We start from the raw sequence: 56,524 nt of genomic DNA on the forward strand, positions 1-56,524 counted from the left end.
CTTCGGGGCAGGCCCACGGTTGGCATTCAGTCGCCGTCGAAGGGCTCCGGGAGGCGCATCGCCAGGATGGCCATGTCGTCGGAGGCGGGCTCCTGGGCGAAGCGCTCGACCGCGCGCAGAATGCGGGCGGCGACCGCGCCGGCCGTGAGGCCCGTACACGTCTTCAGGACCTCGATCAGGCCGTCGTCTCCGAGCATCCGTGTGCCCTCGCGGCGTTCCGTGACGCCGTCGGTGACGCAGAGCAGAACGTCACCCGGGTCGAGCGTGATCGTCTGCTCGTACAGCTCCAGGTCCTCCAGAACGCCCAGGAGCGGCTGCGGATCGGCTGCAGGAACGACTGTGCCGTCCTGGCGCAGGCGGAGCGGCAGCGGGTGCCCGGCGCAGACGACCTTGAGGATGGCCGAGCCGTCCTCCTGCGGCCACATCTCGCCGTACAGCAGTGTCAGGAAGCGGCTACGGGCGCCCTCGTCGAGGATGGCGGCGTTGAGGCGCTCCAGGACCGCCGGGCCGCCGAAGCCCTCGCGGGCCAGGAGGCGCAGGGCGTGCCGGGCCAGGCCCGTCACGGCCGCGGCCTCCGGGCCCGTACCGCAGACGTCGCCGATCGCGAAGCCGTAGGCGTTGTCGCGGATCGGGAAGAGGTCGTAGAAGTCTCCGCCGACCTCGTTGCCCTCGCCGGCCGCCCGGTAGATGACCTCGACCTCGACGCCGGGGATCTGGGGGAGACCAGGCGGCAGCAGGCTGCGCTGGAGGGACTGACTGATCGCCATGCGCTCCGAGTAGAGGCGGGCGTTGTCGAGGGCTAGGGCCGCTCGGCGGGAGAGGTCCTCGGCCAGTTCCAGGATCTCCTGGCGGAAGTGGTCGTCGGAGGGCTTCCCGAGGGTGAGCATCCCGATGACCCGGTTCCGGGCGACGAGCGGCAGGACCACGGTCTCGCCGCCGACCGCGGCCGCCGTGGCCAGCGTCGTATCGATGCCGGAGGACAAGGGGCCACTGCCCTGGCCCAGTTCGCGGAGCGAAGTGGAGAGTGCGGCCCGGTGCGCGGCCTCGGCCGGGGCTGCCCAGACACGGGCGCCCGGGGTGGGCACCGGGTCGGGCGGGGCGATGGACGACAGCAGGGCCTTCAGCCCGTCGATGCGGTCCTCGTCCTCGTGCAGGACGTAGGAGAGGTACGGCTCCGACACCTGGTCGGCGATCGTGTAGACAGCGCACCAGGTGGCCAAGGTGGGGACCGTCATCTGGGCCATCAGGGCCAGGGTCTGGTCGCGGTCGAGGGTGCCGGCCAGGAGGTCGGAGGCCTCGACGAGGAAGCTGAGGGAGCCGCGGCGGAGCCGTTCGAGCTCGCCGAGGCGGGCCGATTCGACGGCGAGGGCGATGCGGTCGGCGGCGAACTGGAGGCGCAGGGCCTCCTCGTTGGAGTAGCGGTTCGAGCCTTCGGCGGCGACGCCGAGCGAACCGGTGAGACGCCCCTCGACCTTGAGCGGGACGGTGACGACCGAGCGCATCCCGGTGCCTTCGAGGAGCGGGACCGCGCCGGGGACGGCGGCCAGGTCCTCGTGGACGGCCGGCATCCGGGCGGAGCCGTAGCGGCTGGCGCCGGTCTCGACGGGGACGCGGGCGAACCGCTGGCGGGCGGAGGGGAGTCCGGTGGTGGCCCGTACCTCCAGCTCGGTCTCGTCGTCCGTGGCGAGCAGCAGGAAGGCGGAGTCGCCGTCGAGCATGTCGCGGGCGCGCTCCACCGTGCGCTGCAGGAGGCCGTCGAGGTCGTCCGGGGCGGGGGAGCCGATGAAGACCTCGAAGGGGTCAGCCGTGCGGCTCTCGGCGCCCGAGTCGGAGCCCGCGGGGCGCTGTGGGGTCTGGAGGACGGCGCGCTCGTACTCCCGTACGAGGAGGCAGACCGTGGACGGCTCGCCTTCGGCGTCGCGGACGCGCAGATGGGAGGCGTACACGGGGATGACGCGGCCGTCGGCGCAGCGGATGCCGTAGCTGCCTTCCCAGCGGGAGAGTCGGAGGGCCTCGGCGAGGCCGGTGCCGATGCCGGGGGTGTGCGGCCAGGCGGCGAAGTCGCCGAGCGGCTTGCCGGTGACCTGTTCGGAGCCGTAGCCGAAGAGTTCCTCGGCGTCCTCGTTCCAGGAGGTGATGGCGCCGCCGCGGTCGATCTGGGCGACGGCGACGCGGACGCGGGTGTCCGCGACCGGGAGGAGGGCGTCCGGGAGGACCGGGCCGGCGGAGCGGGTGCCGATCGAGCGCTCGGGTAGGTCGAGTTGGAACCAGACATGTTTGTGCGTGGGGGTGTACTCGACGCCCCAGCGGGTGGCGAGGGCGGCGCACAGGAGCAGGCCCCGGCCGTTCTCCCGGTCCGGGTGGGCGAGCGTGCGGCCGCCCTGCAGGGGGATCTCGCGCTCCGGGTAGTGGTCGGCGACCTCGACGCGGACGCCGTCGTCGCTGCGCAGGCACAGCACGTCGGCGGCGGTGCCTGCGTGGATGACGGCGTTGGTGACGAGTTCGCTGGTGAGGACGACGGCGTCGTCGACGACCTCGGCGTACCCCCACCCCTGGAGGGTGTCCCGTACGAAGGCGCGGGCGGTCGCGACGGACCGCCCGACGGGGTCGAAGGTTGCAGCCGCCCGCGCGGTGATCACTGAACTCCTCGTACGCCTCTCGACGCCCGGCTCCGCCATGGTCGGTCTGCCCCTCCCGCTGCCCGGTGGTCGTCTTCGCGCCACCCCACCCCCGCCGGGCGGACCGGGGCGGTTGGACAGCCGGATGCCAGGTTACTTACCTTCGCTGTCCGACCGGATGCCGGTCACCACTGTTTCCGTCCCCCGAGGGTGGGGACGCTATGCGAAGTCGCCGAACTGTTATCGCCTGGTTCGGCTGCGGTGAAACACTGGGCAGGCTTGTGGTGACGGCCCGGGCAGTTCGGTCAACCCCTTCGGGAGGGACACGGTGGAGTCTGGCACGGCGGCGCGGCGCGGCGGCAGCAGCGGCAGCGGCACGCGGGCGAAGGGCGGACGGTCCCGGAGTGGTGGGACGGTGCAGGTGGACGCGGCAGCCATGGACAGGCTGCTGGCCGCCTTGGTCTCGATGCGGGACGGGAATCTGCGCAAGCGGCTGACCGTGTCCGGCGACGGGGTCATGGCGGAGATCTGCGCCGTGTTCAACGAGGTCGCCGACCGGCAGATGCATCTGACCGGCGAGTTGTCGCGGGTGCGGCGCATGGTCGGGCGCGAGGGCAAGCTGTCCGAGCGTCTGGAGGCGGGGGCCAGCGAGGGGGCGTGGGCGGCGGCGATCGAGGCCGCCAACGCGCTGGTCGACGACATGACGCGGCCGGTCTCCGAGGTGGGGCGGGTGCTCTCGGCGGTGGCGGAGGGCGATCTGGACCAGCGGATGGACCTGCGTTCGGACGGGCCCGACGGGGCCGCGCGGCCGCTGCGCGGGGAGTTCCTGAAGGTCGCGCGGACCGTGAACAACCTGGTCGACCAGCTGTCGGCGTTCACTGACGAAGTGACAAGGGTCGCACTCGAGGTCGGTACCGAGGGCAAGCTGGGCGGTCAGGCCCAGGTGCGCGGTATGTCCGGTTCGTGGAAGGATCTCACGGATTCGGTCAACACGATGGCGTACCGGTTGACGGCGCAGGTGCGTGACATCGCTCTCGTGACGACGGCTGTCGCCAAGGGCGATCTGTCCCGAAAGGTCACGGCGCACGTGGCCGGCGAGATGCTCGAGCTGAAGAACACCGTCAACACGATGGTGGACCAGCTGTCGTCGTTCTCCTCCGAGGTGACCCGTGTCGCGCGTGAGGTGGGTACCGAGGGCGAGCTGGGCGGTCAGGCGGAGGTCGCGGGTGTCGCCGGTGTCTGGAAGGACCTGACCGACTCCGTCAACACGATGGCGGGAAATCTCACCAATCAGGTGAGGGGTATCGCCGAGGTGACCACGGCGGTCGCCAACGGTGACCTCTCGCAGAAGGTCACGGTGAGCGCGCGCGGCGAGGTCGCGCAACTCGCGGACACGATCAACCAGATGACCGAGACGCTGCGGACGTTCGCCGACGAGGTGACCCGTGTGTCCGGTGAGGTCGGTGCCCAGGGTCTGCTCGGTGGGCAGGCGCAGGTGCCGGGTGCCGCGGGTACGTGGAAGGACCTCACCGACTCGGTCAACACCGTCTTCCGGAACATCACGACGCAGGTGCGGGACATCGCGCAGGTGACCACGGCGGTCGCCAACGGTGATCTGTCGCAGAAGGTCACCGTCGACGTGGCCGGCGAGATGCTGGAGCTGAAGAACACCGTCAACACGATGGTGGACCAGCTTTCGGCGTTCGGTTCCGAGGTGACCCGCGTCGCGCGGGAGGTCGGTGTCGAGGGTCTGCTCGGCGGTCAGGCGCAGGTGCCGGGTGCCGCGGGTACGTGGAAGGACCTCACCGACTCGGTGAACACGGCGTTCCGCAACCTGACGGGTCAGGTGCGGGACATCGCGCAGGTGACGACGGCGGTCGCCAACGGTGATCTGTCGCAGAAGGTCACCGTCGATGTCGCGGGCGAGATGCTGGAGTTGAAGAACACCGTCAACACGATGGTGTCGCAGCTGTCCTCCTTCGCCGATCAGGTGACGCGCATGGCGAGGGACGTGGGCACGGAGGGCCGCCTCGGCGGTCAGGCCCGTGTCGACGGTGTCTCCGGCACGTGGAAGGAGCTCACCGACTCCGTCAACTTCATGGCCGGCAATCTGACGTCCCAGGTGCGGCAGATCGCCCAGGTGACGACGGCGGTGGCCCGTGGTGATCTGTCGCAGAAGATCGACGTGGACGCGCGCGGCGAGATCCTGGAGCTGAAGAACACCATCAACACGATGGTCGACCAGCTGTCCGCCTTCGCGGAGCAGGTGACCAGGGTGGCCCGTGAGGTGGGTACGGACGGCCGGCTCGGCGGGCAGGCGCAGGTGCCGGGCGTCGCCGGTGTGTGGCGCGATCTGACCGACTCGGTGAACGGCATGGCCGGGAACCTCACCGCCCAGGTCCGTAACATCGCGCAGGTCGCCACGGCGGTGGCGCGCGGTGATCTGTCGCAGAAGATCGACGTGGACGCGCGCGGCGAGATCCTGGAGCTGAAGAACACCCTCAACACCATGGTCGACCAGCTCTCCAGCTTCGCCGAGCAGGTGACGCGGGTGGCCCGTGAGGTGGGTACGGAGGGCATCCTGGGCGGTCAGGCCGAGGTGCAGGGGGTCTCCGGCACCTGGAAGGACCTCACCCAGTCCGTGAACTTCATGGCGAACAACCTGACCTCGCAGGTGCGCAACATCGCCGAGGTCACGACGGCGGTCGCCAAGGGCGATCTGTCGAAGAAGATCACCGTCGACGCCAAGGGCGAGATCCTGGAGCTGGTGACGACCGTCAACACGATGGTCGACCAGCTGTCCAACTTCGCGGACGAGGTGACGCGAGTCGCCCGTGAGGTGGGTACGGAAGGCATCCTGGGCGGCCAGGCGCGGGTCCGCGGGGTCACCGGCACCTGGAAGGACCTGAGCGACAACGTCAACCTGATGGCCAACAACCTGACCAGTCAGGTGCGGAACATCTCCCGGGTCTCCGCGGCCGTCGCCAACGGCGATCTGACCAAGAAGGTGACGGTCGAGGCGCGCGGCGAGGTCGCCGAGCTCGCGGACACCGTCAACACGATGGTGACGACCCTGTCGTCGTTCGCGGACGAGGTGACGCGAGTCGCCCGCGAGGTGGGTACGGAAGGCGAACTGGGCGGTCAGGCAAGGGTTCCTGGCGTCTCGGGCACCTGGAAGGACCTGACCGAGTCGGTGAACTCGATGGCGTCGAACCTGACCGGTCAGGTGCGCCAGATCGCGACGGTCACCACCGCCATCGCCAAGGGCGATCTCACCAAGAAGATCGACATCGACGCGCGCGGCGAGATCCAGGAGCTGAAGAACACCATCAACACGATGGTCGACCAGCTGTCCAACTTCGCCGAGGAGGTCACGCGAGTGGCCCGTGAGGTGGGTACGGACGGCCAGCTGGGCGGCCAGGCGCGGGTGCGGGACGTCGACGGCACCTGGCGGGACCTGACCGAGTCCGTGAACGAGATGGCCGGGAACCTGACCCGGCAGGTGCGCGCGATCGCGGCCGTCGCCACCGCGGTGACCCGCGGCGATCTCAACCTCAAGATCGACGGCGTGGACGCGGCGGGTGAGATCCAGGCTCTCCAGGACAATATCAACACCATGATCGCCAACCTGCGCGACACGACCCTCGCCAACGAGGAGCAGGACTGGCTGAAGGGCAACCTTGCGCGGATCTCCGGTCTGATGCAGGGCCGACGGGATCTGGACGACGTCGCCTCACTCATCATGAGCGAGCTGACCCCGGTCGTCTCCGCCCAGCACGGCGCCTTCTTCGTGGCGCTGCAGACCGGCTCCTCGACGGCCAGCGCGGAACTCGGCGGGCAGGGTGAGGGCTCGTACGAGCTGCGGATGCGCGGCAGTTACGGATACTCCGCCGGCTCCATGCCCACCTCCTTCCGGCCCGGCGAGACGCTCATCGGGACAGCCGCCGAGGAGAAGCGGACGATCCAGGTCAATGTGCCGCCGGGCTATCTGAAGATCTCCTCCGGTCTCGGCGAGGCGGCGCCGGCGCATGTGATCGTGCTCCCGGTCCTCTTCGAGGGGAAGGTCCTCGGCGTGATCGAGCTGGCCTCGTTCCAGCCGTTCACCCAGATCCAGCGGGACTTCCTCAACCAGCTTGCCGAGCTGATCGCGACGACCGTCAACACCATCAGCGTCAACACCAAGACCGAGGTGCTGCTGAAGCAGTCGCAGGAGCTGACCGAGCAGCTGCGGGAGCGCTCGGCCGAGCTGGAGCACCGGCAGAAGGAGCTCCAGGGCTCCAACGCGGAGCTGGAGGAGAAGGCGGAGCTCCTCGCCCGGCAGAACCGGGACATCGAGGTGAAGAACACCGAGATCGAGGAGGCCCGGCAGGTCCTGGAGGAGCGTGCCGAACAGCTCGCCGTCTCCATGCGGTACAAGTCGGAGTTCCTGGCCAACATGTCGCACGAGCTGCGCACGCCGCTCAACTCGCTGCTTATTCTGGCCAAGCTGCTCGCCGACAACGCGGACCACAACCTCTCGCCCAAGCAGGTCGAGTTCGCCGAGACCATCCACGGCGCGGGCTCCGACCTGCTCCAGCTGATCAACGACATCCTCGACCTGTCCAAGGTCGAGGCGGGCAAGATGGACGTCTCCCCGACCCGTATCGCGCTGGTCCAGCTCGTCGACTACGTCGAGGCGACGTTCCGGCCGCTGACCGCGGAGAAGGGGCTCGACTTCTCGGTCCGGGTCTCGCCCGAACTGCCCGCCACGCTCCACACCGACGAGCAGCGGCTCCTCCAGGTGCTGCGCAACCTGCTGTCCAACGCGGTGAAGTTCACCGACACGGGCGCGGTGGAGCTGGTCATCCGGCCGGCCGGGACGGATGTGCCGCAGTCGATCCGCGAGCAGCTGCTGGAGGCCGGTTCGCTGCGCGACCCGGAGGCCGAGCTGATCGCGTTCTCCGTGACGGACACCGGCATCGGGATCGCGGCGGGCAAGATGCGGGTGATCTTCGAGGCGTTCAAGCAGGCCGACGGGACGACCAGCCGCAAGTACGGCGGTACGGGTCTGGGGCTCTCCATCAGCCGTGAGATCGCGCGGCTGCTCGGCGGTGAGATCTACGCGGCGAGCGAGCCGGGCCGCGGCTCGACGTTCACCCTCTATCTGCCATTGAGCCCGAGCGAGCTGCCTCCGCACGGGTACGGGCAGGATCCGGGGTCGATCGACCCGCAGTCGGGTCTGGAGGACGGTACGGGCGAGGGGGCGTACGCGCCCGGGCCGATGGCGGCCGACCTGCGCTCCGGCGCGGGCGCGCTGTTCCGGCACCGGCGCAAGGCGGCGCCGAGCGGCGCGGACGCGTGGCCGGCGCTGCCGGGCCAGCCCGGCCGGGCCGGTCAGAACGAGCAGACGGCGGCCGACGAGCGGGCGGACTCCGAGCCGCGCCGCACGTTCTCCTTCGGCGGCGAGAAGGTGCTGATCGTCGACGACGACATCCGCAACGTCTTCGCCCTCACCAGCGTCCTGGAACAGCACGGCCTGGCGGTGCTGTACGCGGAGAACGGCCGCGAGGGCATCGAGGTCCTGGAGCAGCACGACGATGTGACGGTCGTTCTGATGGACATCATGATGCCCGAGATGGACGGCTATGCGACGACGACGGCGATCCGGCGGATGCCGCAGTTCGCGGGGCTGCCGATCATCGCGCTCACGGCGAAGGCGATGAAGGGCGACCGGGAGAAGGCGATCGAGTCGGGTGCCTCCGACTACGTCACCAAGCCGGTCGATCCCGATCACCTGCTCTCCGTGATGGAAGAGTGGATGCGCGGAAACGGAACCGGGGGTTGTTGACGGACTGTCGCCGAGGGCGTGTGAGAGCGCGATATTCGGGGAACCTTCTGGTCTCTCACCGCGTTTCTGCTACGTGCACAGTGACATCGCGGTGACAGGGTGTGGCGACAGGCGGGGTGCGGCTACCATGACCGGCACAAGGACGGACGGCGCATGGGAGTCGTCTTCTGGGGCGGCGCCCGGTGCTTCCCCCGGCTCGGCGAGTCGGGGAGAGCCGATGCCGGGGCGAGGAGGACGGGGCATGGTGCAGAAGGCCAAGATCCTCCTGGTCGATGACCGGCCGGAGAATCTGCTGGCGCTGGAGGCCATTCTCTCCGCGCTCGATCAGACGCTGGTGCGGGCATCGTCCGGGGAGGAAGCGCTCAAGGCGCTGCTGACCGACGATTTCGCGGTCATTCTGCTGGATGTCCAGATGCCCGGAATGGACGGATTCGAGACCGCCGCGCACATCAAGCGGCGCGAGCGGACCCGGGACATTCCGATCATCTTCCTCACCGCGATCAACCACGGCCCGCACCACACCTTCCGTGGCTACGCCGCGGGCGCGGTCGACTACATCTCCAAGCCGTTCGACCCGTGGGTGCTGCGCGCCAAGGTCTCGGTCTTCGTCGAGCTGTACATGAAGAACTGTCAGTTGCGCGAGCAGGCCGCGCTGCTCCGCCTCCAGCTGGAGGGCGGCAGCGGCCACGGTGGCCACGCGAAGGAGTCGGCCGGGCTGCTCGCCGAGCTCTCCGCCCGCCTCGCCGCGGTCGAGGAGCAGGCCGAAGCCCTGTCCAAACAGCTGGACGACGACTCCGCCGACGCGGCGGCCGTCGCCACCGCCGCCCATCTGGAGCGCAAGCTCACCGGGCTGCGGCGGGCGCTCGACGCGCTGGAGCCCGGCACCGGCGGGCCGCCCGTCCTTCCCTCGCAGAGCTGACGCACCATCACCAATTCGGCGCCCGTGGTGAGCGGGCGTCAGTTTCGTGCCCAGGCAAGCACGACACGAACGGGTGAGCCCGGACGCGCACGTGTCCCTCGCCGCTCACACCGGTAACCTCAGCATCATGGCCTCACGTACGTCCGGCAAAGGTTCCCAGGGCACGGCGGGCACCGCGAAGCCGCGCGCCGGCCGTACGACTGGCGCTGCGAAGAAAGCGGCGCCCGCGAAGTCCCCTGCCAAGCCCCCCGCGAAGAAGACCGCGGCCAAGAAGGCCGCGCCGGCGAAGCGCGCGCCCGCCAAGAAGACCGCGGCGAAGAAGGCGGTCCCCAAGCCCGCACCGTCCCCGACCGGGGGCGTCTACCGGCTCGCCCGCGGACTGTGGCTCGGCCTCGCGCACGCGGTGGGAGCGATGTTCCGGGGCATAGGACGCGGAGCGAAGGGTCTCGACCCGGCGCACCGCAAGGACGGCATGGCGTTGCTGCTGCTCGGCGTCGCGCTGATCGTCGCCGCCGGGACCTGGTCCAATCTGCGCGGCCCGGTCGGCGACCTCGTCGAGATGCTCGTCACCGGCGCCTTCGGCCGCCTCGACCTGCTCGTGCCGCTGCTGGTCGGCGCCATCGGCATCCGGCTGATCCTCTACCCGGAGAAGCCCGAGGCCAACGGCCGGATCGTGATCGGCCTGTCCGCCCTCGTCCTCGGTGTGCTCGGACAGGTCCACATCGCCTGCGGCTCCCCGGGGCGCGGCGAGGGCACCGAGGCCATGCAGGACGCCGGCGGCCTGATCGGGTGGGCCGCGTCCAAGCCGCTCGTCTTCATGATGGGCGAGGTCCTCGCCGTACCCCTGCTGGTCCTGCTCACGATCTTCGGGCTCCTGGTCGTCACCGCCACCCCCGTCAACGCAATCCCGCAGCGGCTGCGTGCGCTCGGAGCCAGGCTCGGCATCGTCGAGCCCGCGGACGACCCCGAGGCGGCCGAGGAGACGTACGAGGAGGACTGGCGCGAGGCCGGCCCGCAGCCCGCCGCCCGTTCCCGGCGCGGCACCCCCGGACCCGCCCAGGTCTACGACGTCGACCGGGCCGAGGAGGAGGCGCTCACCCGGCGCAGCCGCCCGCGCCGCCCCTCGGTGCAGCCCGCCTTCGACCGTCCGATGGACGCGGTGGACGTGGCAGCCGCGGCGGCCGCCGCCCTCGACGGCGCCGTGCTCAACGGGATGCCGCCCTCCCCGCTGGTCGCCGATCTGACCCGGGACGTCACCGCCGAGCGGGCCGCCGCCCTGGCCGCGGCCGCCGCCGAAGCGGCCGAGGCTCCGCCCGCCGCCCCGGTGCCGACCGCCCGCGGCGAGAAGGCCGGGCGCATCCCCGGAGCCGTACCGGATCTGACCAAGCCGGCGCCCGAGCACACCGAGCTGCCTCCCCGGGCGGAGCAGCTGCAGCTCTCCGGGGACATCACGTACGCCCTGCCCTCGCTCGACCTGCTGGAGCGTGGCGGCCCGGGCAAGACGCGCAGCGCGGCGAACGATGCCGTGGTGGACTCGCTCTCCAACGTCTTCACCGAGTTCAAGGTGGACGCGGCCGTCACCGGATTCACCCGGGGGCCGACGGTCACGCGGTACGAGGTCGAGCTCGGTCCGGCCGTGAAGGTCGAGAAGATCACGGCCCTGACGAAGAACATCGCGTACGCCGTGGCTTCACCGGACGTCCGGATCATCTCGCCGATCCCCGGCAAGTCCGCGGTCGGCATCGAGATCCCGAACTCCGACCGGGAGATGGTCAACCTCGGCGACGTGCTGCGCCTGGCCGCGGCCGCGGAGGACGACCATCCGATGCTGGTCGCGCTCGGCAAGAACGTCGAGGGCGGCTACGAGATGGCCAACCTGGCGAAGATGCCGCACGTCCTGGTCGCCGGTGCCACCGGCTCCGGAAAGTCCTCGTGCATCAACTGCCTGATCACGTCGATCATGATAAGAGCGACCCCCGAGGACGTCCGGATGGTGCTCGTCGACCCCAAGCGGGTCGAGCTCACCGCGTACGAGGGCATCCCTCACCTGATCACGCCGATCATCACCAACCCCAAGCGGGCCGCCGAGGCCCTGCAGTGGGTCGTACGCGAGATGGACCTGCGCTACGACGACCTGGCCGCCTTCGGCTTCCGGCACATCGACGACTTCAACGAGGCCATCCGCAACGGCAAGGTCAAGCTGCCCGAAGGCAGCGAGCGTGAGCTCAAGACCTATCCGTACCTGCTGGTGATCGTGGACGAGCTGGCCGACCTGATGATGGTCGCGCCCCGGGACGTCGAGGACGCCATCGTCCGCATCACCCAGTTGGCCCGCGCCGCCGGCATCCATCTCGTGCTCGCCACCCAGCGGCCCTCGGTGGACGTCGTCACCGGTCTGATCAAGGCGAACGTGCCCTCGCGGCTCGCCTTCGCGACCTCCTCGCTCGCCGACAGCCGGGTCATCCTCGACCAGCCGGGCGCCGAGAAGCTCATCGGAAAGGGTGACGGTCTGTTCCTGCCGATGGGCGCGAACAAGCCCGTCCGGATGCAGGGCGCCTTTGTCACCGAGGCCGAGGTCGCGGCCGTCGTGCAGCACTGCAAGGACCAGATGGCGCCGGTCTTCCGGGACGACGTCACCGTCGGGACCAAGCAGAAGAAGGAGATCGACGAGGAGATCGGCGACGACCTGGACCTGCTGTGCCAGGCGGCCGAACTGGTCGTCTCCACGCAGTTCGGCTCGACCTCGATGCTCCAGCGCAAGCTGCGCGTCGGCTTCGCCAAGGCCGGGCGGCTGATGGACCTGATGGAGTCGCGGAACATCGTCGGGCCGAGCGAGGGATCCAAGGCGCGCGACGTGCTCGTCAAGCCGGATGAGCTGGACGGGGTACTGGCCGTCATTCGCGGGGAGTCCGGGGAGTGAGACCGAGGGAGTCCGGGACCCGATCGGCGGATGTCCGGGGCATGGCCCGCGGGGAGTTGCGGGCCTGATCCGCGGGTGGGCCTCGCCATAACGAGACCTGGCCGAGACTCACTCGTAAGGGAATTTGGGCAACCGTTTCCCTTGGGCGTTCGTCAAGTTGGAGGGAGGGACAGAACGATGTCCCAGCCTCATGGCGTACAAACTGCGTCCGCCCGGTTGCCCCACCCTTTCGTACCACCCATAGACTGAACATCCAGCAGGTGGTTACACGCTCGAAAGGCGCTCTCGTGTCCATCGGCAACTCCCCCGAATCCCCCGAAGACGACCGGAACTTCCCGGCAGACGACCGGGATTCGATCGGTCGTGCTCTCCAGCAGGCCCGGATCGCCGCCGGTCTCACCGTCGACGAGGTCAGTGCCTCCACGCGCGTCCGTATCCCGATCGTTCACGCGATCGAGGAGGACGACTTCACGCGCTGCGGCGGCGATGTCTACGCCCGCGGTCACATTCGTACGCTCGCGCGTGCCGTGGGACTCGATCCCTCGGCTCTCATCGAGCAGTACGACGCCGACCACGGCGGCCGGCCCTCGCCCACCCCCGCCGCACCCCTCTTCGAGGCGGAACGCATCCGCCCCGAGCCGCGCCGTCCCAACTGGACCGCCGCCATGGTGGCCGCGATCGTCGCCGTCGTCGGTTTCGTCGGCTTCACGATGTTCAACGGGAACGACACGGCGAACACCGGTGGCGCGGTGGCCGAGGGCCCGGCCCCCGACAAGAAGACCACCGCTCCCACCACGAAACCGACCAAGACCCCGAAGCCGGTCCCCACCGGCAGCGCCATCGCGGCGGTCCCGAAGGACAAGGTCACGGTCAAGCTCACCGCGGTCGGCGACAAGAGCTGGATCTCGGCCAAGGCGAGCGACGGCAAGCTGCTCTTCGACGGGCTCCTCCTCAAGGGCGAGTCCAAGACCTTCCAGGACGACGAGCGCGTCGACCTGATCCTCGGCAACGCCGGCCCGATCGAGCTCTTCGTGAACGGCAAGAAGATCGAAGAGAAGTTCGAGTCGGGTGCCGTCGAGCGGCTCTCGTACACCAAGGGTGCCCCCGAGTCCGGATGAGGTTCCGGGCAGCCGTCGCGCAGGTGAACCCTGCGCGGCGGGGGTACGGCCAGGACGAAGTAGTCTTGAGCCCATGCCCGAACGCCGTACCGTCGCCCTTGTCACTCTTGGCTGCGCCCGTAACGAGGTGGACTCGGAGGAGCTCGCAGGCCGCTTGGCAGCGGACGGCTGGGAGCTCGTCGAGAACGCCGAGGACGCAGATGTCGCCGTCGTCAACACCTGTGGATTCGTCGAGGCCGCCAAGAAGGACTCCGTCGACGCCCTCCTCGAAGCCAATGATCTGAAGGATCACGGCAAGACCCAGGCCGTCGTGGCCGTCGGCTGCATGGCCGAGCGGTACGGCAAGGAGCTCGCCGAGGCGCTGCCCGAGGCCGACGGCGTGCTCGGCTTCGACGACTACGCCGACATCTCCGGCCGCCTCCAGACCATCCTCAGCGGTGGCAGCGTGGAGGCCCACACCCCGCGCGACCGGCGCAAACTGCTTCCGCTGTCCCCGGTGGAGCGGCAGCAGGCCGCCGCCGAGGTCGCGCTCCCGGGCCACGGCGCCGTGGAGGCGCCCGAGAACGTGCCGAGCGACCTCCCCGAGGGACTCGCCCCGGCCTCCGGCCCGCGCGCCCCGCTGCGCCGCCGGCTGGACCGCAGCCCCGTCGCCTCGGTGAAGCTCGCCTCCGGCTGCGACCGCCGCTGCTCCTTCTGCGCCATCCCGTCCTTCCGCGGCTCCTTCGTCTCGCGACGTCCCTCCGACGTCCTGAACGAGACGCGCTGGCTCGCCGAGCAGGGCGTGAAGGAGATCATGCTGGTCTCCGAGAACAACACCTCCTACGGCAAGGACCTGGGCGACATCCGCCTCCTGGAGAGCCTGCTGCCCGACCTCGCGGCCGTCGACGGCATCGAGCGGGTACGGGTCAGCTACCTCCAGCCCGCCGAGATGCGCCCCGGCCTCATCGACGTTCTGACGTCGACCGAGAAGGTCGCCCCGTACTTCGACCTGTCCTTCCAGCACAGCGCCCCCGACGTGCTCCGGGCCATGCGCCGCTTCGGTGACACCGACCGCTTCCTGGAGCTCCTGGGCACGATCCGTGACAAGGCCCCGACGGCCGGCGCCCGGTCCAACTTCATCGTCGGATTCCCCGGCGAGACCGAGGCGGACTTCGCCGAGCTGGAACGCTTCATCACCCACGCCCGTCTCGACGCCATCGGCGTCTTCGGCTACTCCGACGAGGACGGCACGGAAGCCGCCACGTACGAGCACAAGCTCGACCAGGAGGTCGTCGACGAGCGGCTCGCCCATCTCTCACGGCTCGCCGAGGAGCTCACCGCCCAGCGTGCGGAGGAGCGGATCGGAGAGACCCTGGAAGTACTCGTCGAATCGATCGACGAGGAGGACGGCGTGATCGGCCGTGCGGCCCACCAGGCGCCCGAGACGGACGGGCAGGTCGTCATCACCACGGACTCGGTCGACGGCCGGGATCTCGCTCCCGGCCGTATGGTCGTGGCGAAGGTCGTGGGAACGGAAGGCGTCGACCTGGTGGCCGAGTGTCTTTTTGAGGAGGCGGGCAGATGACCGGAGTCCCGGCATCCGCTTCGGGCGGGACCGGTAGGCCCGCGCCCGGCGGCAAGCTGGGGGTCCCCCCTCGCCCGCAGGGCGCAGGGGGAGCCAAGGCCGTCGACCAGGCGGGCCTCTGGAACATCGCGAACATCCTCACCATGATCCGCCTGGTGCTCGTGCCGGCCTTCGTGGTGCTGCTGCTCCAGGACGGTGGGCACGACCCGGTCTGGCGTGCCTGGGCATGGGCCGCGTTCGCCGTCGCCATGATCACGGACGTCTTCGACGGCCATCTGGCGCGGACGTACAACCTGGTCACGGACTTCGGGAAGATCGCCGACCCGATCGCCGACAAGGCGATCATGGCCGCGGGGCTTATCTGTCTGTCGTCGCTCGGGGACCTGCCCTGGTGGGTGACGGCCGTGATCCTCGCGCGTGAGCTGGGCATCACGCTGATGCGGTTCTGGGTGATCCGGCACGGGGTCATCCCGGCCAGCCGCGGCGGCAAGATGAAGACGCTGGCGCAGGGCACGGCGGTCGGTATGTACGTGCTGGTGCTCACCGGTCCACTCGCCACCTTGCGCTTCTGGGTGATGGCGGTGGCCGTCGTGCTGACGGTCGTCACCGCTCTGGACTATGTGCGAGAGGCGATCGTCCTGCGACGCAAGGGGCTGGCGGAACGCGCCGCGCAGTCCGGCGGAGGGGCGGTCGGCGGGTCGGGCGGCGGTTCGGTCGGCGCGGGTGATGAGCCGGTCGCGGGATCGGTCGACTCGGGAGATTCGGGCGGCGAGTCCGTCGGCGGGTCGGTCGGAGAGCCGGTCGGTGAGTCCGTTCCGGGGCAGCCCGCCACGGGGCCGGAGGCCGAGGCGCCCGAGGTGCCCGGGGGTTCCGGGGCGTCCGCGAAGGGACCGGCGGCGGGGTCGGCGCGATGAACGAAGCCGCCCGGGTGCTGGAACTGCTCGCGGAGCGTGGTCATACAGTGGCCGCCGCGGAGTCCCTCACGGGCGGCCTGGTGGCCGCGGAGCTCACAGGGGTGCCTGGAGCATCGAACGGCTTCCGCGGGTCCGTCACCGCGTACGCCACGGCCCTCAAGCACGAACTCCTGGGGGTCGACAAGACCCTTCTGGCCGAGCGCGGAGCGGTCGATCCCGAGGTCGCGCTGCAGATGGCGGCCGGTGCGCGCCGGCGACTGGGCGCCGACTGGGGGATCGCCACGACCGGCGTGGCCGGGCCCGATCCGCAGGACGGACAGCCCGTCGGAACGGTGTACGTGGCCGTCGCGGGACCCGTCGGAGCCGGGAAAGTGGCCGCATTGCGGTTGAACGGCGGCCGTGCGGAAATCCGTAGAGAGAGTGTACGGAGCGTGCTGGAACTGCTCGGCGACGAACTCTCGGGAAATGGGCGGGCACAGGATACGGAACAGAACGGGGGGAATTGATGTTTGCAGCCCTGAGTGAACACGACATCGCTCCCCGCACGGCCGCAGCGCGAGGCGGTACGGTGGGGCGTGAAGGATGCGGCTACGCGGTCCGAGGAGGGAGCCACCGATGATTCTGCTCCGTCGCCTGTTGGGTGACGTGCTGCGTCGGCAGCGCCAGCGCCAGGGCCGTACTCTGCGCGAAGTCTCCTCGTCCGCCCGAGTTTCGCTCGGCTATCTCTCCGAGGTGGAGCGGGGGCAGAAGGAGGCTTCCTCCGAGCTGCTCTCCGCGATCTGCGACGCGCTTGACGTACGGATGTCCGAGCTCATGCGTGAAGTGAGCGACGAGCTGTCGCTGGCCGAACTGGCCGAGTCTGCAGCGGCGAGCGAACCGGTGCCCGCGCCGGTACGTCGCCCGATGCTCAATTCGGTGTCGGTGACGTCGGTGGCAGGTGTGCCCACCGAGCGGGTGACCATCAAGGCGCCCGCAGAAGCGGTGGACGTCGTCGCTGCCTGAACCGAAGTGGGCGAGAGCCCCGGGTGGTGTCCTCTACGGACGCCGGCCGGGGCTTTCGTCGTCTCCCGGGCGTCATATTGCTGTTTTGGTCGCATTTAGTCCGAGATGCCCGGCTTCATGGGTTCATGCCATGGTGGGGAGGAACGTACGACTGGTTGGAGATCCCGCATGTCTGTCGTCAAGAGCTCGCTGTCCGACGCCGACCTCAAGACGGTCGGCGGCGCCCTGCAGGGCGCGCTGGTCGACCTGGTCGATCTCGCCCTGGTTGCCAAGCAGGTGCACTGGAACGTGGTCGGACCGCGCTTCCGCTCCGTTCATCTGCAGCTCGACGAGGTCGTGGTCACCGCGCGTCAGCACTCCGACATCGTGGCGGAACGCGCCTCCGCGATCGGCGTGAACCCTGACGGGCGTTCCGCGACGGTCGCGTCGACGAGCGCGATCGGCGCCGTGTCCGTCCCCGATGGGTGGATCAAGGACGGGGACGCCGTCGGGATCCTGGTCGAGGCGCTCGGCTCCGTGGTCGTACGGATGCGGGAGCGCATCAAGGTGACCGAGGACCCCGATCCGGTCACGCAGGACATCCTCATCGGTCTGACGGCCGACCTCGAGAAGCATGCGTGGATGTTCCAGGCGGAGAGCGCCTAGGCGTGGCGCGGGTGCCGAGCGGGCCGCGGGCGCCGCGCATGTCGTGCTGGGCGTGCGCCGGGTCTGCCTCCGGTGCGCCCTCCCGTCGTGCGATACGCCCGGTCTAGCGTCGACCGGAGGAGGCGGCCATGGAGCGGCGACGGGTTCCGCTGGTGACGCCCGCGTGGATCGCGGGCGGGCTGGTGGCCGGCGGGCTGTGGTGGTGGGCGGTGCTGCGACTGGTGCTGGTCCCGGAGCACTCGGGACTGGTGGAGGGGGCGGTCGCGGCCGGTGGCTGGGGGTTGAGCCTGCTGCCGGTGCATGTGGCGCCGTCAGCCGCCGCGGGCGGCACAGCACGCGACGGCCGGACGGCGGAGCGCACGGGGGGCGCACCGGTCACCACGGCATCGCGACCCCGCCGTTGGGGCGGAGGATCTGACCCGTCGTGAACGACGCCGCGTCGGAGGCGAGGTGGAGGACCGCGTGCGCGATGTCCTCCGGCTCACCCACCCGACCCAGGGGGGAGTGGCGGGCCATGGCCGTCTCCGCCTGCTGCTGCGCGGCCGGTTCGTGGCGGTCGGTCATGGGGGTGCGGATCCAGCCGGGGGCGATCGCGTTGACCCGGATGCCGTGCCGTCCGACCTCCGTGGCCAGGGTCTTGGTCAGCTGCACGACGGCGGCCTTGGTGACGCTGTAGCAGAGCAGGCCCGGGCTTGCGGTGTCCATCGCGCCCGAGGCCATCGTGACGATGGAGCCACGGGTCCCGCTCGCGATCATCGAGCGGGCCGCCTCCTGGCAGGCGTAGAGGACCCCCTTGAAATTGACCCCGAGAACACGGTCCAGATCCTCGTCACGGGTCTCCAGAACCGTGCTGGTGTGCATGATTCCGGCGACGGCCGCCATCGTGTGCAGCGGGCCGGCGCTCGCGACGGCGGCGGCGAGGGCGGCGCGGTCGGTGACGTCGAGGGTGTACGTGTGTGCCGTGCCGCCTCGTTTCTCGACGAGATCCGCGGTTCCGCGGAGGCCGACTTCGTCGAGATCCGCGCAGTGGACGGTCGCGCCCGCCTCCGCGAGGAGTGCGGCGGTCGCGCGGCCGATCCCGCTCGCGGCGCCGGTGACGAACGCGGTGCGGCCGGTGAGGTCGTACGCCGTGAGGGCCATGACCGGACCGTACGACCGAATCTGACGGACCGTCAATTGGTGTGCGGGGATTCTCCGGAGGGACCCTTCTGGCAACCGGGGCACCAGTAGGTGACGCGCTCGCCGAGCTCGGCCCTGTGGATGGCGGCGCCACAGCGCAGGCAGGGGCGGTGCTCGCGGCCGTAGACGTGGAGATGGTGCGCGGGCTGCCGGGTCGTGGTCGTGCGGCGGTCCGGGCGGTCCTTGTTCGCTTCGAGGAGGCGATGGGCGGTTGCGACGAGCCGCTCGGGGACGCCGGACGGCAGCTCGCCGACCGGGAGCCAGGGGGTGACCGCGGCGAGGAAGGCCAGCTCCGACTTGTAGACATTGCCGATGCCCGCGAGATTCCGCTGGTCCAGGAGGGCCTCGCCCAGGGCGCGGGTGGGGTCGGCGGTGAGCCTGCGGACGGCCTCCGCCGGGTCCCAGTCCGGGCCGAGGAGGTCAGGTCCGAGGTGGCCCACGACATCCTGCTCGTCGGCGGTGCGGATCAGTTCGAGCACGGGGAGGCGGTAGCCGACCGCGGTGTGCTCCTCGTTGCCGAGGACCGCCCGGATCTGGTGGGCGGGGCCGCCGCGCCAGCGCTCACCGGTGGCGAACACTCGCCATGAGCCCTCCATCCGTAGATGCGAGTGGAGGGTCAGGCCGCCGTCGAAGCGGGTGAGCAGGTGCTTGCCGCGTGGCGTCACATCCAGGACCGCACGGCCGGTCAGATCGGCGGTGGCGAAGCGGGGCACGCGCAGATCCGACCGGGTCAGGACGCGTCCGGCGAGCGCGGAGTGCAGTCGGCGGGCTGTCTGCCAGACGGTATCTCCTTCGGGCATGACTCCATCATCGGTCGGTTACGGGCGGAGGCGCAGCCCCCTCGGCGTGGCGTGGAAACCGGCGGCCTCCAGCGGACGGGCGAGGGGAGAGGTGAGAGCGGCGGCTCCGTTGACGCGCTCCACCGTGACCGTGCCGAGGGATCCCACGAGGGCGGCCGAGGCCAGGGACTCGGCCGCGGCTCTCAGTGCGGGGTCGTCCGGGTCGGTGGGCCAGGACAGCAGGGTCTTGCCGCCGCGCTCCATGTACAGGGTCAGCTCCCCGTCGACCAGGACGACCATCGAGCCGGCCTTGCGGCCCGGCTTGTGCCCGGCGCCGGTCGGCGGCTCGGGCCAGGGCAGCGCCGCCCCGTACGCGTTGGCCGGGTCGGCCGCCGCCAGGACCACCGCGCGCGGGCCGGCGCCCGCCTCCGCGCCGCGATCCCGGGCGGTCGCCGCCGCGCGCAGCCGGTCGACGGCCCCGTCCATCGCGAACTGGGCGGCGCCGAGCCCCTCCACCACATAGCCGCGGCGGGCCTGCCCGCTGTCCTCGAAGGCCGACAGGATGCGGTACGTGGCGGAGAAGCCGCCCTCGACGCCCTCGGCGGCCACCGCGCCACGGGTGACCACGCCGTGCCGGTCCAGGAGCGTGCGGGCGAGCGCGTGGGCGCGATGGGTCGGCTCCGGCTCCGAGGGCGGCAGCAGCGACCAGCGACCGCTGACCGTGGGCGGACCGGTCCGTGAGGCCGGTCGGGCGGCCGCGGTGAGCGTGCCGTAACGGCCACGCGGGACCGTGCGCTTGGCGCGGTGGGCCGTGGACCCCGCCGTACGGCCGGAGCCGAGGAGGGAGCGCAGCGGCGCGAGGGTGTCGTTGGTGAGCCGTCCCGACCAGGCCAGATCCCAGACCGCGTCCGCGAGTTGGGGATCGGTGACGTCCGGGTGGGTGGTGGCCCGTACCTGGTCGGCGATCTGGCGGAAGAACAGGCCGTACCCGCCGGACAGGGTGGTCAGGACCGACTCGTGGAGCGCGGTGGTTTCGAGCGGGTGCGCGGGCGGCAGCAGCAGGGGCGCCGCGTCGGCGAGGTAGAGGGAGACCCAGCCGTCCTTCCCGGGCAGGGCGCCCGCGCCGGCCCAGACGACCTCGCCGGTCGTGGTCAGTTCGTCGAGCAGCGCAGGGGAGTAGTCCCTGACCCGGGACGGCAGGATCAGCTTCTCCAGGGCGGAGGCCGGCACGGGCGCGCCCTGCAACTGCTCGACGGCACGGGCCAGTCCGTCGATCCCGCGCAGGCCGTTGCTCCCCAGGTGCTGCCACTGCGGCAGGAAGGTGGCGAGCGCCGCGGGGGACACGGGCTCCAGTTCATGACGGAGCGCGGCGAGCGAGCGGCGGCGCAGGCGTCGCAGTACGGCTGCGTCGCACCACTCCTGGCCGATGCCGGAGGGATGGAACTCGCCCTGGACGACCCGCCCGGCGGCGGCCAGGCGCTGGAGGGCGCCGTCGGTGACGGCCGCGCCGAGGCCGAAGCGGGCGGCAGCCGCGGAGGAGGTGAACGGGCCGTGGGTGCGCGCGTGGCGGGCCAGAAGGTCGCCGAGCGGGTCCTTGACCGGCTCCGTGAACGCCTCGGGGACGCCGACGGGGAGGGCGGTGCCCAGGGCGTCCCGCAGTCGGCCGGCGTCCTCGATCGCCGCCCAGTGGTCGGCTCCGCCGATGCGGACCCGGATGGCCCGCCGGGCCGCTCCCAGCTCCTGTGCCCAGGCGGGCTCGCCCCCGCGCTCGGTCAACTCGGCCTCGGTGAGCGGGCCGAGGACCCGCAGCGCGTCGGCGACACCCTCCACGTCCTTGATGCGGCGGTCCTCGGCGAGCCACTGGAGCTCCCGCTCCAGCTCGGTGAGCACGTCCGCGTCGAGCAGCTCCCGCAGCTCCGCCTGGCCGAGCAGCTCGGCGAGAAGGCGGGAGTCCAGCGACAGGGCGGCGGCCCGCCGCTCGGCGAGCGGGGAGTCGCCCTCGTACAGGAACTGGGCGACATAGCCGAAGAGCAGGGAGCGGGCGAAGGGCGACGGCTCGGGGGTGGTCACCTCGACCAGGCGGACGCGCCGGGACTCGATGTCGCCCATCAGCTCCTGGAGCCCGGGGACGTCGAAGACGTCCTGGAGGCATTCGCGGACGGCCTCCAGAACGATCGGGAAGGAGCCGAACTCGCTCGCCACCTGGAGCAGTTGGGCGGCGCGCTGGCGCTGCTGCCAGAGCGGTGTGCGCTTGCCGGGATTACGCTTGGGCAGCAGCAGGGCCCGCGCGGCGCACTCGCGGAAGCGGGAGGCGAACAGGGCGGAGCCGCCGACCTGGTCGGTGACGATCTGCCCGATCTCCCCCTTGTCGAAGAGCGCGTCCGCCGCACCGATCGGGGCCTGATCGGAGTCGTACGTGGTGTCGAGGTGCCGGTCCGGGCTCACCGGGTCGTCGAGAAGATCGAGGCCCATCAGATCGGCGTCCGGCAGGCGCAGCACGATCCCGTCGTCCGCGTGCATGACCTGGGCGTCCATGCCGTACCGCTCGGCGAGACGGGCCCCGAGGGCCAGCGCCCACGGGGCGTGCACCTGGGCCCCGAAGGGGGAGTGGATGACGACCCGCCAGTCGCCGAGCTCGTCCCGGAACCGCTCGACAAGGATCGTGCGGTCGTCCGGCACATGTCCGCAGGCCTGGCGCTGCTCGTCCAGATACGCCAGCACATTGTCGGCGGCCCAGGCGTCCAGGCCCGCGGCGACCAGCCGAAGCCGGGCGTCCTCGGTCTCCAGCGAACCGACCTCGCGCAGGAAGGCGCCCACCGCGCGGCCCAGTTCGAGCGGGCGGCCCAGCTGGTCGCCCTTCCAGAACGGCAGCCGGCCCGGCACCCCTGGGGCGGGGGAGACCAGGACCCGGTCCCGCGTGATGTCCTCGATCCGCCAGGAGGTCGTGCCCAGCGTGAATACGTCGCCGACCCTGGACTCGTACACCATCTCCTCGTCCAGCTCGCCGACCCGTCCACCGCCCTTCTTGGGGTCGGCGCCCGCGAGGAAGACCCCGAATAGGCCCCGGTCGGGGATCGTGCCGCCCGAGGTGACGGCGAGCCGCTGCGCACCCGGGCGGCCGGTGACCGTGCCGGCGACCCGGTCCCAGACCACGCGCGGGCGCAGCTCGGCGAACGCGTCCGAGGGATAGCGTCCGGCCAGCATGTCCAGGACGGCCGTGAACGCGGACTCGGGCAGCGAGGCGAACGGCGCGGCCCGCCGGACCGTCGCCATCAGGTCGTCCACCTGCCAGGTGTCCAGGGCGACCATCGCGACCAACTGCTGCGCGAGCACGTCCAGCGGGTTCGCCGGGATGCGCAGCGACTCGATCGAGCCGCTGCGCATCCGCTCGGTGACCACGGCCGCCTGGACCAGGTCGCCGCGGTACTTGGGGAACACCACGCCCGTGGAGACGGCCCCGACCTGGTGTCCCGCGCGGCCGACGCGCTGGAGTCCGGAGGCGACCGAGGGCGGCGACTCGACCTGTACGACCAGGTCCACCGCGCCCATGTCGATGCCCAGCTCCAGGCTGGAGGTGGCCACCACGGCGGGCAGCCTGCCCGCCTTGAGGTCCTCCTCCACCTGGGCGCGCTGCTCCTTGGAGACCGAGCCGTGGTGGGCGCGGGCGAGCAGGGCGGGAGCGCCCTGGGCGGCACCGGACTGGGCCATGATCTCGGCGGGCGGCGGACCGTCCGGAAGGGCCTCGCCGGTGGCGCGCTCGTAGGCGATCTCGTTCAGACGGTTGCAGAGCCGCTCCGCGAGCCGGCGCGAGTTGGCGAAGACGATGGTGGAGCGATGGGCCTGGACCAGGTCGGCGATCCGCTCCTCGACATGCGGCCAGATCGACGGCTTGTCGCCGCCGTCCGTGCCCTCGGAGGCCGGGGAGCCTCCCAGCTCGCCCATGTCCTCGACCGGGACGACCACGGAGAGGTCGAACTCCTTGCCGGACGGCGGCTGGACGATCTCCACCTTGCGCTGCGGAGAGAGATAGCGGGCCACCTCGTCGACGGGGCGGACCGTCGCCGACAGACCGATCCGGCGGGCCGGGCGGGGCAGCAGCTCGTCGAGACGCTCCAGGGACAGCGCGAGATGGGCGCCGCGCTTGGTCCCGGCGACCGCGTGGACCTCGTCCAGGATCACCGTCTCGATCCCGGCCAGTGCCTCTCGGGTGGCGGAGGTCAGCATCAGGAACAGCGACTCGGGGGTCGTGATCAGGATGTCCGGAGGCTTCGTGGCCAGCGCCCGGCGCTCGGCGGGCGGGGTGTCGCCGGAGCGGATACCGACCCGTACGTCCGGCTCGGGCAGTCCGAGCCGGACCGACTCCTGGCGGATACCGGTCAGCGGGGAGCGCAGATTGCGCTCGACGTCGACGGCGAGCGCCTTCAGCGGGGAGACGTACAGCACCCGGCAGCGCTTCTTGGGGTCCGCGGGCGGTGGGGTGGAGGCGAGCTGGTCCAGGGAGGCGAGGAAGGCGGCCAGGGTCTTGCCGGAACCGGTCGGGGCGACCACCAGGACGTCCGAACCCGCGCCGATGGCCTGCCAGGCACCCTCCTGCGCCGACGTGGGCGCGCGGAAGGCCCCGGTGAACCAGCCGCGGGTCGCGGGGGAGAACGAGTCGAGCGCAGACCTGACCATGCCACCCATCGTGCACCCCGTCACTGACAACCGCCCGGACCTGGGGAAACCCGCTCGATGCCGAAGCGTCGGTGGCGCAGAATGGAGGCATGGCGAGTGGGGAGCGGGCACGGTACTGGCAGTACTCCGAGCTGCCCGGCGTCGACCTGCTGCATGCCCACTACGTCCGCAAGGCCTTCGCCCGGCACACCCACGAGACCTTCGTCTTCGCCGCCATCACGGAGGGTGTCGAGGCGTTCCACTACCGCGACGACCTCGTGCATGCCGGACCGGGGCAGATCGCCCTGGTCAACCCGGACACCCCGCACACCGGGCACGCGGGCGTCCCGGAGGGCTGGACCTACCGGACGATCTACCCGGACGCGGAGGTGATCCGGTCGATCGCGGCCGACACCATCTCCCTGCGGGGGGCCGTCGGCTTCACCGAACCCGTTGTAGACGATCCGTACGCCGCGCAGCTCGTCATCGGGGTCCACCGGGCCGCCGAGGAGGGTAACGCGCTGGCCGCCGACAGCCTGCTGAGGCTGGTCACGGCGAGGATGCTGCGCAGCCACGGGGGCCGCCTCGCCTCGCCGCTGCTCCCGCGCTCGGCCGGCGCGAGCAACGCGGTACGCGCGCGTGCCGTTCTGGAGGAGCGGATGGCCGACCCGCCGACCCTGGAGCGTCTCGCCGCCGAGCTCGGCACCAGTCCCTTCGCCCTGCTGCGGGCCTTCCGGGAGACGTACGGGATGCCGCCGCACACCTGGCTGACGGACGCGCGCGTGCGGCGGGCCCGGCGGCTGCTGGACGCGGGTACGGCGCCGGCGGAGGCAGCCGTCGCCGTCGGCTTCACCGACCAGCCGCACCTCAACCGGCACTTCACGCGAAGCGTCGGTGTCCCGCCGGGGGCGTACCAGCGCGCGCGGGGCACCAGAACGTAGAACCCGCGGAGGGCGCGAGAACCGTGGCGGCGTGCAGGAACGCAGCGGCATGCGGGGCCGAGGCCTGCAAGAACGCGGCGGGCGCAAGAACGTACAAGACCGCCGGCGGCCGGGGCTCGTAACGTCCCTCACGTGGCAGAACAGACAGCAACCCCAGTCGTACGGGAGAGCACGAAGGCGGACTCGGCGGTCGTACGCGACGCGCTCGGGGTCGGGATCGCCGTCGGTCTCTCCGGCTTCGCCTTCGGAGTGACGTCCGCGGGATCCGGACTCAGCCTGCTCCAGACCTGTGTCCTCAGCCTGCTCGTCTTCACGGGCGCCTCGCAGTTCGCCCTGGTGGGGGCGCTCGCGGCGGGCGGGAACCCGTTCACGGCCGCGGCGGGCGCGTTCTTCCTGGGCACGCGCAACGCGTTCTACGGGCTGCGGCTGTCGCAGCTCCTCGCCCTGCCGCGTGCCGCAAAGCCCTTCGCCGCCCAGTGGGTGATCGACGAGACGACAGCGGTGGCGCTCGCGCAGCCGACGCGGCGGGCCGCGCGGATGGGGTTCACCGTCACCGGGATCACGCTCTACGTGCTGTGGAACCTGACGACCCTGTTGGGCGCCCTCGGGGCGGAGGCCATCGGCGACACCGACGCCTGGGGTCTGGACGCGGCCGGACCGGCCGTCTTCCTGGCGTTGCTCGCTCCCATGCTGAAGACGGCGACGGAGCGGTACACCGCGGGGATCGCCGTCGTCCTGGGCCTTGGTCTGCTGCCCGTCCTCCCGGCCGGGGTCCCGGTCCTGGCGGCGGCGCTCGCAGCGCCGGCCGTGCTGTGGCTGCGGGGCCGGCACATGGGCCGGACCGATGGCATCGACGAGACCGGTGACATCGACGAGACCTGTGGCATCGACAAGACCTGTGGCACCGGTGAGACGACCGACGAGACCTGTGAGGAGAACACCCGATGAGTGTCTGGATCGCGATCGGCCTCACGGCCGTCGGCTGCTACCTCGTCAAGCTGGTCGGGCTCCTCGTGCCCGCCGGCGCGCTGGAACGCCCGCTCGTCCAACGCCTCGCCGCCCTGCTGCCGGTCGCTCTGCTGGCGGCGCTCACCGCCCAGCAGACCTTCAGCAGCGACGGCGCTCTCACCCTGGACGCCCGCGCCGCGGGTGTCGCCGCGGCCGCCGTCGCCCTGGTCCTGCGGGCACCCTTCCTGGTCGTCGTGGCCGCGGCGGTGCTGGTCACGGCGGGAGCGAGGGCACTGGGCGGCTGACGTCGACGGCGGGCCGTTCACCCGGTCCGCGTGCCGGGCGCGAGCCCGTGCCCGATGCCGTCAGTCGATCGGTCGGCCGTGGGCGCGCAGGGTGCGCAACGCCTCGATGGTGACCATCGGACGCGCCTCCAGCGCCGTTCCCGGGGCCCACCGGCGCCAGGTGACCGGCCAGCCGCCGTCCTCCTGCTGGTCGGCGGCGAGGTGGTCCAGCGACCGTGCCATCTCCTCGTCCGTGAACCAGCGGCGGGCCAAGGAGTCCGGCACGCGCGCGTAGTCGTACGGAAAGTGGTGCTCGCCCGGCGCGTACCCCGGTGCCACCGGGAAGTCGTCGAGACGCTCGGGGTCCAGGACCGCCAGCCGCTGCTCCCGCACCAGCCGCCCGAGCCGGTCGGCCACCGCCTGTGCCCGCGAACGGTCCGGGACCCCGTCGAGGAAGGCGACCGCCGCCTGGATCTCGTACGGATGGGACTTCTCCAGGGACTCGACCGCCGACCAGCAGAACTCGGTGGCGCGGAACAGCCAGGCGTGCCACACCTGGTTCCGGTGGAGCAGCCCGACCACGGGGCCCGTGGACAGCAGGGCGCCGGGCGGATCGTCGACGATCGGGACGAACGGCGCGGCGGGGTAGCCGCGCAGTGACGGATGGATCGCCGGCAGTGCGCCCTCGTGCGTGGAGACATCGGTGAGGTAGCGGCAGATCCGTTCGACCCGCAGCCCGCCGCAGCGGCCGATCGAGTCGAGGATCCGCAGCGCGTGCCCGGTGTGCAGCGGCTGGCTCACGGGGCCGCGCAGGTCCGGTTCGAGCGCGTGCCCGTAGCCCCCGTCCTCGTTGAGGTACGCGTTGAGGGCGACCTCGACGGGTTCCGGGCCGCCGCGCAGGAAGTGATAGGCGAACCGGCGCTGTTCGAGCACGCGGGCCGTCAGCCAGATGAAGTGCTCGGCGCGCGCGAGGAGCGTCGGGTGCGGAGCCGCGAGAGGAGTTCCAGGCATGGTTCGACCGTAGGCCGCGCAGGACGTGTGACAAGGCTTACGGACCGGGCTGCACTCTTGGGAGCGGGATACTGGGTTCATGCGGTTGACGATTTTCTGGGAGCGGATGGCGGACCACTTCGGTGCGTCCTACGCCGAGTCCTTCGCCAGGGACCATGTGATGTCGGAGCTGGGCGGCCGTACGGTGCGCGATGCGCTGGACGCCGGCTGGGAGGCGAAGGACGTGTGGCGGGCGGTCTGCTCGGCAGTCGACGTACCGGCCGACAAGCGCTGAGACCCCCGGCCGGGGCGGAATGTCCGCGCGGTACGCGAGACTGGCGGGGTGGCTGCGACTGACGACACCGACGAGACCGACAAGACGACTCCCGACGGGACCTTCGACGCGACCCTCGGTGGAACCTCCGACCAGACCGTGACCGCGAGCGCCCCGGAGACGGGGCCGACGATGCGTACGGCCGTGCGCGGCGCCCCGGTGACAGCCCCTGGGGGTGGGCCCGCGGCCGCGCCGGGGCCGTCCGTGCCCGCCCCGTCCACCGGCTCTCCCTCCGCACCGGCGTCTCCCGCGCCGGCTTCCTCGGCGCCCGACTCGGCCGCCGCCGGAGCCGGCGGGGCCGGACCCATCGGCTCCGGCCCCGCCTCGGCCGGATCCGCGGCGCGGATGCCCCGCTGGCTGCCGCGCGCCCTGCTGCTCGCCCTCGCGCTCTACGCCTGCTTCCAGCTCGGCAGCTGGGCCTTCCACCAGCTCATCGGGCTCCTCGTCAACATCCTCGTCGCGTTCTTCCTCGCCCTTGCCATCGAACCGGCCGTCGGGCGCATGGCCGCCCGGGGGATGCGCCGCGGCCTCGCCACGTTCCTCGTCTTCTTCACCGTCATGGTCGTCGGCGTCGGTTTCGTGGTGCTGCTCGGGTCGATGCTGGCCGGCCAGATCGTCGACATGGTCGAGAACTTCCCGAAGTACCTCGACTCGCTGATCAACTGGATGAACCAGACCTTCCATACCGAGCTGTCCCGTGTCGAGGTCCAGGACAGCGTGCTCCGCTCCGACTGGCTGCGGAAGTACGTGCAGAACAGCGCGACCGGTGTCCTCGACGTCTCCGCGACCGTCCTCGGCGGTCTCTTCAAGCTGCTGACGATCTTCCTTTTCTCGTTCTACTTCGCGGCCGACGGTCCCCGGCTGCGCCGCGCCCTGTGCTCGGTCCTGCCGCCGGCCCGCCAGACCGAGGTGCTGCGGGCCTGGGAGATCGCCGTCGACAAGACCGGCGGCTATCTCTACTCCCGCGGACTGATGGCGCTGATCTCCGGAGTCGCGCACTACGTCCTGCTGGAGAGCCTCGGGGTGCCGTACGCGCCCGCGCTGGCGGTCTGGGTCGGCCTGGTCTCGCAGTTCATCCCCACCATCGGCACGTATCTGGCGGGCGCGCTGCCCATGCTGATCGCGTTCACCGAGGACCCCTGGTACGCGCTGTGGGTGCTGGTCTTCGTCGTGGTCTACCAGCAGTGCGAGAACTATGTCCTCCAGCCGAAGCTGACGTCCAAGACCGTGGACATCCACCCGGCGGTGGCCTTCGGCTCGGTGATCGCCGGTACGGCGCTGCTCGGTGCCGTCGGCGCGTTGATCGCCATCCCGGCCGTCGCCACGTTGCAGGCGTTCCTCGGTGCCTATGTGAAGCGGTACGACGTCACGGACGATCCGCGTGTCCACGGCCACCGACGCTATGGGGAGGCGGTCGTCGCCCGGCTGCAGAAGGCGCTGCACCAGCGGAAGGACCACGGGGCGGCGCCGTCCCCGGAGGAAGCGTCATCCCGGGACGGCGCCTGACCCGCGCCCGGCGCGCGCCCGGCCCGTCGGCCGGGCCGCGCCTGACCCGCGCCTGCCACGCATGACCCGCGCCCAGCCCGTTGGCCAGCCCGCCGGCCGGGGCTTGGATGACCGCCGGCCGGGCGACCGTCGGCCCGGGCGTCAGTCGCGCTCCAGCCGCACCGTCGGCAGGACCCGCCGCAGCGGGGCCGGGAGCCACCACGCGCGACGGCCGAGCAGCTGCATCACCGCCGGCACGATGAGGCACCGGATGACCACCGCGTCCAGCAGGATCGCCACGGCCAGGCCGAGACCGAACTGCTGGAGCATCCGGTCGGGGCTCAGGACGAAGGCCGAGAACACCACAATCATGATCGCCGCGGCGGCCGTGATGACCTTGCCGGTCGCGGCGAGACCCTCGCGGACCGCGCCCTGCGGGTCCTTGGTGCGCTCCCACTCCTCGTGGATCCGGGAGAGCAGGAAGACCTCGTAGTCCATCGACAGACCGAAGACGATGGCGAAGATCATGACGGGGATGAACGCCTCGATCGGCCCGGGCTGCACACCGAACCAGCCGTGCTGGAAGACCAGCGTGATGACCCCGAGCGCAGCTCCGATGCTGATCAGGTTGAGCAGCGCGGCCTTCACCGGGATGAGCACGGACCGGAAGACGAGGAGCAGCAGGAGCGCGGAGAGACCCACGACGATCGCGACGAACAGCGGCATCCGGTCGGCGACGGTGGACGCGAAGTCCTCGGTCGCCGCCGTCGGCCCACCGACCAGCAGGTCGGCGCCGGTCTCGCGCTCCAGCGGCGGCAGGACGTCCGACCGCAGCCGCTCGACGAGCTCCGAGGTCGCCTCGGCCTGCGGGGCCGAGTCGGGGAAGGCGATGACGGTCGAGACGGAGGCGTCCTTCGTCGGGATGGGCGCCGTGGCGGCCGCGATGCCGTCGGTGTTCTCCAGGGCCTGGCGCAGGGCGACCGCCGTGCGCTCGCCGCCGCCGTCCGCGACCACGATCAGCGGCCCGTTGAATCCGGGCCCGAACCCCTCGGCCAGCAGGTCGTACGCCTGCCTGCTCGACTTCGCCGGGGCGTCGTTGCCCGCGTCGGCGAAGCCCAGCCGCATGTCGAGCGCGGGCGCGGCGAGCGCCCCGAGCGCCGCGACGGAGACGAGCAGCGCCGCCCACGGCCGCTTCTGCACCGCCGTCGCCCAACCGCGCCACCGGGCGCCCTCCGGGCGGGTCGACTTCTCGGCCCGCTTGGCCACCTGACGCCGGATCCGCCGGCCGAAGATCCCGAGGAGCGCCGGGAGCAGGGTGAGCGAGGCGGCCATCGTGACCAGGACGGTCAGGGCGACGGCGAGGGCGACGCCCTGCAGCGAGCCGAGTCCGAGCGCGACGAGACCCATCAGCGCGATGATCACTGTGCAGCCCGCGAAGAACACCGTGCGTCCCGCCGCGTCGAGCGCGGTCCGGGCGGCTCGCTCGGGCTCGGCGCCGTGCAGCAGCTCGCCGCGGTAGCGGGAGAAGATCAGCAGCGCGTAGTCGATGCCGACACCGAGACCGACCAGCATCATGATCGGCGGGGTGAAGTCCGCGACGTCGGCGAGGTGCGAGGCGAGCGCGATCAGCCCGATGGAGCTGCCGACGGCGAAGATCGCGGTGACCACCGGCAGGCTGGCCGCGACCAGGGAGCCGAACAGGAAGACCAGGATGACCAGCGCGCCGAGCATGCCCGCGCCCTCGGCCGCGCCGCCTCCGCCCTCCTCGGCGCCGCGTGCCGCGTCGCCGCCGACAGCGGCGGTCAGCCCGTCGCCCTGCGCCGCGCGCACGGTCTCGATGATCTTCAGTACCTCGGTGCGGTCCGTGTTCTCGGCCTCGCCGTGGAGTGTGACGGTGGCGTAGGCGACCGTTCCGTCGCGGGAGACGGCCGCGCCGTCCTCGTACGGACTGCGGACGTCGGTCACCCCGGGAAGCCCCTCGACCTTGTCGAGCAGCCCCTCCACGCGCGCGTGGACCGTCTTCTCGCGGATGCCGTCCTCGTCCTTGACGACGATCTGCAGTGTCGCGTCCGTGGCCTGCGCGGAGCCGTGCCGCTCCAGGACGGTCCGTGCCGCCTGGGAATCGGTGCCGGGCAGCGAGAAGTCGTTGTGGTACGCGCTGCCGGCGATCGTCGAGGCACCGGTCGCGGCGGCCACGACCACGACCCACAGCAGCACGGCGGACCAGCGGTGGCGGTACGAGAAGGCGGCCAGGCGCTCGAAGACGCTGCCCCGCCAGGGCGTCGGGGTCGGTGGGTTCGCCGGGTCGGCCGTGGGATCGGTGTCCCGCGTGACGGTCATGGTCGTTTCTCCTTCTGGGAGTTGGAGGAGCTAGAGGTACGAGGGCCGGGTCACCCGGTGCCGGAAGGTCCGCCAGGTCCACACCTGGGCGGCGACGAGGAACGGGGTGACGACGAGCAGCGCGGGGACGAGGAGGGTGAGGGTCGTGCCGTCCGCGGCCCGATCGGTGAGCGGGAGCGCGCTTCCGGCGAGCAGCGGCAGCACGCCCAGGAGGGCGGCCGTGAGGGCGAAGGACTGCCAGGGACGGCCGGTCCGACCCACGAGCAGTCGGGCGCGTTCGTACGGGAGGCCGGTCAGCCGGAGCGTGGCGAAGCCCAGTCCGTGCGCGGCGAACAGGGCGGCCGTGGCGAGGGCGACGAGGATCGCGGCGGGGCCGCCGGCGGTCTCGTCCGGCGTACCGGTGAGGAGCGCCGCCAGCAGCCAGCCCCAGGCCAGCGCGACCGTCCAACTGCCGCACACCACCGCTCCGTCGCACACCGCGCGCCAGACGCGACCGCGGCCACGGCCGCGCGACCAGAGCCCGATGTCACGGACGATCCAGCCGGTCAGCAGGGGGACGAGCACCGCGAACTGGCCGGTCAGCAGCTCCCCCTCGAGATCGGGGAAGCAGCCGACGAACACACCGGCCGTGGCGATCAGCCACACCTCGTTGCCCAGGAAGAACGGCGCGAAGGAGGCGATGACGAGCCGTCGTTCGTGGTCGGTGCGGCCGAGGTACGGGGTCAGCATCCCGGTCCCGATGTCCGCGCCGGCGAGCACGAAGTAGCCGGTGGCGAAGAAGGCGAGCAGGGCGATGGCGAGGGATTCCACGTCGGCTCCTCAGTAGCTCGTGGCGGGCAGGGAGTCGGTGGCGTCCTCGTTTTCGGGCTCGCCCCGGTCGTCGTGGCCGAGACCCTCGTCGACGGGGCCCCGGCGCGCCCATCGGGCGAGGAGCCAGGCATTGAGGACGACGAGCAGCGCGAAGAGGGTGGTGAAGACGATCAGGGAGGCGCGCATCGTGCCGGGGGAGAGGTCGGAGACCGCGTCCTCGGTCTTCAGCAGCCCGTACACGACCCAGGGCTGGCGGCCTGCCTCACGGAAGACCCAGCCGCTGATCATCGCGACATAGGGCAGCGGCACCGCGATCATCAGGGTCAGATGCCAGAGCCGGAAGCGGAAGACGACCTTCTTGAAGCAGGCCAGGATCACGCCGGCGAGGGTGAAGTACATCATCAGGCCGAAGCAGATGAGCATGACCAGACCGCCGCCGCGCGTCCATGCCTCGGAGGGGATGTAGTCGCCGGGCCCGAAGCGGGCGACCATGTCCGCCTGGATCCGCGCGATGTCGGCCGCATTCTGGCTGAACACGGCCGATTTCATGGGCTGGAGCGTGCGCAGCGAGCCCAACTGGATGCCACCGAAAGCGGCGGTGACCATGAGGGCGGGGAAGGAGAGGAACACCCCGATCCGCAGGCTCCGGCCGAAGAACTCCCACTCGGGCGTGCGCCGGAAGAGGTGGTACGCGCTCACGCCCGCGACGAAGAAGCCGGCCGTCAGCAGCGCCCCGGCGAAGATGTGCCCGAAGGCCAGCAGGGCCGAGGGGTTGGTCAGCACCGCCACCGGATCGTCCAGGACCAGCTTGCCGCCCTCGGTCCGGTGCCCGACCGGGTTGTTGAGGAAGCCGTTGGAGACGAGGATCCAGTACGCGGAGAGGTACGCGGTCAGCGTGACGACCCAGATCATCGCCAGATGCACCCACCGGTTGAAGCGATGCCAGCCGAAGATCCACAGACCCAGGAAGGTCGACTCGACGAAGAACGCGACGATCGTCTCGACCGCGAGCGAGGCGCCGAACACATTGCCCGCGTAGTGGGTGAGCCCGCTCCAGCTCATGCCGAACTGGAACTCCATCACGATGCCGGTGACGATCCCGACCGCGTAATTGATGACGTAGAGCTGGCCCCAGAACCGGACCATGCGCGCGTGCAGAGGCTTCCGTCCGATCGTCGCCACGGTCTGGACGACGGCGACGACGGTCGCGAGCCCCAGGGTGAGGGCGACGAAGAGGAAGTGGCCGCCCGCCGTGAGGGCGAACTGCAACCGGGCGAGATCGAGGACGTCTGGATTCACGCAGCCAGCGTCGGCGTACGGCTACGGGGTCGGCGTCGCCCGGCGGTGGACACCGGGCGTACCCCCGCGGTTGCGCCGCCCCACGCGCGCGTACCCCAGGAGTTGCGTCCACGCGTGCGTGCCCCTTAGGGGGCGGTGGATCAAGCCCGGGGGCGGCAGGACTTCTGTGTCACCCCAGCCAGCCGGGAGTGATCATTCCCGACTCGTACGCCAGGATCACCAGCTGCGCCCGGTCCCGGACGTCGAGCTTGGTCATGATCCGGCTGACATGCGTCTTCGCCGTCGCCGGGGACAGGACGAGGCGCTGCGCGATCTCGTCGTTGGAGAGCCCCGCGCCCACCAGGCCCATCACCTCGCGCTCCCGCTCGGTGAGCGCGTTCAGGCGAGGGCTGGGATCGGGCTGCTTCGAGCGGCCTGCGAACTCGGCGATCAGCCGACGGGTCACGGCCGGGGCGATCAGCGCGTCGCCGCGGGCCACCACCCGTACCCCGTGCAGCAGTTCCATGGGCTCGGTGTCCTTCACGAGGAAGCCGCTCGCGCCGGCACGCAGCGCGCCGTAGACGTAGTCGTCGACGTCGAAGGTGGTCAGGATCACCACCTTGACCGCTTCGAGCCGGGCGTCGGCGGTGATCCGGCGGGTGGCCTCCAGACCGTCCAGGCCCGGCATCCGGATGTCCATCAGGACCACGTCCGGGCGCAGTTCGCGAGCGAGCGTGATCGCCTGCTCACCGTCGGCGGCCTCCCCGACCACCTCGATGTCGTCCTCGTCGGTCAGGATCGAGCGGAAGCCCGCCCGTACCAGGGTCTGGTCGTCGGCGAGTACGACGCGGATCATCGAGGGTCCCCCTTGGACGTGGTGGTCGTGGATGCCGGTGCTTCGAGCGGCAGCCGGGCGTCGACCCGGAAGCCCCCGGCGGTGCTGTGCGCGGTCAGATCGCCGCCGAAGGCCCGAGCGCGCTCGGCCATCCCGCGGATGCCGCTCCCCAGCGGCTGCTCCTCCGGAGCCCCCTCGCCGTCGTCCTCGATCCGCAGGCGCAGCTCGTCCGCACGCCAGTCGAGCGCGATCGTGGCGGTACGGGCCCCGGAATGCCGGGTGACATTGGTCAGCGACTCCTGCACGATCCGGTACGCGGCGAGATCGACCGGAGGTGCCAGCGGTACGGGTGTCCCGGTCAGCTCGGTACGGACGTCGAGGCCGGTGCTCCTGGCCCGCTCGACCAGTTCGCCGAGCAGGGCGAGCCCGGAGGTCGGCGAGGTCGGCGCGGCCTCGTCGGCCTGGCGCAGCACTCCGAGCGTCGCGCGCAGCTCGCGCAGCGCGTCCTTGCTGGTGGCCTTCACGGCCTCGAGCGCCTCCTCCGCCGCGGCCAGCGCGACATCGGGATCCGGCTTCTTGCCGAGCCGGTGCAGCACCGCGCCGGACTGGACGTTGATGAGCGAGATGCTGTGCCCGAGGACGTCGTGCAGCTCCCGGGCGATCCGCAGCCGCTCTTCGGTGGCGCTCTGCCGGGCCCGCGCCTCCTGCTCGCGCTCGGCCGCCAGCGCCCGCTGCTCCACCTCGCGCAGATAGGCGAGCCGGGTCCGCTGCGCACGGCCGACGGCGACCAGGCTGATCAGCCAGCCGGCCAGCATCGCGAGCGAGGTGTCGTCGATCTGGCGGTGCCCGGGCGACTGACGGATCTCGCCGAGCCCGACGGCGAACAGGGTGACGGCGGCGAGCGCGACAGCCGCGGCGAAGCGGCCCTCCGCGGCCGTGGTGTAGAGCGCGAGCGCGAAGGTGATCATCAGGGGCCCGTCCTGCGCGGACACGGGGTAGTAGGCCACGCAGGCGACGAGCGTGACGACCGCGACCGTGACGGGAGCCCGCCGCCGGAAGCACAGTGACCCGCACCCGACCGCGATCAGCGCCCAGCCGATGGCGGTGCGGCCCGCGGGCTCGCTCGTGTACTGCGCGGACACCAGCGTCCAGACGGCGACGACGAGGGTGACGACCAGCGCCACGACGACATCGGCGGCCCGCGGCGACATGCGGCCGCGTCGGACGCGGAAGGGGAGGGCCATGCCAGGAAGGATAGGCGGGTGCGACAGGCCCCGCGTGGTGCGCTTGACACTAAAATCGAACATGCATTCTTATGGGATTCCGGCCCTTGGAATCGCGGGGTTGTGGGCGAGTTATCCACAGGTCGGAGGGACGGCGGGGCCCGTTGTCAGTGGCAGGGGTTAGCGTCTTTCACATGAAGCGATCGACTCAAGCAAACCGGGTGGAACCCATGGCAGGTACCGACCGCGAGAAGGCCCTCGAAGCCGCCCTCGCTCAGATTGAACGGCAGTTCGGCAAGGGCGCCGTGATGCGCATGGGCGACCGCACCCAGGAGCCGATCGAGGTGATCTCCACCGGCTCGACCGCCCTCGACGTCGCCCTCGGCGTCGGCGGTCTGCCGCGCGGCCGTGTCGTGGAGATCTACGGACCGGAGTCCTCCGGTAAGACGACCCTGACCCTGCACGCCGTCGCCAACGCTCAGAAGGCCGGCGGTCAGGTGGCGTTCGTGGACGCCGAGCACGCCCTCGACCCCGAGTACGCCAAGAAGCTCGGCGTCGACATCGACAACCTCATCCTGTCCCAGCCGGACAACGGTGAGCAGGCCCTCGAGATCGTCGACATGCTGGTCCGCTCCGGCGCCCTCGACCTGATCGTCATCGACTCCGTCGCCGCGCTCGTTCCGCGTGCGGAGATCGAGGGCGAGATGGGCGACTCGCACGTGGGTCTGCAGGCCCGTCTGATGAGCCAGGCCCTCCGGAAGATCACCAGCGCGCTCAACCAGTCCAAGACCACCGCGATCTTCATCAACCAGCTCCGCGAGAAGATCGGCGTCATGTTCGGCTCGCCGGAGACCACGACCGGTGGCCGCGCCCTGAAGTTCTACGCCTCGGTGCGCCTCGACATCCGCCGCATCGAGACCCTCAAGGACGGCACGGACGCGGTCGGCAACCGCACGCGCGTCAAGGTCGTCAAGAACAAGGTCGCGCCGCCGTTCAAGCAGGCCGAGTTCGACATCCTCTACGGCCAGGGCATCAGCCGCGAGGGCGGCCTGATCGACATGGGCGTGGAGCACGGCTTCGTCCGCAAGGCCGGCGCCTGGTACACGTACGAGGGCGACCAGCTCGGCCAGGGCAAGGAGAACGCCCGTAACTTCCTGAAGGACAACCCCGACCTCGCCGACGAGATCGAGAAGAAGATCAAGGAAAAGCTCGGCGTCGGGGTCAAGCCGGAGGCCGCCACGGCCGAGGCGGGCACGGACGCCGCGGGTGGCGCGGAGCCGGCGGCGACGGACGAGACGGCCAAGTCCGCCCCGGCGGCCAAGGCCACCAAGGCGACCAAGGCCCCGGCGGCCAAGAGCTGACGCTGTGACCGGTCGCACCGAATGGCCGGGCGACAGCTCCGACTCGTCGAGGGCCGAGAAAGAGCTGTCGCCCCAGGATCCGGCTGAGCGGGCGCGGGCGATCTGCCTGCGCCTGCTCACCGGGACCCCCCGCACGCGCAAGCAGCTCGCCGACGCCCTGCGCAAGCGCGAGATCCCCGACGAGGTCGCCGAGGAAGTGCTCTCGCGCTTCGAGGACGTGGGGCTCATCGACGACGCCGCCTTCGCGGACGCCTGGGTGGAGTCCCGGCACCACGGGCGCGGACTCGCCCGACGGGCCCTCGCCCGCGAGCTGCGCACCAAGGGCGTCGACCCCTCGCTGATCCAGGAGGCGGTGGGGCAGCTGGACTCCGAGCAGGAGGAGATCACCGCGCGCGAGCTCGTCGACCGCAAGCTCCGTGCCACCCGCGGCCTCGACCGGGACCGCAGGCTGCGGCGGCTCGCGGGGATGCTCGCCCGCAAGGGATACGCGGAGGGCATGGCCCTCCGGGTCGTCCGCCAGGCCCTGGAGGAAGAGGGCGAGGACACGGAGGGGCTGGACGAGCCCTTCTAGTCGGCCGTGTGGGCGGTACACCAGCCCGTGTGCGGCGGAGCGTCGACCCGTTCGCGGCGCACCAGCCGGGCGAGGCCGCCAGCCGGTCCGCACACGGCGAGGCCGGCAGACGGCTCGCGCACTGCGGGCCACCGGCCGTACGCGCGGGCTACCCCCGCGCCGCAGGCAGCAGGACCGGCAGGCCCGCCGCCTTCCACGCCTGGAAGCCGCCGATCACATCGGTCGCACGGTGCAGACCCAGCTGACGCAGCGACGCGGCCGCCAGCGAGGACGCGTACCCCTCGTTGCAGAAAACGACCACCCGCAGGTCGTGGCTGTTCGCCTCCGCCGCGCGATGGCTGCCCAGCGGGTCCAGCCGCCACTCCAGCTCGTTGCGCTCCACGATCAGCGCGCCGGGGACCAGCCCGTCCCGCTCGCGCAACGCCGCGTACCTGGTGTCCACCAGGAGCGCGTCACCCGCCTCGTACGCCTCGTGGGCCGCACGGGGCTCGATCCGGTCCAGACCGGACCTGACTCGCTCCAACAACTCGTCGATTCCCACCCGTTCGGCCTCGTTCCGCTCGCTCACTGCCAGTCCTCCGGGCGCTCGACCTGCTCAAGACGGAGCACCGCGCCCGATCGGCTGAAACGCCGGATCAGCGGGAGCGGCGGAAAGTACGCGTGCACGGACACGGCATGCGTGTCATGGGACTCGTTGAGCACCTCGTGCACATGGTGCTGCCCGAACGCGCGCCCCTTGCCCGCCGGCAACCGCCGTTCGCGGTCGACCCCGTCGGCCAGTTCCAGGGTCTTCCAGCCGCTCGACGGCAGCCGTACCGCCAGCGAGTTCTCCTTCAGGGTGCCGCGCGCGGTGGCGAACGCGCCCTGCGACTCGGCGTGGTCGTGCCAGCCGGTGCCCGTCCCGGGCGGCCAGCCGATCAGCCACGCCTCGCTGCCGCCCGGGCCGTCGAGCCGTACCCACGTACGCCCCTCCGGGTCGAGCGGGAGGGAGTCGATCAGTCCGGTGTCGGCGGCGGTACGGCGGACGAAGTCCAGAAGGTCGGCGGCAGTGGGCGCGAAGGATCCGGATGAGACAGCGGGGGGCGCTGAAGGCGCGGAGACATGCTGGGGCACGGAAGACCGTCCTGAGGGTTCGCGGAAGAAGCGCGCGACACGCACGCCGACGTCAGCGGCGAAGGGCACGCGAAGGGAGAGGCGAATTCAGCAGGACGGGCGACACACGCAGCCCGCGTAGCGGACGAGGTCCATATGGACCCTCCGCCACAGGCGCACATCGGTGTCGGTCACGCTCCGGAGTACACCATGTGCGCCCACGAGGGTCAATTGATGTCCGCGGTGCGGTCGCTCTTCTCGGACACGGACTTGGACACGGACTTGGGCACCGACGTGGACATGGGCTTGGCGACGGCCTGGGATGCGGGCTTCGCGCCGGGCCCGGACCCGGGCGCGGGAGTGCTCTTGGCCCCAGGCGGAGCCTTGGGCGTGGTCCTGCGCGGCTCGGGCTCCGCCGCCTTGCCGCCCCGCGTCGCGTCCGCCGCCGCGTACAGCTCGTCCGGCCGGACCCCGGGGAACGAGGCGACCAGATGGCCGTCCGGCCGTACCAGCAGGACGGTGTGGGCCGCGGCTCCCGGATACGCCTCGGTCACCAGCAACTCCGCCTTCACCGGCAGAGCCCGTACCGCCTCCACGAGGCGGGGCATCACGCCCGCGCTCATCCAGTGCCGCCGGTCCCACACACCCGTTCCGGGCGCGACCAGGACCACCAGGAGCCGCCCCTGCCCGAGCCGGTCCCGGAGCCGTACGGTCGTGCCGTCCGGCGCGGTCACCCGGACGTCCTCGACCGGTGCGCCGTCGTCCGTACCCACCGCCACTTGGGACGCACCGGCGTCCTGGGGCGCGAGGGGGGAGTGCGGATACGCGGGGGGCGCGCCCAGCGGGCCGCGCCCCAGATGCCCGTCGGTCAGCAGACTGTCGTGGCTCCGAGTGCCGCCCGAGAGGTACGTCCGCAGCCCCCCGCCGCCGCGCAGCACGGGCAGCGACTGGTCGGCGGCCCGCAGCCGGGAGGCCACCGCCGCCCGCCGCTCGCTCTGGTAACTGTCGAGCAGTGTGTCCGAGGCCCCGTGGTGCCAGGCGTACGCGAGCTTCCAGGCCAGGTTGTCGGCGTCCCGCAGCCCCTCGTCGAGGCCCTGGGTGCCCACGGCGCCGAGCAGATGGGCGGCGTCGCCCGCGAGGAAGACCCGGTCCACACGCCAGCGCCGCGCGAGCCGGTGGTGCAGGGTGTGGACGCCGGTGTCGATCAACTCGTACGGAGGTGTCTCCCCACCGCACCAGCCGGCCAGGGTGTCGCGGATCCTGGAGACGAGCGCGTCCGGGGTGACGAGGTCGCCGCGCGGTGGCAGCAGCCAGTCGATCCGCCAGACACCGTCCGGCAGCGGCCGTGCCGTGACCTCCTCGCCACCGCCCCGCCACGGCGGTTGACGGTGCAACAGGGCCTCGCCCGGCCAGGGGAGCTCGGTGCGCAGCGCGGCGACCGCGTGGCGCTCCACCGCCGTACGCCCCGGGAAGCGGATCGAGAGAAGCTTGCGCACCGTGGAACGGGCGCCGTCGCAGCCGACCAGATGACTGCCGCGCCACCAGGTCCCGCCGGGACCGCGGGTGTGCGCGGTGACACCGCTCGCGTCCTGCTCGATGGTGTCCAGCCGCGCCTCGGGGACCAGCTGGATGAGCGCCTGCCCGGCGATCGCGTCACGCAGTCCCCGCGCGAGGGCGTGCTGGGGGATGTGCAGGGGAGCGGCCGGCCCCTCGCCGTCACTCTCCGTACCGCCGAGACCGAGGCTCAGCTCGATGTGCCTCATTTGTTGCTTGCGGCGCAGTGAGCGCCAGCCGACCCAGCGGACCCCCTCGTCACGGAGGGTGGCGCAGCCGAGGCGCTCCACCATGGCCGCCATGTCGGCGCGCAGCACGACCGTGCGGGCGGGGCGGGGTTCCTCCTTGCCGGACCCCTCGTCGAGGACGACGCTGGGTACGCCCTGCGAGGCCAGGGCAAGGGAGAGCGCGAGGCCCACGGGCCCCGCGCCGACGATGATCACCGGGTCCACGGCGCGGCTCCTGAAGGCCGTTCGGTCATGCGGGTAGCACAGCGAAGTGTGGCGCGAGCCCGGTGCGTGATCACAGAACGTATGCAACCCATTGCGGGTGCTTGCGTCAAGCGACGGGGGCAGCGGCGCGACCGCCACTGCCCCCGGATGATGTCACATACTGTCAGTTCTTCGTGATACCAGGCCCGTCGGCGTCGCCCGCGCCGCCGCCGACCGTGTTCCCGAAGGCCTGACCGGCGTCGGCGGTGAGCACGACGTCCTTCGCGGCGGTGTCGGGAGCCAGGATCCCCGTCTTCGCCCGACGGCCCCGCTTCTCGATCCATGTGGCGAGGGCGGAGAGCGCCAGACACATCGCGATGTAGATGGTGCCGACGACCACGATGGTGGACACGTACGGGTACTGACCGTTGACCTGCGTGTTGGAGGCGATCAGGCGGGCAGTCTGGAGCAGCTCGGGGTAGAGGATCACGAAGCCGAGCGAGGTGTCCTTCAGGGTGACCACCAGCTGGCTGATGATCGTCGGCAGCATGGACCGGACGGCCTGCGGTATCAGGACGGTCGTCATGACCTGGGTCTTACTCATGCCCAGGGCGTACGCGGCCTCGCGCTGCCCCTTCGGTACCGCGTTCACGCCGGCGCGCAGGACCTCGGCCTGCACACAGCCGTTGTAGACCGACAGGCCGATGGCCAGCGCCCACATCGAGTAGTCGATCAGGAAACCGACCCACACGGCGTAGATCGTGATCAGCAGCGGGATCGAGCGGAAGATCTCGATGAAGCCGGTGGCCAGCAGACGGACCGGCTTGTGGTCCGAGAGCCGGGCGACGGCCAGGAGCACACCGAGGACGAGCGAGCCGATCGCCGCGAGGCCGAACGCCTTCAGGGTGGCGATGACGGCGTCGGCGATGTTCTGCCGGATGCCCGCGTAGTTGAAGATGTCCCACATCGCGGGGTCGAGATGACCCTTTTCGCTCAGCCGGACGACGCTCACGGCGATCAGCGCGATGATCGCCAGGGTGCCCACGACGGCGTAGATCCGGTTACGGATGCGTGCCTTGGGGCCCGGGGAGTCGTACAGAACACTGGCACTCATCGGGCGACCTCCATGCGGCGCTCCAGGAGACGGAAGATCCCGCTGATGGTGAAGGTGACGACGAGGTACGCGGCCGCGACCCAGACGAAGATCGGGATGATGTCGTAGCCCTGTTCGCTCATCAGCGTCTGCCAGCCGAAGAGTTCGGTGACGCTGAAGGCGCCCGCGATGGCCGAGTTCTTGGTGAGCGCGATGAAGATCGAGCTCAGCGGCGGCAGCACGGTCCGGGTTGCCTGCGGCAGCACGATCATCCGCAGGGTCTGGGAGAACGTCATGCCGAGCGAGCGGGCGGCCTCCGCCTGGCCGAGCGACACCGTGTTGATGCCGGACCGGACGGCCTCGCAGATGAACGCGGAGGTGTAGAAGCCGAGCGCGAGCGAGCCGAGCACGAACGGGCTCATCCCCGGGAAGAGGATCTCCGGGATGACGAAGAACGAGACCAGGAAGAGCAGCGTCAGCGGGGTGTTGCGCAGCAGCGTGACCCAGAGGGTGCCGAAGACGCGCAGGGGTGGCACGGGCGAGACCCGGAAGCCGGCGACGATGATGCCGAGGACCAGCGCGATGACCGAGCTGACGGCGGTGATCGACACGGTTCCTATGAAGCCGTCGCGGAACTCCGGGAAATGGTCGAGCAGTACGTTCATGAGGTCTCCGCGTCGGCGGTCAGCGGCCTACGGACAAGGCGGACGGGCAAGGCAGGGGCGGGCGTGCGCGCGCAGGGGGAGCGGCGCCCCGTACTCCCGTACGGGGCGCTCGCGGCCAAGCGGGCGATCAGTAGCGGTTGACCGCCGGCGGCTCGACGTACGCGGAGCCGGAGAGACCCAGAGTCGCCTCGTAGATCTTCTTGTACGTGCCGTCCTTGGTGTACTTCTCAAGGATGTCGTTGATCTTGTTGCGCAGGACCGTGTCGTCCTTCGGCACGCCGACACCGTAGGGCTCCTCGGTGAACGGCTTGCCGACCACCTTGAGCTTGCCGGCGTTGGCGGCGGCGTAACCCTTGAGGATCGAGTCGTCGGTGGTGACGGCGTCGACCTGCTTGGTGAGCAGCTGCTGCACGCAGTCCGAGTACTTGGCGAGCTCGGTGGTCTCGGCGCCGTACTGCGGCTTCTTGATCTCCTGCAGCGGGGTGGAGCCCGTGATGGAGCAGACCTTCTTGCCCTTGAGGGTCTCCGGACCGGTGATCGCGGTCTCGTCCTTGCGGACCAGGAGGTCGGCGCCGGCCTTGTAGTACGGACCCGCGAAGCCGACCTGCGCCTTGCGCTTGTCGTTGATCGTGTACGTACCGACGTAGTAGTCGACCGTGCCACCGGAGATCGCCGTCTCACGGGACTTGGAGTCGACCGTCTTCCACTCGATCTTGTCCTCGGTGAAGCCGAGCTCCGCCGCGATCATCTTGGCGATCTCGACGTCGAAGCCGGACCGCTCCTTCGTGGCCTGGTCCTCGAAGCCGAGGTACGGCTGGTCGGCCTTGGAGCCGATGACCAGCTTGCCGCGCTTCTGCGCCTCCTTGAAGGTGGGCGACTCCAGCTTCACTTCGGTGGCGACGATGTACTTGGGGAGCTGGGGGGCGCTCGAGTCGCCGGGCTTCACGGCGGGCTTGTCGCCGGCCGAGCCCTCCTTGCCACCACAGGCGGTCGCGGTGAGCGCGAGCACGGCGATGGCCACGGCCGCGGACTTGCGGAGCTTCATGGTGAACATCCCTTGGTTCGTGGGTTGTTGGTCGGCAGGGTGAATCATGAGGGCTGACCGTCGTCAGTGGTGCAGGATTTTCGAAAGGAAGTCCTTCGCCCGGTCGCTGCGCGGGTTGCTGAAGAACTCATCCGGCGTGGCCTGCTCGACGATCTTGCCGTCCGCCATGAACACCACGCGGTTGGCGGCGGAACGGGCGAAACCCATCTCGTGGGTGACGACCACCATCGTCATTCCGTCGCGCGCCAGCTGCTGCATGACCTCGAGGACCTCATTGATCATCTCGGGGTCGAGCGCAGACGTCGGCTCGTCGAACAGCATGACCTTCGGGTCCATCGCCAACGCCCGCGCGATCGCGACGCGTTGCTGCTGACCGCCGGAGAGCTGCGCCGGGTACTTGTCGGCCTGCGTGCCGACACCCACCCGGTCGAGCAGCGCGCGGGCCTTGGCCTCGGCAGCCCCCTTCGCGGTCTTGCGGACCTTGACCTGCCCCAGCATCACGTTCTCGAGCACCGTCTTGTGCGCGAAGAGGTTGAACGACTGGAAGACCATGCCGACGTCGGCGCGCAGCCGGGCCAGCTCCTTGCCCTCCTGGGGCAGTGGCCGGTCGTCGATGGTGATGGTGCCGGAGTCGATCGTCTCCAGGCGGTTGATCGTGCGGCACAGCGTGGACTTACCGGACCCGGAGGGTCCGATGACGACCACGACCTCGCCACGGGCGATGGTCAGGTCGATGTCCTGGAGCACATGCAGCGCGCCGAAGTGCTTGTTCACGTTGGACAGCACGACCAGGTCGCCCGCCGCCGGTACGGCGTCTTCCGAGCCCTTGGTCACTGACACTCCGCTCATCGGCTCTTGCTCCGTCCTCCTCGGTTGGGGAGGACACTAGGCACGCGTTGCTACCAGCGTCATTACATCTGAGCGGAAATTGAGGATAACGATACGGCCGCAACCGGACACACTGCGTGAACAGGACGCCCGGTGGCGTACCGGGTGCATAACAGAAACCCCGGGGTTACAGGGGGACACTTGACTGTGACGGCGACGATCGGCGTTCATGCTTGGTACACCCTGGTACACAGATAGCCGTCATCGGACGGCCGTCACCGTCACGCGATCACGCAGCCACCGGAGGGGGGCCATGAGACTTCTGCTCGTCGAGGACGACGACCATGTCGCCGCGGCTCTGTCCGCCGTACTGGCGAAGCACGGGTTCACGGTCACGCACGCTCGGAACGGCGAGGAGGCGCTGCAGGCCGTCCTGCCCGCCGCGCACGGAGAGCGCCCTTCGTACGGCGTGATCCTGCTCGACCTCGGCCTGCCCGACCAGGACGGCTACCAGGTCTGCGGCCGGATCCGTAAGCTCACCGCCACCCCCGTGATCATGGTGACGGCGCGGGCGGACGTGCGCTCCCGCATACACGGGCTCAACCTCGGGGCCGACGACTACGTGGTCAAGCCGTACGACACCGGGGAGCTGCTCGCGCGGATCCACGCCGTCAGCCGGCGTACGGCCGGTGGCGAGGAGTCCGGCGCGGCCGGCGACGACGCGGCGCTACGGCTCGGATCCGTCGTCATCGAGCTGCCCACCCGCCGGGTCAGCGTCGACGGCGCCGCCGTGCAGCTCACCCGCAAGGAGTTCGATCTGCTGGCCCTGCTCGCCCAGCGGCCCGGTGTGGTCTTCCGGCGCGAGCAGATCATCAGCGAGGTCTGGCGCACCAGTTGGGAAGGGACCGGCCGCACGCTCGAGGTGCATGTCGCCTCGCTGCGCTCCAAGCTGGCCATGCCCGCCCTGATCGAGACCGTGCGTGGCGTCGGCTACCGCCTGGTCGCCCCGGCCGCGTAGCCGCCCGGGCCCCACGTGCGCACCCGCCTCCTCCCGCTTCTCCTCGTCCTGATGGCCGGGGTGCTGCTCGCCCTCGGCTTCCCGCTCGCCGCGAGCCTGGCCGCGGCCGAGCAGCAGCGGGTGATCGTCGACCGGCTCGACGACGCGGCGCGGTTCGCCGCGCTCGCGCAGTTCGTCAGCGAGACCGACCCCGGGATCGACGAGCGCCGTACGACGCTGCGCGGCGAACTCGACAGCTACCACGACGTGTACGGCATTCGTACCGGCATCTTCTACCGCGACTACCGGGCCATGGCCGCCGCTCCCTCGGACTGGGGCGTACCCGAGGAGGGCGAGGGCCGCAGGGCCTTCCAGGAGGCGCTGCTCGGCCGCCGCAGCCACGACCCGCCGCAGGTCTGGCCCTGGCAGCCGAACGCCCGTCTCACCATCGCCTCGCCCGTCGTACGGGACGGTGACGTCGTCGCCGTCGTGGTCACCGACTCGCCCACCGGGCAGCTGCGTTCGCGCATCCTGCACGGCTGGCTGATCATCGCGGCGGGCGAGTTCGCGGCGATGCTGCTCGCCGTCGGCGCCGCCTTCCGGCTCACCGGCTGGGTGCTGCGTCCGGTCCGGGTCCTCGACGCCGTCACGCACGACATCGCCACCGGTCAGATGAACTCCCGGGTGGCCGAGGCGGGCGGTCCGCCCGAACTGCGCCGACTGGCCCGCTCGTTCAACGAGATGGCCGACAACGTCGAGGACGTGCTGGAACAGCAGCGGGCCTTTGTCGCCGACGCCTCGCACCAGTTGCGCAACCCGCTCTCCGCGCTGCTGCTGCGCATCGAGCTGCTCGCCCTCGAACTGCCCGAGGGCAACGAGGAGATCGCTTCCGTACGCACCGAGGGCAAGCGGCTCGCCCAGGTCCTCGACGACCTGCTCGATCTGGCGCTCGCAGAGCACGCCGCCGCCGATCTTCGGCTCACCGACATCGGCGCGATGGCGGCCGAGCGGATGTCCGCCTGGCGGCCGCTCGCCGAGGAGAAGGGCGTGCGGCTGAGCGGCGAGTGGCGCGCGGTGACGGCGTGGGCGGATCCGGTGGCGCTCTCCAGCGCGCTGGACGCGGTGATCGACAACGCGCTGAAGTTCACGCCGCCGGGCGAGGAGGTGACGGTGGCCGTCGCGTCCGGTGGAGACACCTGCACGATCGTCGTGGCGGACCACGGCCCGGGGCTGACGGACGAGGAGCTCGAACGGGTCGGCGACCGCTTCTGGCGCAGCAACCGACACCAGAACATCAAGGGCTCGGGTCTGGGGCTGTCCATCTCCCGGGTCCTGCTGGCGGCAGGGGGCGGCTCGATCGCGTACGCACCCAACGAGCCGCACGGGCTGCGGGTGACGGTCACGGTGCCGAGGACGGGGCCGCAGGGGCGGTGAGGGGGCGGTGGCGGTCCTGGGGGTACGGCTCGGCTCGGGGCTCAGCGCTTGGGCTCGCGGCTAGCTGCATAAAGCGTTGGGCATGCGGCTGAGGCATTCGGCTGCGGCCACGGGCACTGTCTGCGCCTGCGACTACGGTTTAGGGCTTCACGGAGCGGTAGTAGCGCTGGGCGCCCTCGTGCAGGGCCAAGGGCTCTGTGTAGATGGCGGTCCGCAGATCGACCAGCTGGGCCGGGTGCACCTGGCCGCCGATCCGGTCACGGCTTCTGATCACTGTGCGGGTGAAACCCTCCACGAGCGACGAATCCGCCGCTTCGGTCGTCACGAGGAGGTTCGCGACGGCGAGCGTCTCCACCGGTTGTCCGTCCTGCGCGCGGGTGTAGGCGTCGGCCGGGATGACGGCGGAGCGGTAGTGGCGGTTCGACTCGCCGACGTCGTGGAGGTTGTCGACCAGCGTCGCGTCCAGCGGAACGAGCCGTACCGGAAAGCGCTCGGAGAGCTCCTGGACGGCTTCGGTGGGCAGACCGCCGGACCAGAAGAACGCGTCCAGCTGCCCGCGCTCCAGAAGGCCCGGCATCGTGTCGATGCCGGCCGACACCGGCTTGATGTCGACGTCGGGAGTGAGGCCCCCTGCCGCGAGGACCCGGTCCGCGATGAGCCGGACCCCGGAGCCCTCCTGGCCGACGCCGACCCGCAGCCCGCGCAGGTCGGCGACCGACCGCACAGGGGCGTCCTTGCGGACGACGAGCTGTACGTAGTCGTCGTAGAGGCGGGCACAGCCGCGCAGTTGGTCGAACCCGGGCTTCCGGTCCCGCTGGTACTGCGCCACGGCATCGGAGGTCGCGATGGTGAAGTCCGCCTCGCCGGATGCCAGCCGCGCGAGATTCTGCTGGGAGCCCTCGCTGTTCCGGAGCGCTATCGAGACGTCCGGCAGATCACGGGCGAGGGCCTGCTGCAAGAGCTTGCCGTACCGCTGGTAGACGCCGCTGGGGACTCCCGTACTGAATGTGACCTGTCCACTGGGCGCGGGCGAACCGAAAGGAACCAGCCACCAGACGAGCAGCCCGCACACCACCAGAACCGCCGCCGACACCGGGAGCAGGCGACGACGGACGGCACGGGAGAGCGACTGGAGCATGGCGCGATCCTGCCAGCTCGGATGCCGACCTGGCCAGGCCGGCCGGACGGGGCCCGCAGGGGCGGCGCCCATCCTCGACCTTCCCACGCCGGCTGGGGCACCCGTTCCGCCGGGGCGGGCGCACCCTCGACCCCCGCTCACTCCCGTTGTGGGCAGCTGTTCCGCTGGGGCTGGGGTCCCTCCGGACGCAGTCCGGGGGAGGGTGGGCGCAACGGACGGCGCCCTTGCCGGGCTCAGGCCCCGGTCCGTACGGTGCCCACGGGTGCGGCGGTGCGGTGCAGCCCGGCGGAGCCGGTGACCGTCCACCGGCCGGGCCCGCCTTCAAGCCGACGCTTCACTCCGGTACCGGGAGCGCCCCGTGCAAGAGGTTCAGGAGCGCCTTGGCAGCAGGGCCGGAGGGGCCTTCGGCGTGCCAGGCCATGGCGACGCGGCCACGCGCGCGTGGATCGGCCAGTGGCCGGAGCCGTAGCCCCGGGAGCTCCGCCGCCTCCTCCGGACTCGCCGGAAGAACCGCCACGCCCAGCCCCCGCGCCGCCAGCTGTGCCAGCAGATGGGGCGCGGCCGCTTCGAAGGCCACATGTGGGGCGAAGCCCGATTCCGCGCACAGCCGGTCGAGGACCCCACGCACCCCCGTCCCACGCGGCAGACAGATCAGCCGCCGGCCGCGCAACGCGGAGAGCGCCAGGTCCCCGCCCTCGCTCGCCAGCCCGTCGTCCGAGGCCACCGCGGCGACCAGCGGCTCGTCGACCACCAGCCGCAGCGCGAGCCCCGGCAGAGGCCCCGCCTCCGCGAGACCGACCATCGCGATGTCGAGCGCACCGGCGCGCAGCGCTTCCAGCATCCGCTCCGACGTGTCCTCGGTGAGCGCGATCTCCACCTCGGGATGGGAGGCGTGGAAGTCGGCCAGCAGCCCCGCCATGTCGAACGCGTCAGCGGCGGCTCCCGACACGATCCCGATCGCCACCCGCCCCCGCAACAGCCCCGTGAACTCGGCGACCGTCTCCCGTACCGCGTCGACGGCGGCCAGAGCCGCCCGCGCGTACGGCAGCACCGCCGCCCCCACCTCCGTCGGCGTGACCGCGCGCCCCGTCCGGTCGAGCAGCCGTTGGCCCAGCTCCCGCTCCAGCTGCCCGATCTGCGCGCTGACCCCCGGCTGCGCCACATGGAGGCGCGCGGCGGCCCGGGTGAAGTTGGCCTCCTCGACCACTGTCACGAAGTACCGCAGCTGACGAAGTTCCATAACCAGTGATTCTAGAAACCAGAAGATCCATGTCTTGGACTTATGGAGACCCACCGCCCAGGCTGAAGCCATGGGAATCAGAGACGACATCGCCTCCGAACGCCGCGAGCTCGCCGCCCTCCTCGGCACCCTCACGGACACGCAGTGGGACACGCCCAGTCTCTGCGCGGGATGGCGGGTGCGGGAGGTGGCCGCCCACATGACCATGGCCATGCGTCACTCCGTCCCGCGCATCGCCGCCGAGCTCGTCAGGAGCCGCGGCAGCCTCGACCGCATGGCCGACCGTCTCGCGCGCCACGACACCGCCGGCCTGACGGCGGAGGAGCTGGCCGCTTCCCTGCGTGACAACGCCGACCACCCCTGGAAGCCGCCGGTCGGCGGTCACGCGATGGCGCTCGCCCACGACGTGATCCACGGCCTCGACATCACCGTCGCCCTCGGTCTCGAGCGACGTGTACCGGAGGGCCGACTGCGCACCGTCCTCGCGCGCGTCACCCCCCGAGGCGCCCGCTTCTTCGGCGCCGACCTCGGCGGGATCGCCCTCCGCGCCGACGACCTCGACTGGTCCTTCGGCAGTGGTGCACCGGTGACCGGCAACGCGCAGGACCTGCTGCTCCTCGCCTTCGGTCGCCGACCGCCCGGCGGCCGCCTGCGTGGCGCAGGGGCGGAGCGCTTCGTCAGCGCGTGACCGAGGGGGCTCCACCAAGCCGTCCACTCCGGTGAGCCGAGGGTCACAACTCGACCGCCTGGCTCCTCAACCACCCGAGCAGGCCGGCGATCCGGCCGTCCTGCTCGGGCGGCTGCGGGCTCAGCAGGTGGTACCCCGTGCCGTCCGCGACCAGGCCGAACGGCGCCACCAACTGTCCGCGCATCAGATCGTCATGGACGAGCGCGTACGGACCGATGGCGACACCGACGCCCGCGACGGCCGCCTGCAGCGCCAGATAGAAGTGCTCGAAGGTCTGCTCCGCGGCGGCCTCGACCCGTCGACGCGCCAGACGCTGCCAGTCCTCCCAGGCCCGCGGCCGGGTGCTCGTGTGCAGAATCGTCACGCCGACGACGCCACCCTTGCCCGTCACCCGCTCCGCCATGTCCGGACTGCAGACCGGACCGATCCGCTCCATGAACAGCGGAGAGCGGCTCACCTCCTCCGGTACCGGAAAGTCGTCGCGGCGCAGCGCGACGTCGACGGTGTCCCGATCGAACGACACGGGCCCACCGCCCGCCGAAAGATGCACGGTGAGACCGGGTACCTGGACGGCGAGGTCCGGCAGGCGGGGGATGAGCCAGCGCATCAACAGCGTGGGCTCGCAGGACAGCGCGAGCGGGCCGCCGCGTTCCCGGCGCGTTACCTCCCGGGCGGCCGTGTCGACCTGATCGAGCGCGTCACGGACGGCGGCCGCCAGGCGGCGCGCCTGCGGTGTGGGACGCAGGGACCGTGTCCCACGCTCGAAGAGGGTGACGCCCAGGGACTTCTCCAGGTTCTGGATCTGACGGCTGACCGCGCCGTGGGTGACATGGAGCTCCTGAGCGGCTCGGGTCATGCTCGCGTGCCGCACGGTCGCCTCGAAGGGCAGCAGCGAATTCAGCGGAGGAAGGTCGGGCCAGCGCATGTGTGAAATCTACTCACAGGTGGGGTGAGAAGGAATCGCTTGTCCAGCGGCTTTCCGGGCGTCAGTGTTGATGTCGTCACCGGTCGGCGATCCGAGGAGGACGACGCATGTGGGTGGGACCCCAGGACGATCCCGTGTCGAGCATCGCGGTGCTCGCGGACGATCTCACCAGCGCCGGCGACGGCGCGGCGCCGTTCCGCAGGGCCGGCCACCAGGCGAAGGTCCTGCTGTCCCCAGCCGCGGGTGACACCGATTCCGGCGGGCGGAACGTGTACGAAGCGGCCGCGTCGGCCCCGGACGGTGTCGTCGCCCTCGACCTCGGCAGCAGGCTGCTGGACGAGCCGGCCGCCGAGACCCGGACCATGCGGGCCGCCCGCGCGTTCGCGACGGCAGACCTGTTGGTCAAGACGGTCGACTCGACACTGCGGGGGCATGTGGCGGCTGAGATCCGCGCCGCCCACGCCGGTTCGGGCCGGCGGGCGGTCGTCGTCGCGCCCGCGTTCCCCGCCGAGGGCAGGACCACGCTCCGCGGGATCCAGCACGTGCAGGGCGTGCCGGTGCACGACACGGAGTTCGCCCGAGACCCGGCGCACCCGGTGCGCTGCTCGGACCTCACGCGGCTGCTTCCGGAGGCCGAGCATCTGGAACCGGATCAGTTCGAGAAGCTGCCCGAACTGATCGGACAGGGAGGCGTGTTCGTCTGCTCGGCGGTCACGGACGTCGACCTCGACCGCCTTGTCTCCTCCGCGCCCCGGGCGCGCGAAGTGCTGTGGGTCGGCTCCCCGGGACTCGCCGCGGCGCTGGCCCGACACCACTCCCGCACGCCGGAGGCCGTTCGCCCGGAGCTTCCCCGCGCCCGGCGCCCGCTCGTGGTCGTCGGCAGCGCGAACCCGGCCACCCGGCGCCAGCTGGACCGCATGCGGACGAGAGCGGACGTGGCCACCGCCGTTGCCGACGGCGACCACACTGCGGCCGTCCATGCCTTGCAGGGAGCCTCCGCGCCCGTCCTCGTGGTCCACTCCCCCGACGAACGCCGTACCGCCTCGGCCTCCCTCACGGGCGATCTGGCCTACGTGGTACGGGAGTTGACGACTGCCGGGAGCGTCGACGGACTCGTGCTCACCGGCGGAGAGACAGCCGTAGCCGTTCTCGAAGCGCTCCGGTCCGAGGGCATCGACCTGATCGACGAGCCCGAACCCGGGGTCGCGCGCGGCGTACTGCTCAGCCCGCCCCGGATCCCTGTCCTGATCAAAGCCGGCGGCTTCGGCGACGAGGGAACCCTCGACCGCCTGTGCCGCCTCCTCATGGAGGGCGGGCCGGTCTCATGACGACACCTCTGGGGCCGACAGCACCCGCCACGCCGCCCATCGCCATCACCATGGGCGACCCGAACGGCATCGGGCCTGAAATCACGGTCAAGGCGTACGCCGACCCACGCCGCCGCCCCACCGCCATCGTCATCGGCGACCCGGACGTCCTCGCCCGGGCCTGCCGCATCACGGGTACCGAGGTGACCGTGCGGCCGGTCGAATCCGTGGCGGAGGCGATCCACAGGCCCGGAGTCATGAACGTCCTGGCCGAGGGCACGCTGCCGGAGGACCTGACACCGGGCACGGTGGACGCCCGCGCCGGAGCCGCTTCCTTCCAGTACGTACGCCGGGGCATCGAGCTCGCCCTCCGAGGCGAGATCCGGGCCCTCACCACCGCCCCCATCAACAAAGAGGCACTTCGGCTGGCCGGGCTTCCCTACCCGGGGCACACCGAGATCCTCGCCGAGCTCTCCGGCACGAGCGACTACGCGATGATGATGGCCAACGATGAGCTACGGGTCGTCCTGGTCACCGTCCACCAGTCCCTGCGCACCGCGCTCGACGCGCTCACCACCGCCCGCGAGCTGGAGATCATCCGGCTGACGCACCGTACGCTCCGGGCCGGCGGTCGCACAGGCACCAACCCCCGTATCGCCGTCGCCGCACTCAACCCGCACGCGGGGGAGAACGGGCTCTTCGGGCGCGAGGATCTCGACATCATCGAACCGGCCGTCCGGGCCGCCCGGGGCGAAGGCATCGACGCCAGCGGCCCCTGGCCCGCCGACACGGTCTTCATGCGTGCCCGTGCCGGAGAGTTCGACGCGGTCGTCGCGCAGTACCACGACCAGGGGCTCATACCCGTCAAGTACCTGGGCCTGGAGCACGGCGTCAACATCACCATCGGCCTGCCGTTCGTACGGACCAGCGTCGACCACGGCACGGCCTTCGACCTCGCCGGCAAGGGCACCGCCGACCACACCAGCCTGCTCATCGCCCTCCACCATGCCGACGACCTAGCCGGTACGGAAACCGGCACCGCCGCCGCTGCCGGTACGGGGTCGTCGATCGCCATACCGACCGACACCTGACCCGATCGTGCCCGCATGGGCCCCGCCGGCCACGGACACCGCGCCCGCCGCCACCGACCCGACGGCACCGCCACCGACGCCGCGCCCGCACTGGTGCGGCGCCCTCACCCGCACAGGCCCCTGCCCGCCCCGCGCCCGTTGTCACCGGCCCGGCGGCACCGCACCAGCCCCGCGCCCGCCCCGACCGGCGCCGCGGCCTCACCCGCACGCACAGGCCCCGTCCGCCCCCGCGCCCGCCGCCACTGGCACCGCGCGCGCTTTCACCCGTATGCACAGGCCCCGCCCGCCCCGACCTGGAGGACTCTCGCCGTGGACTTCATCTTCATGCTCACCCGTGACGACAGGACAGTCACCGACTGCCTCGACGTCCTCGACACCGTCCGCGACCTCGGCATCGCCCACATCGGCTTCAAGGACATCGGCGTCGAGCCCGGCACACTGGCCCGCCTCCACCGGCAGATCAAGGACATGGGTGCCACCAGCTACCTGGAGGTGGTCAGCACCACGCGCGAGCAGGCCCTCGCCTCGGTGAAGTCCGCGATCGACCTGGGTGTGGACCGGCTCATGGGCGGCACCTGGATCGACGAGACACTGGCCCTGCTCGCCGGCACCGGCATCGAGTACCTCCCCTTCGCAGGCGAACCGATCGGTCACCCCACGAGCCTGGCCGGAGACGCGGCCCGCATCGCCGACGACTGCCGCCGGGCCGAGGCGGCGGGCTGCGCGGGCGTGGACCTCCTCGCCTACCGTGCCACGGACGCCGACCCGCTCGCCCTGGTCCGTGCCGCCCGGGCCGCGACCACCGGCCGCCTCGTAGTGGCCGGAAGCATCACCACCGCCGACCAGATACGGGCACTCGCGGACACCGGAGCCGACGCCTTCACCATCGGCTCCGCCGCCTTCAGCGGCTCCCTCAGGCCCGACGCGGGAACGCTCCGGGCCCAGCTGGCCGCCGCCGTCGAAGCCACGGCCACGACGGTTCGCTGAAGGGGCGCGGCGGGGCCCCGGAGTGTTCGCGGCGGCCTTCCGACGGCCTCGGGACCGCCCGGCGACGGCTTGGGGCGGGGCAATGCCCGGCACCGCATACCCTTGTTCCATGACCAGCAGCGACCGGAGCCAGACAGTGGACGTCCAGCGAACCTACGAAGTGCGCACCTACGGGTGCCAGATGAACGTCCACGACTCCGAGCGGCTCTCCGGTCTGCTGGAAGACGCCGGCTACGTCCGAGCCCCCGAGGGCTCCGACGGTGACGCCGACGTCGTCGTCTTCAACACCTGCGCCGTCCGTGAGAACGCGGACAACAAGCTGTACGGCAACCTGGGCCGGCTCGCCCCCAGGAAGACCACGCGCCCGGGCATGCAGATCGCCGTGGGCGGCTGTCTCGCCCAGAAGGACCGCGACACCATCGTCAAGAAGGCCCCCTGGGTCGATGTCGTCTTCGGCACGCACAACATCGGCAAGCTGCCGGTCCTCCTGGAGCGCGCCCGCGTCCAGGAGGAGGCCCAGATCGAGATCGCCGAGTCGCTGGAGGCCTTCCCCTCCACGCTGCCGACCCGCCGCGAGTCCGCCTACGCGGCTTGGGTCTCGATCTCCGTCGGCTGCAACAACACCTGTACGTTCTGCATCGTCCCGGCGCTGCGCGGCAAGGAGGAGGACCGTCGTCCCGGCGACATCCTCGCCGAGATCGAGGCCCTGGTCGCCGAGGGCGTCTCGGAGATCACCCTGCTCGGCCAGAACGTCAACGCGTACGGCTCCGACCTGGGCGACCGCGAGGCCTTCTCCAAGCTGCTCCGCGCCTGCGGCGAGATCGAGGGCCTGGAGCGGGTCCGCTTCACCTCGCCGCACCCCCGTGACTTCACCGACGATGTCATCGCGGCGATGGCCGAGACGCCGAACGTGATGCCGCAGCTCCACATGCCGCTGCAGTCCGGCTCGGACACCGTCCTGAGGGCGATGCGCCGCTCGTACCGGCAGGAGCGTTTCCTCGGCATCATCGAGAAGGTGCGCGCCGCCATCCCGCACGCCGCCATCTCCACCGACATCATCGTGGGCTTCCCCGGCGAGACCGAGGAGGACTTCGAGCAGACGATGCACACGGTCCGCGAGGCACGCTTCGCCAACGCCTTCACCTTCCAGTACTCCAAGCGCCCCGGGACCCCCGCGGCCGAGATGGAGGGGCAGATCCCCAAGGAGGTCGTGCAGGCGCGCTACGAGCGTCTCGTCGCTCTCCAGGAGGAGATCTCCTGGGAGGAGAACAAGAAGCAGGTCGGCCGGACCCTGGAGGTCATGGTCGCCGAGGGCGAGGGACGCAAGGACGGCTCCACCCACCGCCTCTCCGGCCGCGCCCCCGACAACCGGCTCGTCCACTTCACCAAGCCGGAGGCCGAGGTCCGTCCAGGCGACGTGGTGACCGTCGAGATCAGCTACGCCGCCCCGCACCACCTGCTCGCCGAGGGCCCGACGACCTCCGTACGCCGTACCCGCGCCGGCGACGCCTGGGAGAAGCGCACCGCCGCGGCCGACGCCAAGCCGGCGGGCGTCCTGCTCGGCCTGCCGAAGATCGGCGTGCCCGAGCCGCTGCCCGAGGCCTCCGCCCCGGCCTGCGGGAGCCACTGACATCGGGGTGAGCCACCGAACCCGTTCCGGCTCGGTGGCGGGGGACCGGAGCACGTCGCAGTAGGCTGCGGATCATGCTTGTCGCCGCAGCTGTGTGCCCCTGTCCTCCCCTGCTCGTGCCCGAGGTGGCGGCCGGAGCCGCCGGTGAGCTCGACGCAGCCCGTACGGCCTGTTCCGACGCCGTCGGGCTGCTCGCCGCCTCTCGGCCCGATCGCCTCTATGTCGTCGGCCCCGCCGACGAGAGTGCGCGCGGACCGTTCCCCGCCGGTTCGGCCGGCAGCTTCGCCGGCTTCGGCGTCGACCTCTCCGTCACGCTCGGCGACGGACCGGCGGGAGAACGGTCGCTGCCCGCCTCCCTCGCCGTCGCCGCCTGGCTCCTGGAACGCACCGACTGGGCCGACGCCCCCGTCGAGGGGCTCGGCGTCGGCGAACCCCTGGAGCCCGCGACGTGCGTCTCCACCGGCCGCGAGCTGGCCGCCACGGCCGACCGCGTCGCGCTGCTCGTGATGGGCGACGGCAGCGCCTGCCGGACCCTCAAGGCACCCGGCTATCTGGACGAGCGCGCCGCCGCGTTCGACACGGAGGCCGCCCGGGCCCTGGGCGCCGCGGACGTGGACGCGCTCCTCGCGCTGGACGAGAACCTCGCGTACGAGCTGAAGGCGGCCGGCCGGGCCCCCTGGCAGGTCCTCGCGGGCGCCGCGGAAGGCGCGGGCCTCGACGGCAGGCTGCTGTACGAGGACGCGCCGTACGGCGTCGGCTATTTCGTGGCCGCCTGGTCGTAGACCGCTCCGGAGACGACTCTCCGCAACACGGAACGGCGGACGGCCGCGGAGCTGAGTGC

45 protein-coding genes and 1 pseudogene are annotated in these 56,524 nt (G+C 71.2%); 25 read left to right on the top strand and 21 right to left on the bottom strand.

Going from position 1 to position 56,524, the window contains the following annotated elements; translation table 11 throughout:
- Positions 1–26 precede the first annotated feature (26 nt).
- Positions 27–2,678 carry a SpoIIE family protein phosphatase gene (locus ACFC0D_RS23355; protein ID WP_376439110.1) on the bottom strand — a complete coding sequence of 884 codons (2,652 nt, stop codon included), beginning with the start codon at positions 2,676–2,678 and terminating at the stop codon, positions 27–29.
- Between the two features lie 268 nt (positions 2,679–2,946).
- On the opposite strand from ACFC0D_RS23355, the gene ACFC0D_RS23360 reads away from it, so the two are divergent.
- The 10 genes from ACFC0D_RS23360 to ACFC0D_RS23405 all read left to right on the top strand — a co-directional run bounded on the left by ACFC0D_RS23360 (position 2,947) and on the right by ACFC0D_RS23405 (position 17,955).
- A complete protein-coding gene (locus ACFC0D_RS23360; protein ID WP_376439112.1) occupies positions 2,947–8,445 on the top strand; it encodes a HAMP domain-containing protein in 5,499 nt (1,832 codons plus the stop codon).
- 241 nt (positions 8,446–8,686) lie between these two features.
- Positions 8,687–9,364, top strand: coding sequence for a two-component system response regulator (locus ACFC0D_RS23365; RefSeq protein ID WP_376439115.1), 678 nt, complete (start codon positions 8,687–8,689; stop codon positions 9,362–9,364).
- 127 nt (positions 9,365–9,491) lie between these two features.
- Positions 9,492–12,284, top strand: coding sequence for a DNA translocase FtsK (locus ACFC0D_RS23370; RefSeq protein ID WP_376439118.1), 2,793 nt, complete (start codon positions 9,492–9,494; stop codon positions 12,282–12,284).
- A gap of 287 nt (positions 12,285–12,571) precedes the next feature.
- Positions 12,572–13,402, top strand: coding sequence for a helix-turn-helix domain-containing protein (locus ACFC0D_RS23375; protein WP_376439121.1), 831 nt, complete (start codon positions 12,572–12,574; stop codon positions 13,400–13,402).
- A 73-nt stretch (positions 13,403–13,475) separates the two neighbouring features.
- A complete protein-coding gene (gene rimO, locus ACFC0D_RS23380) occupies positions 13,476–14,966 on the top strand; it encodes a 30S ribosomal protein S12 methylthiotransferase RimO (protein ID WP_376439124.1) in 1,491 nt (496 codons plus the stop codon).
- The gene (pgsA, locus tag ACFC0D_RS23385) at positions 14,963–15,880 is read left to right on the top strand and encodes a CDP-diacylglycerol--glycerol-3-phosphate 3-phosphatidyltransferase (RefSeq protein WP_376439126.1); all 918 of its coding nucleotides are present in this window, start codon (positions 14,963–14,965) and stop codon (positions 15,878–15,880) included. Before rimO ends, pgsA begins: the two co-directional genes overlap by 4 nt.
- Complete coding sequence (locus ACFC0D_RS23390) at positions 15,877–16,386, top strand: CinA family protein (protein ID WP_376439129.1); 510 nt, start codon at positions 15,877–15,879, stop codon at positions 16,384–16,386. Before pgsA ends, ACFC0D_RS23390 begins: the two co-directional genes overlap by 4 nt.
- A 109-nt stretch (positions 16,387–16,495) precedes the next feature.
- Entirely contained in the window at positions 16,496–16,882 is a 387-nt protein-coding gene (locus tag ACFC0D_RS23395; RefSeq protein ID WP_352018529.1) for a helix-turn-helix transcriptional regulator, read from the top strand.
- A 168-nt stretch (positions 16,883–17,050) separates the two neighbouring features.
- On the top strand, positions 17,051–17,527 hold the full coding sequence (locus ACFC0D_RS23400) for a Dps family protein (RefSeq protein WP_376439133.1): 477 nt from the start codon (positions 17,051–17,053) through the stop codon (positions 17,525–17,527).
- A gap of 128 nt (positions 17,528–17,655) precedes the next feature.
- Positions 17,656–17,955: a hypothetical protein gene (locus tag ACFC0D_RS23405; protein ID WP_376439136.1), complete on the top strand. Its 300-nt coding sequence runs from the start codon at positions 17,656–17,658 to the stop codon at positions 17,953–17,955.
- On the opposite strand, the gene ACFC0D_RS23410 is transcribed toward ACFC0D_RS23405, so the two are convergent.
- Genes ACFC0D_RS23410 through ACFC0D_RS23420 form a run of 3 tightly spaced genes read right to left on the bottom strand, consistent with a single transcriptional unit; the run spans position 17,903 to position 24,159 of the window.
- The gene (locus ACFC0D_RS23410) at positions 17,903–18,667 is read right to left on the bottom strand and encodes an SDR family NAD(P)-dependent oxidoreductase (RefSeq protein WP_376439139.1); all 765 of its coding nucleotides are present in this window, start codon (positions 18,665–18,667) and stop codon (positions 17,903–17,905) included. The two genes, ACFC0D_RS23405 and ACFC0D_RS23410, sit on opposite strands and share 53 nt — an antisense overlap.
- Positions 18,668–18,699: 32 nt before the next feature.
- Positions 18,700–19,506, bottom strand: a complete 807-nt coding sequence (locus ACFC0D_RS23415) for an Fpg/Nei family DNA glycosylase (protein ID WP_376439142.1) — start codon at positions 19,504–19,506, stop codon at positions 18,700–18,702.
- A gap of 18 nt (positions 19,507–19,524) precedes the next feature.
- A complete protein-coding gene (locus ACFC0D_RS23420) occupies positions 19,525–24,159 on the bottom strand; it encodes an ATP-dependent helicase (RefSeq protein WP_376439145.1) in 4,635 nt (1,544 codons plus the stop codon).
- An 89-nt stretch (positions 24,160–24,248) separates the two neighbouring features.
- On the opposite strand from ACFC0D_RS23420, the gene ACFC0D_RS23425 reads away from it, so the two are divergent.
- The 3 genes from ACFC0D_RS23425 to ACFC0D_RS23435 all read left to right on the top strand — a co-directional run bounded on the left by ACFC0D_RS23425 (position 24,249) and on the right by ACFC0D_RS23435 (position 26,332).
- Positions 24,249–25,079, top strand: coding sequence for an AraC family ligand binding domain-containing protein (locus ACFC0D_RS23425; protein ID WP_376439149.1), 831 nt, complete (start codon positions 24,249–24,251; stop codon positions 25,077–25,079).
- A 132-nt stretch (positions 25,080–25,211) separates the two neighbouring features.
- The gene (locus ACFC0D_RS23430; RefSeq protein WP_376439152.1) at positions 25,212–26,027 is read left to right on the top strand and encodes an AzlC family ABC transporter permease; all 816 of its coding nucleotides are present in this window, start codon (positions 25,212–25,214) and stop codon (positions 26,025–26,027) included.
- Positions 26,024–26,332 (top strand): AzlD domain-containing protein, encoded by a 309-nt coding sequence (locus ACFC0D_RS23435; protein WP_376439155.1) that lies wholly within the window; start codon positions 26,024–26,026, stop codon positions 26,330–26,332. Before ACFC0D_RS23430 ends, ACFC0D_RS23435 begins: the two co-directional genes overlap by 4 nt.
- Before the next feature lie 60 nt (positions 26,333–26,392).
- On the opposite strand, the gene ACFC0D_RS23440 is transcribed toward ACFC0D_RS23435, so the two are convergent.
- Positions 26,393–27,322 (bottom strand): hypothetical protein, encoded by a 930-nt coding sequence (locus ACFC0D_RS23440; protein WP_376439158.1) that lies wholly within the window; start codon positions 27,320–27,322, stop codon positions 26,393–26,395.
- Positions 27,323–27,401: 79 nt separating this feature from the next.
- Between ACFC0D_RS23440 and ACFC0D_RS23445 the strand changes: the two genes are divergently transcribed.
- Together ACFC0D_RS23445 and ACFC0D_RS23450 are read left to right on the top strand one after the other, a co-directional pair.
- Positions 27,402–27,596, top strand: a complete 195-nt coding sequence (locus ACFC0D_RS23445) for a DUF3046 domain-containing protein (RefSeq protein ID WP_376439160.1) — start codon at positions 27,402–27,404, stop codon at positions 27,594–27,596.
- Between the two features lie 384 nt (positions 27,597–27,980).
- On the top strand, positions 27,981–29,141 hold the full coding sequence (locus ACFC0D_RS23450; RefSeq protein ID WP_376439230.1) for an AI-2E family transporter: 1,161 nt from the start codon (positions 27,981–27,983) through the stop codon (positions 29,139–29,141).
- Positions 29,142–29,282: 141 nt separating this feature from the next.
- Here ACFC0D_RS23450 and ACFC0D_RS23455 read toward each other — a convergent pair whose 3' ends face one another.
- The 5 genes from ACFC0D_RS23455 to ACFC0D_RS23475 form a co-directional block, all read right to left on the bottom strand.
- Complete coding sequence (locus ACFC0D_RS23455) at positions 29,283–31,460, bottom strand: MMPL family transporter (RefSeq protein WP_376439163.1); 2,178 nt, start codon at positions 31,458–31,460, stop codon at positions 29,283–29,285.
- A 30-nt stretch (positions 31,461–31,490) separates the two neighbouring features.
- Positions 31,491–32,270, bottom strand: coding sequence for a cytochrome d ubiquinol oxidase subunit II (locus tag ACFC0D_RS23460; protein ID WP_376439166.1), 780 nt, complete (start codon positions 32,268–32,270; stop codon positions 31,491–31,493).
- Between the two features lie 9 nt (positions 32,271–32,279).
- Entirely contained in the window at positions 32,280–33,569 is a 1,290-nt protein-coding gene (locus ACFC0D_RS23465) for a cytochrome ubiquinol oxidase subunit I (protein ID WP_376439168.1), read from the bottom strand.
- 169 nt (positions 33,570–33,738) lie between these two features.
- Positions 33,739–34,404, bottom strand: coding sequence for a response regulator (locus ACFC0D_RS23470; RefSeq protein WP_376439171.1), 666 nt, complete (start codon positions 34,402–34,404; stop codon positions 33,739–33,741).
- Positions 34,401–35,627, bottom strand: coding sequence for a sensor histidine kinase (locus ACFC0D_RS23475; RefSeq protein ID WP_376439173.1), 1,227 nt, complete (start codon positions 35,625–35,627; stop codon positions 34,401–34,403). The genes ACFC0D_RS23470 and ACFC0D_RS23475 overlap by 4 nt, the downstream gene beginning before the upstream one ends.
- 200 nt (positions 35,628–35,827) lie before the next feature.
- Here ACFC0D_RS23475 and recA point away from each other — a divergent pair, with 200 nt between their 5' ends.
- Complete coding sequence (gene recA / locus ACFC0D_RS23480) at positions 35,828–36,967, top strand: recombinase RecA (RefSeq protein WP_376439233.1); 1,140 nt, start codon at positions 35,828–35,830, stop codon at positions 36,965–36,967.
- Positions 36,864–37,538: pseudogene (gene recX / locus ACFC0D_RS23485) on the top strand (recombination regulator RecX); the annotation flags it as partial. The gene recA and the pseudogene recX, both read left to right, overlap by 104 nt.
- A gap of 148 nt (positions 37,539–37,686) precedes the next feature.
- Here the strand turns inward: recX and ACFC0D_RS23490 are convergent.
- The 8 genes from ACFC0D_RS23490 to ACFC0D_RS23525 form a co-directional block, all read right to left on the bottom strand.
- Positions 37,687–38,106, bottom strand: coding sequence for a rhodanese-like domain-containing protein (locus ACFC0D_RS23490; protein WP_376439175.1), 420 nt, complete (start codon positions 38,104–38,106; stop codon positions 37,687–37,689).
- On the bottom strand, positions 38,103–38,651 hold the full coding sequence (locus ACFC0D_RS23495) for a cysteine dioxygenase (RefSeq protein ID WP_376439177.1): 549 nt from the start codon (positions 38,649–38,651) through the stop codon (positions 38,103–38,105). The genes ACFC0D_RS23490 and ACFC0D_RS23495 overlap by 4 nt, the downstream gene beginning before the upstream one ends.
- A gap of 87 nt (positions 38,652–38,738) precedes the next feature.
- Complete coding sequence (locus ACFC0D_RS23500) at positions 38,739–38,852, bottom strand: putative leader peptide (RefSeq protein ID WP_376439179.1); 114 nt, start codon at positions 38,850–38,852, stop codon at positions 38,739–38,741.
- Between the two features lie 5 nt (positions 38,853–38,857).
- Positions 38,858–40,636 carry an FAD-dependent monooxygenase gene (locus ACFC0D_RS23505; RefSeq protein ID WP_376439181.1) on the bottom strand — a complete coding sequence of 593 codons (1,779 nt, stop codon included), beginning with the start codon at positions 40,634–40,636 and terminating at the stop codon, positions 38,858–38,860.
- Positions 40,637–40,799: 163 nt separating this feature from the next.
- A complete protein-coding gene (locus tag ACFC0D_RS23510) occupies positions 40,800–41,729 on the bottom strand; it encodes an amino acid ABC transporter permease (RefSeq protein WP_376439184.1) in 930 nt (309 codons plus the stop codon).
- Positions 41,726–42,373, bottom strand: a complete 648-nt coding sequence (locus ACFC0D_RS23515; RefSeq protein ID WP_376439187.1) for an amino acid ABC transporter permease — start codon at positions 42,371–42,373, stop codon at positions 41,726–41,728. The genes ACFC0D_RS23510 and ACFC0D_RS23515 overlap by 4 nt, the downstream gene beginning before the upstream one ends.
- A 127-nt stretch (positions 42,374–42,500) precedes the next feature.
- On the bottom strand, positions 42,501–43,418 hold the full coding sequence (locus tag ACFC0D_RS23520) for a glutamate ABC transporter substrate-binding protein (RefSeq protein WP_376439189.1): 918 nt from the start codon (positions 43,416–43,418) through the stop codon (positions 42,501–42,503).
- 63 nt (positions 43,419–43,481) lie between these two features.
- Positions 43,482–44,267, bottom strand: coding sequence for an amino acid ABC transporter ATP-binding protein (locus tag ACFC0D_RS23525; protein WP_376439192.1), 786 nt, complete (start codon positions 44,265–44,267; stop codon positions 43,482–43,484).
- Between the two features lie 292 nt (positions 44,268–44,559).
- Here ACFC0D_RS23525 and ACFC0D_RS23530 point away from each other — a divergent pair, with 292 nt between their 5' ends.
- Both ACFC0D_RS23530 and ACFC0D_RS23535 read left to right on the top strand, forming a co-directional pair.
- Entirely contained in the window at positions 44,560–45,264 is a 705-nt protein-coding gene (locus tag ACFC0D_RS23530; protein ID WP_376439195.1) for a response regulator transcription factor, read from the top strand.
- 15 nt (positions 45,265–45,279) lie between these two features.
- Positions 45,280–46,677 (top strand): sensor histidine kinase, encoded by a 1,398-nt coding sequence (locus ACFC0D_RS23535; protein WP_376439199.1) that lies wholly within the window; start codon positions 45,280–45,282, stop codon positions 46,675–46,677.
- Positions 46,678–46,816: 139 nt separating this feature from the next.
- On the opposite strand, the gene ACFC0D_RS23540 is transcribed toward ACFC0D_RS23535, so the two are convergent.
- On the bottom strand, positions 46,817–47,815 hold the full coding sequence (locus tag ACFC0D_RS23540) for a TAXI family TRAP transporter solute-binding subunit (protein ID WP_376439202.1): 999 nt from the start codon (positions 47,813–47,815) through the stop codon (positions 46,817–46,819).
- Between the two features lie 334 nt (positions 47,816–48,149).
- Positions 48,150–49,055, bottom strand: a complete 906-nt coding sequence (locus tag ACFC0D_RS23545; protein WP_376439205.1) for a LysR family transcriptional regulator — start codon at positions 49,053–49,055, stop codon at positions 48,150–48,152.
- 70 nt (positions 49,056–49,125) lie between these two features.
- Between ACFC0D_RS23545 and ACFC0D_RS23550 the strand changes: the two genes are divergently transcribed.
- A complete protein-coding gene (locus tag ACFC0D_RS23550) occupies positions 49,126–49,743 on the top strand; it encodes a maleylpyruvate isomerase family mycothiol-dependent enzyme (RefSeq protein WP_376439208.1) in 618 nt (205 codons plus the stop codon).
- A 43-nt stretch (positions 49,744–49,786) separates the two neighbouring features.
- On the opposite strand, the gene ACFC0D_RS23555 is transcribed toward ACFC0D_RS23550, so the two are convergent.
- Positions 49,787–50,668, bottom strand: a complete 882-nt coding sequence (locus ACFC0D_RS23555) for a LysR family transcriptional regulator (protein WP_376439211.1) — start codon at positions 50,666–50,668, stop codon at positions 49,787–49,789.
- A 107-nt stretch (positions 50,669–50,775) separates the two neighbouring features.
- Between ACFC0D_RS23555 and ACFC0D_RS23560 the strand changes: the two genes are divergently transcribed.
- From ACFC0D_RS23560 to ACFC0D_RS23580, 5 genes are all read left to right on the top strand, one after another.
- On the top strand, positions 50,776–51,996 hold the full coding sequence (locus ACFC0D_RS23560) for a four-carbon acid sugar kinase family protein (protein ID WP_376439214.1): 1,221 nt from the start codon (positions 50,776–50,778) through the stop codon (positions 51,994–51,996).
- Positions 51,993–53,066: a 4-hydroxythreonine-4-phosphate dehydrogenase PdxA gene (gene pdxA, locus ACFC0D_RS23565; RefSeq protein WP_376439217.1), complete on the top strand. Its 1,074-nt coding sequence runs from the start codon at positions 51,993–51,995 to the stop codon at positions 53,064–53,066. Before ACFC0D_RS23560 ends, pdxA begins: the two co-directional genes overlap by 4 nt.
- A 309-nt stretch (positions 53,067–53,375) precedes the next feature.
- On the top strand, positions 53,376–54,053 hold the full coding sequence (locus ACFC0D_RS23570; protein WP_376439220.1) for a HisA/HisF-related TIM barrel protein: 678 nt from the start codon (positions 53,376–53,378) through the stop codon (positions 54,051–54,053).
- Positions 54,054–54,162: 109 nt separating this feature from the next.
- Positions 54,163–55,683 carry a tRNA (N6-isopentenyl adenosine(37)-C2)-methylthiotransferase MiaB gene (gene miaB, locus ACFC0D_RS23575; protein ID WP_376439223.1) on the top strand — a complete coding sequence of 507 codons (1,521 nt, stop codon included), beginning with the start codon at positions 54,163–54,165 and terminating at the stop codon, positions 55,681–55,683.
- Between the two features lie 74 nt (positions 55,684–55,757).
- Positions 55,758–56,465: a class III extradiol dioxygenase subunit B-like domain-containing protein gene (locus ACFC0D_RS23580; RefSeq protein WP_376439227.1), complete on the top strand. Its 708-nt coding sequence runs from the start codon at positions 55,758–55,760 to the stop codon at positions 56,463–56,465.
- Positions 56,466–56,524: the final 59 nt, after the last annotated feature.

Source organism: Streptomyces sp. NPDC056222, assembly GCF_042264065.1.
In the GTDB taxonomy this organism is placed as follows: domain Bacteria; phylum Actinomycetota; class Actinomycetes; order Streptomycetales; family Streptomycetaceae; genus Streptomyces.

What these genes read in the sequence shown, in the direction of transcription:
- ACFC0D_RS23435 (WP_376439155.1), top strand. Translation starts at nt 26,024, where the DNA reads ATGAGTGTCTGGATCGCGATCGGCCTCACGGCCGTCGGCTGCTACCTC.
- ACFC0D_RS23440 (WP_376439158.1), bottom strand. Translation starts at nt 27,322, where the DNA reads ATGCCTGGAACTCCTCTCGCGGCTCCGCACCCGACGCTCCTCGCGCGC.
- ACFC0D_RS23455 (WP_376439163.1), bottom strand. Translation starts at nt 31,460, where the DNA reads ATGACCGTCACGCGGGACACCGATCCCACGGCCGACCCGGCGAACCCA.
- ACFC0D_RS23445 (WP_376439160.1), top strand. Translation starts at nt 27,402, where the DNA reads ATGCGGTTGACGATTTTCTGGGAGCGGATGGCGGACCACTTCGGTGCG.
- pgsA (WP_376439126.1), top strand. Translation starts at nt 14,963, where the DNA reads ATGACCGGAGTCCCGGCATCCGCTTCGGGCGGGACCGGTAGGCCCGCG.
- ACFC0D_RS23425 (WP_376439149.1), top strand. Translation starts at nt 24,249, where the DNA reads ATGGCGAGTGGGGAGCGGGCACGGTACTGGCAGTACTCCGAGCTGCCC.
- ACFC0D_RS23525 (WP_376439192.1), bottom strand. Translation starts at nt 44,267, where the DNA reads ATGAGCGGAGTGTCAGTGACCAAGGGCTCGGAAGACGCCGTACCGGCG.
- ACFC0D_RS23560 (WP_376439214.1), top strand. Translation starts at nt 50,776, where the DNA reads ATGTGGGTGGGACCCCAGGACGATCCCGTGTCGAGCATCGCGGTGCTC.
- ACFC0D_RS23475 (WP_376439173.1), bottom strand. Translation starts at nt 35,627, where the DNA reads ATGGCCCTCCCCTTCCGCGTCCGACGCGGCCGCATGTCGCCGCGGGCC.
- ACFC0D_RS23395 (WP_352018529.1), top strand. Translation starts at nt 16,496, where the DNA reads ATGATTCTGCTCCGTCGCCTGTTGGGTGACGTGCTGCGTCGGCAGCGC.
- ACFC0D_RS23470 (WP_376439171.1), bottom strand. Translation starts at nt 34,404, where the DNA reads ATGATCCGCGTCGTACTCGCCGACGACCAGACCCTGGTACGGGCGGGC.
- rimO (WP_376439124.1), top strand. Translation starts at nt 13,476, where the DNA reads ATGCCCGAACGCCGTACCGTCGCCCTTGTCACTCTTGGCTGCGCCCGT.
- ACFC0D_RS23555 (WP_376439211.1), bottom strand. Translation starts at nt 50,668, where the DNA reads ATGCGCTGGCCCGACCTTCCTCCGCTGAATTCGCTGCTGCCCTTCGAG.
- ACFC0D_RS23530 (WP_376439195.1), top strand. Translation starts at nt 44,560, where the DNA reads ATGAGACTTCTGCTCGTCGAGGACGACGACCATGTCGCCGCGGCTCTG.
- ACFC0D_RS23400 (WP_376439133.1), top strand. Translation starts at nt 17,051, where the DNA reads ATGTCTGTCGTCAAGAGCTCGCTGTCCGACGCCGACCTCAAGACGGTC.
- ACFC0D_RS23580 (WP_376439227.1), top strand. Translation starts at nt 55,758, where the DNA reads ATGCTTGTCGCCGCAGCTGTGTGCCCCTGTCCTCCCCTGCTCGTGCCC.
- ACFC0D_RS23390 (WP_376439129.1), top strand. Translation starts at nt 15,877, where the DNA reads ATGAACGAAGCCGCCCGGGTGCTGGAACTGCTCGCGGAGCGTGGTCAT.
- miaB (WP_376439223.1), top strand. Translation starts at nt 54,163, where the DNA reads ATGACCAGCAGCGACCGGAGCCAGACAGTGGACGTCCAGCGAACCTAC.
- ACFC0D_RS23410 (WP_376439139.1), bottom strand. Translation starts at nt 18,667, where the DNA reads ATGGCCCTCACGGCGTACGACCTCACCGGCCGCACCGCGTTCGTCACC.
- pdxA (WP_376439217.1), top strand. Translation starts at nt 51,993, where the DNA reads ATGACGACACCTCTGGGGCCGACAGCACCCGCCACGCCGCCCATCGCC.
- ACFC0D_RS23515 (WP_376439187.1), bottom strand. Translation starts at nt 42,373, where the DNA reads ATGAACGTACTGCTCGACCATTTCCCGGAGTTCCGCGACGGCTTCATA.
- ACFC0D_RS23420 (WP_376439145.1), bottom strand. Translation starts at nt 24,159, where the DNA reads ATGGTCAGGTCTGCGCTCGACTCGTTCTCCCCCGCGACCCGCGGCTGG.
- ACFC0D_RS23520 (WP_376439189.1), bottom strand. Translation starts at nt 43,418, where the DNA reads ATGAAGCTCCGCAAGTCCGCGGCCGTGGCCATCGCCGTGCTCGCGCTC.
- ACFC0D_RS23415 (WP_376439142.1), bottom strand. Translation starts at nt 19,506, where the DNA reads ATGCCCGAAGGAGATACCGTCTGGCAGACAGCCCGCCGACTGCACTCC.
- ACFC0D_RS23545 (WP_376439205.1), bottom strand. Translation starts at nt 49,055, where the DNA reads ATGGAACTTCGTCAGCTGCGGTACTTCGTGACAGTGGTCGAGGAGGCC.
- ACFC0D_RS23365 (WP_376439115.1), top strand. Translation starts at nt 8,687, where the DNA reads ATGGTGCAGAAGGCCAAGATCCTCCTGGTCGATGACCGGCCGGAGAAT.
- ACFC0D_RS23355 (WP_376439110.1), bottom strand. Translation starts at nt 2,678, where the DNA reads ATGGCGGAGCCGGGCGTCGAGAGGCGTACGAGGAGTTCAGTGATCACC.
- ACFC0D_RS23370 (WP_376439118.1), top strand. Translation starts at nt 9,492, where the DNA reads ATGGCCTCACGTACGTCCGGCAAAGGTTCCCAGGGCACGGCGGGCACC.
- ACFC0D_RS23550 (WP_376439208.1), top strand. Translation starts at nt 49,126, where the DNA reads ATGGGAATCAGAGACGACATCGCCTCCGAACGCCGCGAGCTCGCCGCC.
- ACFC0D_RS23405 (WP_376439136.1), top strand. Translation starts at nt 17,656, where the DNA reads ATGGAGCGGCGACGGGTTCCGCTGGTGACGCCCGCGTGGATCGCGGGC.
- ACFC0D_RS23450 (WP_376439230.1), top strand. Translation starts at nt 27,981, where the DNA reads ATGCCCCGCTGGCTGCCGCGCGCCCTGCTGCTCGCCCTCGCGCTCTAC.
- ACFC0D_RS23540 (WP_376439202.1), bottom strand. Translation starts at nt 47,815, where the DNA reads ATGCTCCAGTCGCTCTCCCGTGCCGTCCGTCGTCGCCTGCTCCCGGTG.
- ACFC0D_RS23510 (WP_376439184.1), bottom strand. Translation starts at nt 41,729, where the DNA reads ATGAGTGCCAGTGTTCTGTACGACTCCCCGGGCCCCAAGGCACGCATC.